Genomic DNA, 56,696 nt, shown 5'->3' on the forward strand with positions numbered 1-56,696 from the left:
CAGAGTTTCTTCACCTCGGCCAGCACTTCGGCTTCCACGGCGGCGTCGCCTTCCGGGTTGTCGGACAGGGCGTCGAGCACACGCAGGATCAGCGAACCGATCTGTTCGAACTCGGCCTCTTTGAACCCACGGGTGGTGCCCGCAGAGGTGCCGAGACGGATGCCGGAGGTCACGAAAGGCTTCTCGGGATCGTTCGGGATCGAGTTCTTGTTGCAGGTCAGGCCAGCGCGTTCGAGCGCGATCTCGGCCACTTTGCCGGTCACGCCTTTGGGGCGCAGATCGACGAGGACCATGTGACAATCGGTGCCACCAGAGACGATGCCCAGACCGCCGACTTTCAAGACGTCTGCCAGAGCTTTCGCGTTCTCGATCACCTGGCCGGCGTAGTCGGAGAAGGACGGCTGAAGCGCCTCACCGAAAGCCACGGCTTTCGCGGCGATGACGTGCATCAGCGGGCCACCCTGGTTGCCCGGGAAGACGGCGGAGTTCAGTTTTTTCGCGATCGCTTCGTCGTTGGACAGGATCACGCCACCACGCGGACCACGCAGGGTTTTGTGAGTGGTGGAGGTGGTCACATGAGCGTGCGGCACCGGGTTCGGGTATTTGCCGCCCGCGATCAGACCGGCGTAGTGGGCCATGTCGACCATGAGGTAAGCGCCCACTTCGTCGGCGATCTTGCGGAAGCCTTCGAAGTCGATGACACGCGGATAGGCGGAGGCACCGGCCACGATCAGCTTCGGCTTGGTTTCGAGTGCCTTCTCGCGCACTTTTTCCATGTCGATCAGGTGGGTTTCGGGGTCGACCTCATAGGAGACGACATCGAACCACTTGCCGGACATGGTCACCGGCGACCCGTGGGTCAGGTGACCACCATGGGCCAGCGAGAGACCCATGATGCGGTCGCCCGGCTGCAGAAGCGCCAGGAACACGGCCTGGTTGGCCTGTGCGCCGGAGTGCGGCTGCACGTTGGCGTATTCGGCACCGAAGAGTTGTTTCAGGCGGTCGATGGCCACGGCCTCGACCTTGTCCACGAACTCACAGCCGCCGTAGTAGCGCTTGCCGACGTAGCCCTCGGCGTATTTGTTGGTCAGAACAGAGCCCTGAGCCGCCATCACGTCCGGGGACACGATGTTCTCGGAGGCGATCAGTTCGATCTGGGTCTGCTGACGCTCCAGTTCCTCGCCAATGGCGGAGGCGATGTCGGCGTCTGCGATCTCGTATTTTTGCAGGCGGTCAAACATGCGGATGATCCTTCAGGTTCAGGCGAGTTCGGCCGCGAGTTCTTTCGCGCCGGTCTCAAGGGTTGTGGCAAGGAAGGACGCGAAGCTGTTCCAGACATCCATGCGGAAGCTGGTCTCGGAATCGCGCCAGAGAACGACGGTGGCGCCGTCGAAAAGCATGCGGCGGGCTTGGCCCACTTTGATCGAGGAGATGTCACGCGGAGCGCCGATGCTCAAAAGCTCGGCGGCCTGCGGGCCCTCGATGGTGAGCGTCACTTCGCGCCCGGTGACCTCGGTCATCGAATGCGGCAGGGAGGGGTAGAGGGCGGCAAGCGCGTCCTCTACTTTTTCGATCTGCTCGAGCGAGACCAAAAGGGTCCACTCGTCCGGGCCGAGGCAGGCGACTTCGATGCCGTCTGCCTTGGCGCGGGCCCCGATCTGGGTCGGAAGCGCGACGCCGATGGCTTTGCCGACGGCGGCAAGATCACCACCGTTTTCATTGGTTCGGGCACGCAAAGAGATGCGCCCGATCATTTGCGAGACGGCCACACGGGCAGCAGCGGTATCCACCACGACCGAGGGGGCCAGAGAAGAGATATGCTTGGACATGTCTGACCTCCGATCAGATTTTCAGGCGGCTGTTTTCAGGATCGTAGAATACGGTCCCGGTGATTTTCGCGGCGATGGTTCGGTCCGGCATCGGGATGTAGACCGTTTCGCCCATCTTCGAGTGCCCGCCTTCGATCACGGCCAGAGCGATCGGACGACCGGTCGTGCCTTGGTTGTAGGACGAGGTCACGTGACCGCGCATGGTCATCGGGATCGGCTGTTTCGGATCGAACACGATCTGAGCGCCTTCCTCGAGCCAGCTGTTGTCTTCGGTCAGAAGACCCACGAGCTGTTTGCGGTTCTCGGCCACGAGGTCCGGGCGTTTGAGGCCGCGCATCCCCACGAAATCGTCTTTCTTCTTGCCAACGGCCCAGTCCATGCCCGCATCCGCAGGGGTGACGGTGCCATCGGTGTCCTGACCGACGATGATGTAGCCTTTTTCCGCGCGCAGAACGTGCATGGTCTCGGTGCCGTAGGGGGTGATGTCATATTGCTGACCCGCCTCCCACAGTTTTTCCCAAAGATCGCGACCGTAAGGTGCTGCAACGTTGATCTCAAAGCCGATCTCACCGGTGAAGCTCACGCGCCACAGACGGGCGGGGTAGCCCGCCACGGTGCAGTTCACGCAAGACATATGCGGGAAGGCCTCTTCGGTCAGCTCGATGCCTTCGACGAAGGGGGCGAGCAGTTTTGCGGCGTTCGGGCCGTTCAGAGCGACGGTGGACCATTGCTCCGTGGTGGAGGTCAGCCAGACGTTGAGATCGGGCCATTCCGTTTGGAGGTAGTCTTCCATCATGTTCAGCACACGCGCCGCGCCACCGGTGGTGGTGGTGACGTGGAAACGGTCTTCCTCGACACGGGCGATCACGCCATCGTCGCGGATGTAGCCGTCATCGCCCAGCAACAGACCGTAGCGACATTTGCCCGGCGCCAGTTTCAGGAACGGGTTGGTGTACATGCGGTTGACGAATTCGGCGGCGTCGGGGCCGACGACTTCGATCTTGCCCAGCGTGGAAGCGTCGAAAATGCCCACGGAGGCCCGCGTCGCCGCACATTCGCGGGTCACGGCCTGATCCATGGTCTCGCCCGCTTTCGGGAAGTAACGCGCACGGCGCCACTGACCCACGGGTTCGAACACGGCGCCATGAGATTCGGCCCAACCGTCGATCTGTGTCTTGCGCACCACTTCGAAATGCGCACCGCGGTGATAGCCCGCGAAGGCGCCGAAGGTGGTCGGCGTGTAGGGCGGGCGGAAGGTCGTCAGACCCACCTGCGGTTGCTTTTTGCCCAGAGCGTCGGCGGCGATGTTGAGGCCGTTGATGTTGGACATCTTGCCCTGATCGGTCGCCATGCCGTTGGTGGTGTAGCGTTTGACGTGCTCGATGGAGCGCATGCCCTCGCGCACGGCGAGACGCAGGTCTTTCGCGGTCACGTCGTTCTGGAAGTCGACAAAGGCTTTTGCCTTGCCCGGGCTGCGGTCGGTCGGCAGTTCGCGCATCGCGACGCCGGAGCCGGTGCGGTCGTCCGCCACGGTGTATTCGGTCGCGGTGGCTTCGACGCCGAGCTTGGCCAGAGCCTCGCCCACACGGGTCGCGCCGTCACGTAGTGCGGCTTCAACGCCCCAGAGACCACGAGAGGCCCCGGAGATCACGCAATCTTCCGGCGTGTCTTTCGGCAGGAAGGTGGTGAGATCGTCGTCCCAGGCCAGGCTGCCCTTGGTGTGGGAGAACAGGTGCAGGGAGGGGGTCCAGCCACCGGACATCAGCAGCGCATCGCATTTGATCCACTGACCGGTGCCGACATTGGTGCCACCGGAGATCGGGTTCACCCGCACGTTGTTGACGCGCAGACGACCGCCGGTCGCGGTGACCGTGTGCGACAGTTTCACCGGGATGCCACGGGCTCGGGCTTCGGCCTGGAGGTCCTGACGCACCTGGGTGCGGGTGTCGACGATGGCCTGAACATAGGCCCCGGCATCCTGAAGATCGAAAGCGGCATACCAGGCACTGTCATGCGAGGTGATGACGACCGGGCTGTCGCCGACCTTGACGCCGTAGCGGTTCAGGAAGGTCTGGGCAGAACCCGCAAGCATCACGCCCGGACGGTCGTTGCCGTGGAACACCAGCGGTTTTTCCAGTGCGCCCTGGGCCAGAACGACCTGTTTGGCGCGCACACGCCACATCCGCTCACGCGGGGTGTCAGCGGGCAGCGTTGGCAGGTGGTCGGTCAGCTTTTCGGCCAGAGCGATCAGGTTCTCGTGGTAATACCCGATCGCGGTGGTGCGGGTCATCAGTTTGACACCAGCCTGTTTCAGCGCGGCCAATTCGTCTTCGAGCCAGGTCCAGGCGGGTTTGCCGTCGATCTTGGCTTGCGGTTCGGAGAGCAACGTACCGCCCATTTCGGCGTTCTCATCGACGAGAATGACCGACAGGCCCTTGCCAGCCGCTTCGCGTGCGGCGGCGATGCCGGCGGGACCGGCCCCCACGATCAGCAGATCGCAGTAGACGTAACGTGAGGCATAGGTGTCCGGGTCGTTTTCGGTCGGGGACACGCCGAGACCGGCGGCGGCGCGGATGAAGGGCTCATAGACCTTGTCCCAGAAGGAGCGCGGCCACATGAAGGTTTTATAGTAGAAACCGGCTGAGAACATCATGTAGGCGGCGTCGTTGACGGCGCCGACGTCGAATTTCAGGCTCGGGAACTTATTCTGCGACGTGGTTTCCAGACCGTTCCAGATTTCCTGGACGGTGGCGCGGGTGTTCGGTTCGAACCGGCCGGGCCCACGACGGGTGCCGATCAGCGCGTTGGGCTCTTCGGAACCGGCGGCGATGGCGCCGCGCGGGCGGTGGTATTTGAACGACCGACCCATCAGGTGCACGCCGTGGGACAAGAGCGCGGAGGCGACGGTGTCGCCTTTCAGGCCGGTGTAGGGCTTGCCGTCAAAGGTGAAAACGACGGGTTGTGAGGCATCGACACGACCGCGTCCGCGAAGACGATACTTGCTCATTTATCTTCCTCCAGAAGCGTGGCGAGATCCGGACGCGGTTCGCCAGCTTTGTACGTGATGTAGAAACGGTCGGTGATGGTGTTCCGCACCGCATTGAAGAACCGGCCACAGCCGTGGGCGTGACGCCAGCGCTCGAAATGCGGGCCTTTCACGTTTTCGCGCAGGAAGAGAAAGGATTCCCACTGGTCGTCGGTCTGATCGGACGGGTTTTCCGGTCGGTCGATATGCGCCTCGCCGGCATAGGTGAACTCGAGCTCGGGCAGAGTTTCGCCGCAATAAGGACAATGAATCTGGATCATGTCGTGTTTCTCCTTAGTGGGCCACAGCGGCGGCGGCGGCTTCGTCGATCAGGCGGCCCGTGCGGAAACGGTCCAGCGTGAAGGGCGCGTTGATCGGGTGCGGTTCGTCTTTGGCAACGGTCCATGCCAGCGTGTGCGCAGCGCCCGGGGTGGCTTTGAACCCGCCCGTGCCCCAGCCACAGTTGACATAGAGGTTCTGAACCGGGGTCTTTCCGACGATCGGCGAACGGTCCGGTGTGTTGTCGGTGATCCCGCCCCATTTGCGCAGCATCCGCATGCGGTTGAAGATCGGGAAGACTTCGGAGATGGCCGCAATCGTGTGCTCGATCAGCGGCAGACCGCCGCGTTGCGAGTAGGACACGTACTGGTCGGTGCCGGAGCCGATGACCAGTTCACCTTTGTCCGATTGCGAACAATAGGCGTGCACGGCGTTCGACATGACGACGCAGGGGAAGATCGGCTTGATCGGCTCGGACACCAGCGCCTGAAGCGGCATGGATTCGAGCGGCAGACGGACGCCTGCGGTGGCCATGACCATCGAGTTGTGGCCGGAGGCGGAGACGGCGATCTTCTTGGCCTTGATGAAGCCCTTCTCGGTCTCGACGCCGGCAACGGAGCCGTCCGGGTGACGACGGATCGCGGTCACGGCACAGTTCTGGATGATGTCCACACCACGCTCGGCGGCACCACGGGCATAGCCCCAGGCCACGGCGTCGTGACGTGCGGTGCCTGCGCGTTCCTGAAGCGCACCGCCCATCACCGGGTAACGCGCGTCTTTCGCGATATTGACCGGCGGGCAGTATTCCTTGCACTCTTCCGGGGTCAGCCAGCGGTTGTCGATGCCGTTCAGGCGGTTGGCATGGACGTGGCGCTTGAAGCTCTGCACGTCATGCACCGTATGGGCCAGCATGAGGCAGCCCCGGTTGGAATACATGACGTTGTAGTTGAGCTCCTGGCTCAGCCCCTGCCACAGGTCTACCGCGTGATTGAAGAGCGCCTGGCTCTCGTCATAGAGGTAGTTCGAGCGAATGATCGTGGTGTTCCGACCGGTGTTGCCACCGCCGAGCCAGCCTTTGTCGATCACGGCGACATTGGTGATGCCGTGCTCTTTGGCGAGATAATAGGCGGCGCCAAGCCCGTGGCCGCCAGCACCGACGATGACCACGTCATATTCGGCTTTCGGCTGGCATTCCGGCCATTGCTCGGTCCAGTTCTTGTGCCCGGTCAGGGCGTTCTTAACAAGGTTCAGTGCATTGAAGCGAGTCATCGTGCAGCTTTCTCAGTGAGAGAAGGGATCGGAGGATGATCGCGCCTGTGCGTGGCGAATAATCGGACATTTGCGCCACGGCTTGTGAAGGTATGCGTCATCGTCATGTTTTTGTCGTCTTGGTCTAAAAGTCGGTCAGGGTGGGCGGGATTTCATTCGTGTCCTGCACATTATTTGAACGGAATTTTCCACTTTATGCTGAATTTCGGGCCGGTTTTCGACCGAAGTTTCAAAAGCGGACCGGGATCTCCGACAGATGATTCATGGGACTGCCGGCCGTTGCCGGTCGGCGCGTCGTACGCGTCGGCGCGCGATTTCGCATCTGCCGCATATGTTCTGTTGCTCATGCGGCAATTTGCGCTCAGCGCTGTCGCCGGATTTCAATTCCGGCATGATCGAGCGTGGCCCGGATCGGTGCGGAGGGCTTGCGCACGGTGACGCGCACAGCGCGGATCAGGGCAAAGCGATCCAGAATTCCTTGCGCGATCCGCTCGCCCAGGGTTTCGATCAGGTCGAAGGGGCCGTTGTCGGAGATTTCTTGTGCCAGTTGACAGAGGGCGTCGTAACAGACGGTCCGCGTGTAATCGTCGGACTGTCCCGCCGGTGCCAGATCGAGTTCACAGGACAGGTCGATGTAAAACCGCTGACCGAGGCGTTTTTCTTCCGGCATGACGCCGTGAAAGCCATAGAGACACAGGTTGCTGAGAAAGATGCGGTCGGACATGGGGACCTCATGAGCGGGCCAGAAGAGAGGCGGGTTATAAAAAATGCCGCCAGAGGGCGAACCATCCGGCGGCACAGGGGAAGGGCAGGGGAGGCCCTCGGAAGTTATCGGGGCTCTGAGGCCAGACCGCGCCAGATCGCGTAGCACATCATCAGCAGGACGACGGTGAACGGAAGCCCGGTCGAGATGACCATGGACTGGAGCGAGCTGAGGCCGCCTGCGGAGAGCAGCAGCACGATGGCCACCACGCCTTCGAACAGGCACCAGAACACGCGCTGCGGCACCGGTGCGTCGACTTTACCGCCTGCGGCGATGGTGTCGATCACCAGCGAGCCGGAGTCGGACGAGGTCACGAAGAAGACGATGACCAGAACGATGCCGATGAAGGAGGTGATCGCCGTCCAGGGCATGGCGTCCAGCATGGTGAAGAGCTGAAGCGGCAGGGGGGCTTCGGTCACGGCCATGTAGCCGTCACGCACCACCTGGCTGATTGCGGCCCCGCCGAAGACGGACATCCAGAGCACACAGACCATGGAGGGGACGATCAGCACGGAGATGATGAACTCGCGCACAGTGCGGCCACGGGAGACGCGGGCGATGAACATGCCGACGAACGGGGACCAGGAAATCCACCAGGCCCAGTAGAAGGAGGTCCAGCCTTGCGAGAAGTTGACGTCTTCACGACCGATCGGCATGGACAGCTCCGGCAGGTATTGCAGGTAGGCGCCGAGGAAGTTGAGGATGTCGGTGGTCAGCAGCAGGGTCGGACCAGCGATGAGCACGAAGGCCCAGAGCAGGAAGGCCACGCCCATGTTGATCTCGGACAAGAGTTTCACACCGGCTTCGAGACCACGGACCACGGAGAACAGAGCGACAGCGGTGATGCCGCAGATCAGGATCACCTGCGAGGTATCACTGATCGGCATGCCGAAAAGCTTGTTGAAGCCGGAGTTGGCCTGTGCCGCGCCGAGACCCAGCGAGGTGGCGAGACCGAAGAGGGTCGCGAACACGGCGAGGATGTCGATGATGTGACCCGGCCAGCCCCAGACGCGTTCACCGAAGATCGGGTAGAACGCGGAGCGGATGGTGAGCGGCAGGCCCTTGTTGTAGGAGAACAGCGCGAGGCTCAGCGCCACGATGGCATAGATCGCCCAAGGGTGCAGGCCCCAGTGGAAGATCGAGGCGGCCATGCCGAGACGCACGGCTTCGGCTTCGTTGCCAGCGGCCGCGCCGAGCGGCGCCCAGTCGGTGCGCACGCCGTCTTCGCCGACGGAAATGCCGCCCATCGAGGAGGAGAAATGGCTCAGAGGCTCGGAGACCCCATAGAACATCAGACCGATGCCCATCCCGGCGGCGAAGAGCATCGCGAACCAGCTCGTGTAGGTGAAATCCGGTTTCGCTTCGGGGCCACCCAGGCGGATTTTGCCATAGGGGCTGATCACGATGAGAAGGCAGACGATGACAAAGATGTCTGCCGCGCCGAGGAAGAACCAATCGAACCCTTTCGTCACAAAAGAGAACATGGCGCTGAACATGTTGCCTGCTTTTTCCGGTAGCAACAGGGTGAAGACCACAAAGGCGATGACGGCGATGGCAGATACCGGGAACACTGGCTTGTGAAGGTCAAAACCGAAAGGCCCGAATTGGCCTTCGATATTGTCTTGGCCGATATCGTAATCGGTCTCGATGATGCTTTCCGGCGGCGCCTCATACGGCGTTTGCACCGGATCTTTGGAGTCAGTCATAGATATCCCTCCATTGTTGGGTGTGCGGAAAAAAACCGCTTTCAGGTTTTCTTGAGGTCTCTTGGGGGACCATTGCTTTTATTGAGATGTCACGCGTGCCGCTTTGGTGAGCGCCTCAGGGCGCGGACACGCGGGACAAGAGGTTGCACTTCAGAGTTCGACCTCGACATCGGACAGCGGGGTCGAGCAGCAGATCAGGATCTTGCCCTGCTCGATCTCGCGTTTGCGGATGCCGCCGCCGTGCTGCATATCGACTTCGCCGGAGAGAAGTTTCGATTTGCAGGTGCCGCAGATGCCGCGCTGGCAGGAGGAGATGGGCAGAAGCCCGGCCTCCTTGGCCGCAGACAGAATGGTCATGCCGGGGCTGACCTCGACCACATGACCGGTTTTCGGGAAGCTCACGCGGAAGGTCTGACCGCTGATTTCGGGGGCTGCGGTGGGCTCTTCGATGGTCCCCGCCGTTTCCGCCCCGAAATCGAAGCTCTCCTCGAAATAGTTGTCCATGTTGAACCCGGCCTCGCGCAGCATGTCGCGCACGCCTTCCATGAAGCGCGCCGGACCGCAGCAGAACACTTTGCGCTCCTTGTAATCCGGCGACATCATGGCGAGCATCTGGATGTTCAGACGGCCGACATAGCCGCTCCAGGCGTGGCTGGCAGAGGTGGTGTCGACCGTCAGAGCCAGTTTCAGGGTCGGGTTCTGCATCGCCAGAAGCTCAAGCTCCTTGCGGAAGATCAGATCCGCAGGGGTCCGGGCCGCATGGACGAAATGCAGGTCGTAGGGTTCCGACAGATCGCAGGCCGTGCGGGTCATCGACATCAAGGGCGTGATGCCGCTGCCAGCGGAGATGAACAGAAGTTTCTCTTCCGCATTGGCGTCGGTGGTGAACTCCCCCGACGGGCCGATGACGTTCAGTTCCTTGCCCGGCAGCATGTTGTCATGCAGCCAGTTGGACCCCGGGCCGCCCGGGACGCGCTTGACCGTGATTTCGATCCGGTAAGGCCGCGCCGCCGAGGCGGAAATCGTGTAGCTGCGCGTGACCATGCCGTCGACCGGCAGTTCAAAGGTCATGTGCTGTCCCGGGTAGAACCGGAAGTCCCGCGGTTCGCGTGCCGAGAACACGAAGGTCTTCACGTCATGCGTTTCCTGCCGGACCTGGCGGCAGACGAGCGTGTCGTCCACCTCCGGGTCCCACAGAGGAACGCCCGTCGCTTCGGTCAGCTTCTCGTTGGTCGGTGCAGTCATTCCGCAGCCACCTTCTGGGTGTCGGCCTTGACGAAATAGTCGTTCAGACGGGCGATGTACCAGGCCGCGAAGGATTCGACATGCGGCTCGGTGTAGGGCGAGTACGGTCCCGGCTGATAGCCGGACATTTCCGCGCCCAGTTGCGCCAGACGAACGAGATCGGCGTCCTGCTGGTTGGTGTGGGTCCAGACCTTGGTGAGGTTGTCGAGGTCGTAATCCTCGCCTTCCACGGCGTCCTTGTGCACCAGCCAGGTGGTGCGCACGAGCGTGCGGTTTGGGGAGAGCGGCAGCACGGAGAAGGTCACGATGTGGTCGGACATGAAATGGTGCCAGGAGTTCGGGTGGGTCCAGAAGCTCAGACCGCCGAGTTTCGCGCCGGTGGTTTCGCGGCTGAAGTTACCCAAGAGTTTCTTGCAGGCCACTTTCGTGTCGACGGTGTGGCTTTCGCCTTCGCGCATCAACGGCAGGCGCATGGTGCGGAAGCCGGTGACATTGGCGAGGTGCTGTTCCTCGGAAGAGGGCAGGCCGCAGGCCGTCCAGCGGGCGTGGTTTTCCAGCACGTCACGCTCGTATTGCGCAACATCTTCGGCGCGGCGCTCGTCGAGCTCGTCCGGGGAGAAGCCGAAGCCGAATTCGGAGAGCGGCACGGTCAGTTCCGGGTGGTTGCCCTCGCAATGATAGCACTCGCGGTTGTTCTCGAGCGTCAGCTTCCAGTTGCCTTCTTCGATCAGCTCGGACTGGAACGCCACCTTGGTGTTCTTGACGTCATGCGGCGCGATGTATTTTTCCATCGTCTCGGCCATCAGGTCGATGTCCGCCGGCGCGTCCTTGGCGAGGCAGATGAAGATCAGACCCGCGATCGAGCGGACATGCACGGTGCGCAGGTTGTGGCAGTTCTTTTTGAAATCCTTGCCCATGTGCTCGGCCAGGATCAATTCGCCATCTTCGTTGTAGGTCCAGCCGTGGTAGCGGCAGACGATGTTGCCGATGGTGGTGGATTTCTGGTCGACAAGCTTGGCGCCGCGGTGACGGCAGACGTTGTGGAAGCCACGGATTTCCTCGTCGTCGCCGCGCAGCAGCAGGACAGAGACCGGCCCGATTTCGACGGTGATGCAATCGCCGGGTTCCGGCAGTTCCGGTTCGGTGCCGACGAAAATCCAGTTGTTGCCGAAGATCACCTCGATATCGAGATCGAGCACGTCCTGAGACGTGTAGAACGGGGCTTCGAGGCTTTTGTAAACCTCGCGACGTGCGACGAGCGCGGGGATGTCAATTGTATCACGCATGGAAATATACCTCGGCTACTGCGTGTGGCTGGGAGTGCGGTCTTTGACCGTTCGGGAACGGTTCAGAAGGCAAGGTGGTCAGACGTTGCCGTGGCAACGCTAAAGGATATTGAATTCAGGCCGTGCAGGGCGGCTGACGATCCGGCGCCTCGCCAAAGCGAGCTTGGCGGCACAGGGCCCGTGCATCTGCAAACAACAACCGACAAATCCGGGCTGCGAGCAGGCCCGGCATGGTGTCTTGCGAAGAACCAATGGTTCCGCACGCACCTGTCACGTGATGAGTTGACGAGGTGTGTTTCACCCTCATTCTCCCTGATGGTTGTTGCTGGCAGGTGACCTGCTCTTGCATTTCCCCCCGTTAATCGAAGGTGATCAGAGAGTGTTTTCTGAGAGTGAAATTCGCGGCAGAAAACTTAAGTCAATTTGCCGGTATCATTGCGACACAATGGCGCAAAAGGTCGCAAATTCCCTGCCCGGTTTTTCACATTGTGCCCTTAAAATATGCACAAGTCATTGGGTGGTCGTCGCGTCACTTCGGCTATTTTGTCATCCGAAGGTTGCAAAGTCCGGACGCGAATCGGCTCTCTCGCGTGTTTCTGCGTCGGAGCATCACTCGACTTGTGCACTTTTGAACCGCTCCCGATATTCGCGCGGTGTCAGGGAAAACTTGCGGACAAAGACCTTGCGCATCTGATCGTCGGAAGAAAACCCGACCTGGTGGGCAATGGTCTTGAGCGGCAGGTCGGTCTCCAGCAAAAGCGCCGTGGCGCGTTCGCAGCGGGCGTTAATCAGGTATTCCATCGGGCTGCGACCGATTTCCCGGGTGAAATGGCGCACGAAATTGCGCTCGCTCATCCCGGCGCGCCGGGCCAGGTCGAGCGTCACGATCTTCTGGTCGAGATTGCCGTGTATCCAGGTCCGAATATCCGCCATCCCGGCGCGGTTGGACATCTGTCCGGTCAAGAGCGAGCTGAATTGCGACTGACCGCCGGGGCGTTTGAGATACATCACCATGTCGCGGGCGACCGAGAGAGCAAGATCGCGGCCAAAATCCTGTTCGACGAAGGCGAGTGCCAAGTCAATGGCGGCGGTCACCCCGGCGGAGGTGTAAAGATTGCCCTCGTTGAGAAAGATCGCATCGGCATCGACCGAAATTTTCGGATAGCGATGCTGCAACAGATCCGCGACGCTCCAATGCGTGGTCGCCTTGCGCCCGTCCAGAAGCCCGGCCTCGGCGAGAAAGAAGGTTCCGGTGCACAGCGACGCGAAGCGGCGGCTCTCAGGCGCGTAGCGTCTGCACCAGTCGACGATCTCCGGGGTGTCGGCCAGTGCGCGTTCGATGTCGAGTGCGCCCGCGATCATCACCGTGTCCTCCGGCACGCACTCCGCCAGCGCCACTTCCGCCTGAAGCGACAACAGCGTCTCGGAGCAGACCGGTCCGGGGGTGGGGGTGACCAGGCGGGCGTCATAACGCGCCGGATGTTCGGCGGCGGCGAGATAGCGGTTGGCGGCGGTGAACACATTCATCGGGCCGACCGCTTCCATGCATTTGAACCCGGGATAGATGACGAGATCGACGCGGATCCGTGTCGAAGTAACGGGATGTCTCATGTGGGCTCCTTGGTTTGAGGGCGGCCAAACCGGGCCATGTTGCGTGGTGCTTGCGTGGTGCGGCGGACTCTGGGGGTCATTTGTCCGAATTCTGCCGAATGTCCAGATTGTGCTGCGTGCCGCGATGGGCGACAAGAGTGCAGAGCGATATTTTGGCAGAGCGGATCGCAGGGTTCGGCGTTTCTCTGCCAATATTGCCGTTTTTGAACGAAGAGGACGCGTTTATGAGAACGAAAGCCGCGGTTGCGCTTGAGGCCGGGAAACCGCTCGAGATAATGGAAGTGAACCTCGAAGGCCCGAAGAAGGGCGAGGTTCTGATCGAGATCAAGGCCACGGGTCTGTGTCACACCGACGAGTTCACCCGGTCGGGCGCCGATCCGGAGGGCATCTTCCCCTGCATCCTCGGCCACGAGGGCGCGGGCGTCGTGCTGGAGGTTGGCGAAGGCGTTACCACGCTGAAACCGGGCGATCACGTCATTCCGCTTTACACGCCCGAGTGCCGCGAATGCCCGTCCTGCCTCTCCGGCAAGACCAACCTCTGCACCGCGATCCGCAACACCCAGGGCCAGGGCCTGATGCCCGATGGCACCACGCGGTTTTCCATGCTCGATGGCACGCCGATCTACCACTACATGGGCTGCTCGACCTTCGCGAACCACACCGTCATGCCGGAGATTGCATTGGCCAAAGTGCGTGACGACGCGCCCTTCGACAAGATCTGCTACATCGGCTGCGGCGTGACCACCGGCATCGGTGCGGTGATCAACACCGCGGGCGTCGAGATCGGCGCGACCGCCGCTGTGTTCGGTCTGGGCGGCATCGGTCTCAACGTCATTCAGGGCCTGCGCATGGCCGGGGCCGATATGATCATCGGTGTCGACCTGAACGATGACAAAGAGGGGATGGCCCGCAAATTCGGCCTGACCCATTTCATCAACCCGACGAAAATCGAAGGCACCGTGGTCGAGGAAATCGTCAACCTGACCAAACGTGGCGCGGATCAGATCGGCGGCGTGGACTATTCCTTCGATGCGACCGGCAACGTCAAGGTGATGCGCGACGCGCTGGAATGTTCGCACCGGGGCTGGGGCGTGTCCGTGGTGATCGGCGTGGCGCCGTCCGGGGCGGAGATTTCCACGCGTCCGTTCCAGTTGGTCACGGGCCGCGTCTGGAAAGGCACGGCGTTCGGCGGCGCGAAAGGCCGCACCGATGTGCCGAAATTCGTCGACTGGTACATGGACGGCAAGATCGAGATCGACCCGATGATCACGCACAAGCTGAAGCTTGAAGAGATCAACCACGGCTTCGATCTGATGCATGAGGGCAAGTCGATCCGCGCTGTCGTCGAGTTTTAAACGCTCAGCGGCAAACGGGTCCCTCCCTCGGGCGTCATGTGAGACGGTCATGGGGAGGGACGCTCGGTGAATATGAAAAACATGGCCACAGCCGGCTTGGGCCGCGCTGTGGATCAAGGCGTTTGCACGTGCTGGACACGTCTTGCCGCAATTCCATTTGTGCATGTCGATGTTATGAATGCCGCGCTTCTGGCCCTGTGATACTTCTGAGCATGGCGCAACGTCGATGCACGCCCCGCCCGGGACAGTGCAAATGGAGTGAAGAGAGGAGAATTCGATGAGTCTGAATCTGTTGATCGGTGGTGCAGATGTCCCGTCCGAAGGGGCGCGCACGTATGAACGTATGGACCCGGTGACGGGGGATGTGGCGACGGTGGCCGCCGCCGCCTCTGTCGGGGACGCGCTCAAGGCCGTGTCCAGCGCGCAGGCGGCCTTTGCCGAATGGTCGGCGATGGGGCCGGAGGTGCGTCGCGCGGTTCTGGTCAAGGCCGGGGACATCATGGAGGCCCGCGCGGATGCGTTTGTCGACGCGATGGTGAGGGAGACCGGCGCGACGGCGATCTGGGCCGGGTTCAACGTGCATCTCGCCGCCGGCATGCTGCGCGAAGCGGGCGCGATGACGACGCAGATCGGCGGCGAGGTGATCCCGTCGAACAAACCGGGCACACTGGCGATGGCGGTCGCGAAACCGCGTGGCGTTTGCCTCGGGATCGCACCGTGGAACGCGCCGGTGATCCTGGGCACGCGGGCGGTGGCGACTGCTCTGGCCTGTGGCAATACGGTTGTGCTCAAGTCCTCCGAGATGTGCCCGAAAGTGCATCGTCTGATCGGCGAATGCCTTGTGGAAGCGGGGCTTCCGGCAGGCGCGATCAATGTGATTTCCAACGCGCCGGAGGACGCCGCGAAGGTGGTCAAGGCTCTGATCGAGGCGCCCGAAGTGCGTCACGTCAACTTCACCGGCTCGACCGGTGTGGGACGCATTATTGGCCGTCTGGCGGGCGAAAACCTCAAACCAGCGCTTCTTGAGCTGGGCGGTAAGGCACCGTTTGTGGTGCTGGAAGATGCCGATCTCGAGGGCGCTGTGAACGCGGCGATCTTTGGCTCGTTCATGAACCAGGGCCAGATCTGCATGTCGACCGAACGCATCATCGTGGTCGAGGCCGTGGCCGACGCGTTCATCGAAAAACTCGCCGCCAAGGCCGCGCGCCTGCCCTATGGCAACCCGCGCGAGAAGGTCGTTTTGGGCTCTCTGGTGACGGAAGCGGCGGCGGAAAAGATGGATGCGCTGATTGCGGACGCGACCTCGAAAGGCGCGAAACTCGTGGCCGGTGGTGCGCGGGACGGCGCGATCCACTCGGCTACACTTCTTGATGGTGTGACCTCCGACATGCGCATCTATGGCGAGGAAAGCTTTGGGCCGGTGAAGTCCATCATCCGGGTGAAGGACGCGGACGAGGCCATCGCGGTCGCCAACGACACCGAATACGGGCTGTCGGCGGCAGTGTTCTCGCAGGACATCACCAAGGCGATGGACGCCGCCAACCGCATCCAGAGCGGCATCTGTCACATCAACGGGCCGACGGTGTCGGACGAGCCGCAAATGCCGTTCGGCGGCGTGAAGGACTCCGGCTTCGGTCGCTTCGGCGGCAAGCTTGGGGTCGCGGAATTCACCGTCACGCGCTGGATTACCATTGAGGATCCAAAGCAGCACTATCCGTTCTGAGCCTTTTCCAAGAGGTGAAAGCGCAGAAGACGGCAGGTATATCCTGACCGTCTTTTCTGCGCTGCATCGGTGCTATCAAAGAAAAATTACAATTTAAACAATGTCTTGCTGCGATGCGGCCCCCGAACGGTTGAAATTTTCACGCATCCGTGTAGGTTATGATGCAGGGTCCACGCGGCGGACCTGCTCGGTTTCGATGGCCTTCCAAGAAGCTTTCCGACCGACCCGCATTGCGCGACACCGGATCTGATTTCGGGCTCATGCCTGTTTCTCCGGCCTGTCTTTTCCCCTTGCCGCGCGGTCCGTGACGGACGGGTGGGGCGCGCCGAGATTTGAAGAGAAGACCTGAGTAAGAGCACCCGAAGGAGCTCCCGATCAAGGATTCAATGCCCTATACCCCGCCGCAGCCCCTGCGCCGCCTCACCGTTCTCGGTGCCGGTAGCTGGGGCACTGCGCTCGCCTCCGTTCTGGGCCGAAACGGTCACGATGTCCGCCTCTGGGCACGTCGTCCCGCTCTGGCCGAACGGATCACTGCAACCTCCCGGAATGACGATTACCTTGCGGATGTCGACCTTCCCGGTGGGCTCATCGCGACCTCCGACTTGAACGCCGCGCTGACCGGGACCGAAGCGGTTCTGATGGTCACCCCTTCGGCGACATTGCGCGCCATGTGTCAGGCGATCAAGCCGCACCTGCCCGAAGCCGTGCCGATTGCGCTGGCCTGCAAGGGCGTCGAGCGGCGCAGCGGTTATCTGCTGTCCGAGGTCGTGTCAGAGGAATTACCCGGGCATCCGGTCGGTGCGGTGTCCGGACCCACCTTTGCCCGCGAAACTGCCCTCGACCATCCGACGGCGGCCACGGTGGCTTTTCCGTTTTCCTATCGGGACCGTCTTGCGCCGGAGAAAAGCCCGGCGGCGCGGCTGGCCCTCTCGCTCTCCGGCGGCGGGTTCCGGCCCTACGTGTCCGACGATCTGGTCGGTGTCGAGGTTGGCGGCGCGGTCAAGAATGTGATTGCCATTGCCTGTGGCATGATGTCGGGCGCGGGCTTTGCCGAAAACACCCGCGCGGCGCTGATCACGCGGGGTATCGACGAGATGAAGCTTCTGGCGCAGGCGCTGGGGGGCAAGCGTGAAACCGTCACCGGGCTTTCGGGCGCGGGCGATCTGACGCTCACCTGTAGTTCCACCACTTCGCGCAACATGTCACTGGGCTATCAGCTTGGCCAAGGCACACCACGCCCCTCCTGTTTTGAAGGACGGCCCGTGGTGGTTGAGGGTGAGGTGAATGCCGTCTCGGTCACCGATCTGGCGCATCGCATCGGGGTTCCCATGCCGATCTGCGAGACGGTGAATGCTGTGCTACATAAAGGTGCCGACCTGCAAGAGGCGTTCAACGCGCTCTGGACCCGTCCGATCGAGGCCGAACCCTATGCGCTCGATCTCTCGCTCGCGCATCCTTCGCCCGACCTTCCATTGCAATTCGGAGTGAACTGAAAATGAATGTTCATGTTTCCCCGCGCCCGGCCATCGCCGCGCGCCGCTTTACCCTTGCGACCGATCTCGATGGCACGTTTCTCGGTGGAACGGACGCCGAGCGGACCACGCTCTACGACTGGATCGAAGCCAATCGCGACACCGTGGGGCTGATCTTCGTGACCGGACGCGATCCCGAGTTCATCATGGAGATGTGTCGCGAATGCGGCCTGCCATGGCCGGAATATGTCGTGGGCGATGTCGGCACCACGATTGCCCATGTGCGCGAGGATGGCCATGTGGAACCGATCCCGGCGCTCGAAGAAGATATTGCCGCACGCTGGAACGACGCCGGGCCGCGGGTGCGCGATGCGCTCGACGGATTGCCGGGGCTGAAGCTGCAACCGACCGCGTTTCGCTATCGCGTGAGTTACGATCTGACACCCCTCAAATATGACAACGTGGCCGAAGCGCGGGTGGAGGAGATGGGGCTCGACTGGCTCATTTCCGACAATCGCTATTTCGATGTTCTGCCGAAAGGCGTCTCAAAGGGACCGTCGATCAAACGTCTGATCGCGCATCTGGGCATCCCGGAGGCGCGTGTGCTCTGCGCGGGCGATACGCTCAACGACTTTTCCATGCTTGCAAGCGGTCTGCCCGCCGTCGCTGTGGGCAATTCCGAAACTGCGCTCAAATCGCGGCTCGAAGGTCAGGGGACGGTCTACCATGCCAGTGCGCATGGCGCCGCCGGGATCCTTGAGGCCATCGCCGCACTCGATCTTCATGAGACACCGAAAGGAGACTGACCCATGCCGTCCGATCTGGTGATCGTTTACCACCGCCAGCCCTACGAAGAAGTCGAGGTGAATGGCAAAATAGAATATCGCGAAAACAAGAGCCCCAATGGCATCGTTCCGACGCTCAAGAGTTTCTTCGGCCGGTTCGACAAGGGGGCGTGGATCGCGTGGAAGCATGCCGAAGACCCGGCGAAGCCTGAATTCGAACGTGTGATCGAGATTGACGACGCCTATGGCAAATACACCGTCTCGCGCCTGCCTCTGACGCCGGAACAGGTGACGAGTTTCTATCATGTGTCGTCGAAAGAGGCATTCTGGCCGATCCTGCATGGTTTCAAGGAGCGCTACAATTACGACCCGGTCGACTGGCCGACCTTTCGCGAGGTGAACTGGGCCTTTGCCGAGGCCGCAGCCGCCGAGGCCGCGCCGGGGGCTGTCGTGTGGATTCACGATTACAACCTGTGGCTCGTGCCCGGTTATCTGCGGACGCTGCGTCCGGATGTGAAGATCAGCTTTTTCCATCACACGCCGTTCCCGAGCGCCGATATTTTCAACGTGCTGCCGTGGCGCAAGGAGATTTTGGAGAGCCTTCTGGCCTGCGATGTCGTGGGGTTCCACATTCCGCGTTACGTGAACAATTTCGTCTCTGCGGCGCGCTCGCTTCTCGAAGTCGAGACGCTCAAGCGCGAAAAGGTGAAGCCGGAACTGGCCGCCGAAACTTCGGCGCTTTCCGAGCAATCCGTGGTCACCGAGATCGGCTATGAGGACCGCACCATCCGGCTTCAGGCCAGCCCCGTCGGCGTCGATGTGTCCTACATCGAAGAGGTCGCCGCGCGTGAGGAAACCGCCCGTAAGGTCAAAGCGATCTATTCCGAGCTGGGGGAGGCGAAACTGATCCTCTCCGTCGGACGCACCGATTACACCAAGGGCGGGATCGAGCAGCTCGAAAGTTTCGAACGGCTTCTTGAAGCCCGGCCCGATTTGCGCGGCAAGGTGCGGCTGATGCATGTGTCCGTGGCCGCGAATTCCAACATGACCGCTTATGAGGAAATCCAGCAGGCGCTGGAACAGCTCGCCGGGCGGATCAACGGGCGTTACGGGTCCTTTGACTGGCAACCTATTGCTCTGATCTCAAGGCCGGTGAAATTCACCGATCTCGTGGCCTATTATCGCGCCGCCGATGTTGCCTGGATTACGCCGCTGGCCGACGGGATGAACCTTGTGTGCAAGGAATTCTGTGCCGCGCGCACCGATGGCGACGGGGTGCTGGTGCTCTCCGAATTCGCCGGTGCCGCGGTCGAACTGGCCGCCGCCGTGCCGACCAATCCGTTCTCGCACAAGTCGATGGACGGGGCGATCCAGTTCGCACTGGATATGGCGCCTGAGGATCGCAAGGGCCGGATGAAGGCCAATCGCCAGATGGTCGTGAAACAGGACATCCGGTTCTGGGCGGAGGATCAGATGCAGGCTTTCGGATCGGGTGTCCTGCCCGCGCTGGCATCCCCGGCGGCATGAAAAGGAACGCTTTCGCGCCCCTTTTCCGCGACCTTGGATGATTACGCGAACTCGGGCCGCTCGCGTTTCATCTTGCGTACCATGGCATCGAACAGCAGCGTCGCGAATGCGGCGTTGTCCTTGAGGCGCTGGGCATCTGCGGCGCATTTTTCCTTGATCGCTTCCGGCAATTGCACATTCGGCCCGGGGATCGCCGCAGCCGCGCATTGGATTTCGGCGGCGCGCTGTACGGTCCACAAAAGGAAAAAGGTCAGTGGAATATCGGCTTCGCAGACCGCAATACCGTGGTTCCTGAGCACCAGAACGTGTTTGTCGCCGAGGGCTTCGAGCATGCGGTCGCGCTCTTCGTCGTAGATCGTGATGCCTTCGAAAGCGTGATAACCGACCCGACCGTAAAGCTGCGCGCCGTTGAAATTGTTATGGTCGATCATCGCTTCTTTCATCACGATGGCGGAGATCGGGGTGGTGTGCGTATGGGCGATACATCCCACATCCGGGCGGTGTTCGTGAATCACGCCATGAAGCGCAAAGCCAGCCGGGTTGGGCTTGTAGGGACTTTCGCGCTTGAGCTTGCCATCGACGCCGACGACCAGAAGATTCTCCGGTGTCACCTCGTCGTAATGCAGCCCCATCGGGTTCACCAGATAGGCATGTTCCTCGCCGGGGAGCCGCACGGAAATGTGGTTGAAGATCAGTTCAGTCCAGCCGAGATAGCTCACCAGATGATAGAAATCGGCAAGCTGGACGCGCAGCTCGGCTTCGGTCATGCCCGCCATGGGGCTTGCATCCTTGGTCACGGTCGAGGTTGTGTTCATGACTTATCCTTTCGGAGACGCGGTGTGGGTGAGAAGCCCGTCGAGTGCCGCAGGCAGGGCGGCCCCGGGCAGGGGGAGAATGGGATGGGTTTCGACCTCCGCGATCAGACCCGCGAGAAGCGGCATATCCATCCCGTCGCGACGTGAGAGCGCGAGAGGCGCGCGGCAGATCGCATCCAGCTCGAGCGCCCGCCCGGCTTGCGCATCCTGAAGCATCGAGGTCGGGAACGATCCCGCGTCGATCATGAGATCGACCAGCCAGTCATTGCCGGGCAGATCGAACCCCCGGATGGTGGCCCAGTTGCGAAAATCGGTGGCAAGCCGTGTGGCGATCTCGCGCAGCAGCGGCGTCTGACCGACCTCTTCGAGCATCGCACCGCTCAGGGCGGTCAATGGGTTGGTGGCGAGGTTGGCGAGGAGTTTGACAAGCACCTTCTGGCGAATGTCCTCGCTCAGATCGGTGCGCACCCCGCCAGCTTCCAGCACCTCGATCAGAGCGTCGATGCGGGGTTTGTCCGCTCCTTCGGTGACCGGCCCGAGGCTCAGGGTCGGTGTGTTCGATGAGAGTGCACGATCTCCCTCCATCCGCACGGTCATCAGAAGCACGGCGCCCAGAATTTGCCTCGGCGACAGCAGCGCGGCGAGATCGCCCGCCGGGTCGAGATGGGGGATGTCGCCCATGTCATGGGGTGTTGCGAAGAACCAGAAGGGCAGGCCGTTGACCATCGGAATGACCAATGTGTCCGGTCCGATCCCCGCCGCGTTGTCGCGTACCGCGGCGGCAAGGCTTTGCGATTTCACACAGAGAAAGACCGCATCCATCGGTCGGGTCAATCTGGCCACCGTTTCGGGTCTGGCGTGGAGCACATCGCCCCGGTCATCCAGAGTGACGCCGCTCGTCCGGACCTCGGCAAGCCGTGCGCCACGGGCGACAAGATGCACTTGCGCGCCGGAGCGTGACAAAAGCGCCGCCATGGCGGTGCCGATATTGCCCGCGCCGATCACGGCGATGTCGAAGGGGTGCGTTGTCATGGTGTTTTGTTCGGTTGTGCAGACAAGCCTCGGCCATCCGCCCGAAAGGCGTTCGTGAGGCTGTTCCGCTGTGGGAGGAAGGGCCCGGTTCCCCGGACCCTGTTTCGGATTATTCCGCCGAGAGCTTGGCGATCTCGGAGAGCATCATTTCATAGGCCGCCGGGCCATCGACGCCGGTTTCCGACACTTGCGAGAGTTTCGCGTCGATGATCGGCTGAAGGTCTTCTTTCCACGCGGCCATCTGTTCCTCGGTTGCGGGGGTGACGGCAATCTTGCCTTCCATTGCCGCAAGCCCCGCCGCATCGACGCGGTCCCACATCTGGCCGGCCATGCGGGACAGATGCTCGCCGGTCACGCTGTCGATCGCCGCCTGCTGTTCGGGCGTCAGGCTGTCGTATTTCGCCTTGTTCATGACGATGTAGAAAGAGGTGTTGTAGAGTCCGCCGGGCACGGAGACGCCGATGTCGAGCTGCGGGATCAGGCCGAAGAAGCTGACCGATTCATAGGGGAACAGGATGCCGTCGGCGACCCCCTGGGACAAAAGTTCATAGGCTTTCGAGGACGGGCCTTCGACCGGCACGGCGCCGAGTTTCGTGGCGATCTCGTGCACGATGCCGCCGCCGACCCGGATTTTCTGCCCCTTCATCAGATCGACTGCCGTCGGATCGGTGTCTTTCAGGAAAATCTCGCCCGGGCCGTGAGTGAAAACCGCAAGCACCTTGACCTGATCGTATTCGCCCGCGTCCTTGAGCATCGCGTCCCAGGTGCGCCAATAGGCGACAGAGGTCACTTCGGCGCTGTCGCTCAGAAAGGGAATCTCGGCGATGTTGGTGGTCTTGAACCGGCCCGGCGTATAGCCCTGCACGGAGAAGGTGATGTCGGCCACGCCATTCACCGCGAAATCGAAATGCGCCCCCGGCGGCCCGAGCGGGGCGGGCAGGATATTGGCGACCACTTCGCCGCCGGTGGCCTCTGCGATTTCCTCGGTCATCGGCACGATCACTTCGGAGACGAGCGGGTGCGACGGCGGCAACCAGTTCGCGACTGTCAGCACGGTTTCGGCGAAAGACGGGCCTGCGAGCAGAAGCGACAGTGCGGTTGCGGGCAATAGGTGTTTCATGTGGTTTCCCTGATGCGTGTGTGTGCCCCGTCGTTGCAGGGCTTTTGACGTTCCGGTCTCTGTGGACGGAATTAAGTGAATATTACGACAGATGGGCTTCAGGGGAAGAGGGGATGTCACTCTGTGCTGTAATTTCCCAATCTGGCCGTTGTTCATACCCTGTCAGATCCGAAGTTTCTTCTTTACTTCATTGCATTGTGGAATTTCCCCTTTGGTGCCCAAATTTTCATCCGGGCTTTCCGGAAGCCCCTCGCCGGGCATGAGTGCGGCGTTTCAGGGGCTGTTCTGTGCTGCAATAACGGTATATTTCCTTTATTTGTGCCCCGCCAAAAGGACGGGGCACAGGTTTCACACCGCGCAGAGCGCCGCTTATGCGACCGCTTCCGGCAGCGGAAAACCGTTGCGTCCGGGAAATTCAGGGGCGAGTTTCCGGGCGTTCGGCATCTTCAGCCAGAGCCGCAACAACTTGCGCATCTTCTCCGGCTCGTCATGGTCGAGGAAGGCGTTGCGAGAGTGCAGTACGGCGTAATTGTTGGCGAATTGCAGATCGCCAGGCTCCAGCATCATGTCGAGCCGCAGCGCATCCGTGTCGATGATCGTATCGAACAGGTCCAGCGCCTCGATTTCGACTTTGGAAAGCGGTTGGTTCATGATCTCATGCCCGAGTTCGAGATATTGCCGCAGGTAACGACAGCTCAGCTTGCCCTCGTGAAAGCTGAAGATCGGCGACAGCGACGGGGTGTCCTCGCAGAGATGCGAAAAATACCAAGGACGATAGTAGAGCCCGAGGAATTCGCGGTACTCTTCAAGGATCACGTTGTAGATCGACGCAACGCTGATCAGACTGCTGAGGCCGCCCTCGCGTGCCTTGCGCACGGACAGAAGCCCGACCACGTCGGACGGATCGGAGTGATAGGGCAGGTAGAGGTTGGTCTCGTAGACACGGGTGTCCTTCTTATTAGCGTCGCCCACGGCCATCACTTTGCCGATCAGATCGCCGCGCGGGTTCTGGCCCACCGGCTCACCGAGATGCAGGCCGATGCCGAAATACAGCGTGTCGATCTCCACATCGCTGTAGTTCCCGATTGGCAACCCACGCAGCACGAGAAAACCGCGCCCATTTTCCAACTCGTCGGCACAGTGTGTCAGTTCCGCTTCGAGCGGGCCGAGGGGGAAATCCGCGCGGGTGAAATGTGGAAAAGACAGGCCCTTGTCCTTCAGGCCGGCGAGCGCGGCGTCGATTGCGGCGATTTGTTCCGCGCTCAGCATGTGAACCCAACTGTCGTCCCGGTCGAAATCCTGGGCGACCCAGGCCGCGGGCGTTGTGATTTTCTCTGTCAGAATGATGCTCATGTTCTGGTCCTTTCCAGCCTGTGCGTGTGCGGAATGTTCCGGGGCGGAGAGACGGTCGTCACCATGGCAGGAACAGACGGCGCAGCGTGCGCAGGACTGTGCGTTTCCATCCGTGTGGTTCATGTTGTCGAATCTCCGTACTAAGTGGTATAGACTTTTGCGGAGATGAAATTTGAGTCAATACCATTTGGTACAGACTTGCAAAATAATAATCTTCCGGTTGGATGGGCGTGGAAATTGCCCTAAAAACAGGCGAAAAGAGGCGCAAGCCCACTTCGCAGATCGCAACAGGGAGCAGTCAGATGACGGACTCAGGGAAGACGCGAAAGACCGGCTCCAACTCGGGACGGATGAAAGAAGACCGTTTAGGCAAGGAAGACTGGCTCGATGCGGGGCTGGCGATCCTCGGTCAGACCGGCCCCGGCGGTCTTCGGATTGATCAGGTCTGCAAGGCGATGAAGGTGACCAAGGGCAGCTTTTACTGGCATTTTCGGGACCGTCAGGATTTTCTCGACACGCTGTTCGCCTATTGGCGCGGGCGGGAGACCACCAGTCTGATCAGGCATGTCGAAGAGCGTTACACCCAGCCCGAGGAGCGCATCTGGCATGTTGCCGAATTCGTCACCCTGGGCGATTACGACATCGCCTCCGAGGTGGCGATGCGGCAATGGAGCCAGAGCGACGATACGGTGCGTGCGGGGTTGACCGAGGTCGATGCCGAACGACTGGAGTTCTTCACCCGCCAGTTCGCCGCTACGGGCTTCTCTCCGGAGGAGGCCCGGATGCGGGCGATTTCAGTGTATTCCGTCACGCTGAGCTGTGGCTACATGTTCACTGGCGAAACGCCCGAGGCATTGAAACAGCGGGTGCGGGCGAGCCTCGATCTTTTGCTCGCCCGCCCCTGACGCTCAGAGCGCGCCCCGTGCCCAGACGCAATCGTGATCCGCGAGCGGGCGGTTGTTGGTGTCGAGAGACGACAACACGCCCTTGTCGAGACAGCGCATCTCGCGCGCGGCGATCCAGTCGAGCTTCATCACCCGCTCCGGGTGTGGTGTGATCAAGGACGGACGCGTGGTCATGCCGGGGGCGGTGAAGCCCCAGTCGTAACCGCGCGTCTCCCCCAGATCAAAGAGCGTCTCGTCGCGATGGTCGAAGTGGGGCGGGATGTGGTTGCCGGTGTTCAGGTCGCCGCCGATCAGCACAGGCATCCCCGGCGCAAACTCATCGAGCGCGTCGAGCAAAAGCTCGAATTGCGCATGGCGATGCGCAGGTCCGGCATTGCTTTCCAGATGAGTGGAGACGACGCAAATCTCGCCCGCCTTTGTCGGGAGCACTGCGGCAATCGCCATGCGTCCGCCAAGGCGCGGCTGCTCCGGGTCGGCGCCGCTCGCCTCAGCGAGCCAATGGCCGTGATTGTCGAGGCGAATGAGCGTCACCTTGTCGAAAGGCACCTTGGAGAGCACCGCATTGCCGTGCCAGCCCAACGCATTGGCATCGTCTTGGCAGAAATGCCGCTCGGTCGGCCCGCCCAATCCCATCTCAAAGAATTCGACGCCGAAAGCATAGCCCATGCCAAGCGCCTCGGCGACCTCTTCGGTGGTGTGGCGCTGGCCGGTGCGGGACATGCCGTGATCGACCTCGGACAGGAGTACCACATCGGGCGCCAGCGGCATCAGATGCGTGGCCGTGTCGGCGGGAAAGAGACACCGTTCGACATTCCAGGCCGCTATGGTGATTTCAGAGGGCAAGACCTTCTGCGTCGCCGTGCCGCCGATCTGCACGGCATTCATCGCCAGCACATCCGCCATCATGGCGCGATGCGCGTCGGCGGTGCGGGGCGCGGACAACAGAGTGTTGCGTTGGTCGTCGGTGACCGGGGGCAGGCTGTCCAAAAGCGAGATCATGCGCGTTCTTCCATCCGGTCCTGCGCGAGGTTGAAGGCAAAGCCGCTATCCATGCGCGCGCCGGTTTCGGGGTGGAACAGGCAGAGGTTCTGCACCCGAAAGGACAGACGCAGGGGGCCAAGCGCGACCTGTTCTTCCTTGGCGAGATGCACGGTGAGGCGCTGGCCGTCGACCTGGCCGTGCAACAGACGATGCGCGCCCAGTTCCTCGATCAACTCGACCTCCATCGCCAGCGGGCCGTGGTTGTCGATGATCAAATCCTCGGGTCGCAGGCCCAGTGTCACCGGGCCGCGCATCGACGAGGCGAGCGGCAGTTCCAGCCCGGCAAAACTCAGGGTGCCGTTCTGCATTTCGGCCGCCACGAGGTTCATCGGCGGCGCGCCCATGAAGGAGGCGACGAAGGTCGAGGCCGGGTTGTGGTAAATCTCCGACGGCGTGCCGATCTGTTCGATCCTGCCGCCGTTCAACACGATGATGCGGTCGGCCATGGTCATGGCTTCGACCTGATCGTGGGTGACGTAGATCGAGGTGACGCCGAGACGACGCTGAAGCGCCTTGATCTCGATCCGCATCTGGTTGCGCAGCTTTGCGTCGAGGTTCGAGAGAGGCTCATCAAACAGAAACAGCGCCGGGTCGCGCACGATGGCGCGGCCCATGGCGACGCGCTGACGCTGACCGCCGGAAAGCTGCGCCGGTTTACGGTCGAGATAGTCTGTGAGGTTGAGCATCTTTGCCGCCTCATCGACCTTTTGCGCGATCACGTCTTTCGGCGTTTTGCGGTTCTTGAGACCATAGGCGATGTTCTTGCGCACCGTCATATGCGGGTAGAGCGCGTAGTTTTGAAACACCATGGCAATGTCGCGATCCGCCGGGTCGAGCGTGTTGACCACATTGTCGCCGATGGAAAGCGCGCCCTCGGTGATGTCCTCAAGCCCCGCGATCATACGCAGGAGCGTGGATTTCCCGCAGCCCGACGGACCGACCAGAACGACGAATTCACCGTCCTCGATCTGAAAACTTGCGGGGGTGACGGCCTCAACGCCGTTCGGATAGATTTTGCGGACAGAGTCCAAAGTGACCTGAGCCATTGATGTTGTCCTTATTTGTCGGATTCCGTGAGGCCCTTGACGAACCAGCTCTGGAAGAAAATGACGATGGCGACGGGCGGCAGAACGGCGATGATCGCCAGCACATTCGCGCGTCCGTATTCGGGGATTTCATTGCCGCCTTGCAGCACCTGAACGATCCGTTTGATGCCGCGCACGAGGGTGTACATGCCTTCGTCCGTGGTGATCATCGTTGGCCAGAGGTACTGGTTCCAGCCATAGACGAACATGATGATGAACATCGCGGCGATCATGGTTTGCGAGAGCGGCACGAGGATGTCGATGAAGAATTTCACCGGCCCCGCGCCGTCGATGCGGGCGGCTTCGACCAGCTCTTCGGGCACGGAGCGGAAGAACTGGCGGAAGAAAAACGTCGCGGTGGCCGAAGCGATCAGCGGCACGATGAGACCGGTGTAGGTGTTCAGAAGGCCCAGTTTTTGCGTGATCTCGTAGGAGGGCAGAATGCGCACTTCGAGGGGCAGCAAAAGCGTGGTGAAGATCAGCCAGAAGGCAAAAGTCGCGAACCGCAGGCGGAAATAGACGATAGCATAGGCGGCCATCATGCCGATGACGATCTTGCCAATCGCGAACCCGAGGCCGAGGATCAGCGAGTTCTTGAACATCGAAAGCCCGGTGTTCTCGCCGGAGAAGCCCGAGGCCTCGAACATCGCTTTGCGGAAATTGTCGTCGAGCTGGTCGCCGAAATACAAGCCGGGGCCGTATTTCATCGTCTCGACATCGGGTGTCGAGGCGGTTTGCAGCATGACCAGAAGCGGAAAGAACATGATGAGCGCGCCGGTGATGAGCACCGCGTGGTCCACCAGAGTGGACCAGAGAAAACGACGGCGGGGGATGACCGGCGTGGCGGTGGAGAGGGAGATGTCAGCCATTGTCCTGCCTCACGTATAATGAATGCGTTTTTCGACCATGCGGAACTGGAACACGGTCAGCGCCAAAACCAACAGCATCAGAACCACCGATTGCGCCGACGATCCGCCAAGGTCATTGCCGCGGAAGCCGTCGATATAGACCTTGTAGACCAGCGTCATCGGATTGTTCGCGGGCTCGCCTTTCACCAGCGTGTCGATCACGCCGAAGGTGTCGAAGAGCGCGTAGGTGATGTTGATGATCAGGAGGAAAAAACCGGTGGGGGCCAGGAGCGGAAAGGTCACGTCCCAGAACCGGCCAGAGGCGGAACGGTTGTCGATCAGGGCCGCCTCGCGCACGGATTTCGGAATGCTCTGCAGCCCGGAGAGGAAGAAGATGAAATTCACCGGCACCTGTTTCCAGACGGAGACGACCACCATGGCAAAGGCCGTATCGAAATAATCCGCCCGCAGGTTGAACTCCCAACCGAACATGCCGAATAGCTCCGTGAGCGGCCCCCAGCGCTGGTTGAACAGGATCAGCCCCATATAGCCCGCCACTGGCGGCGCGACCGCATAGACCCACATCAACAGTGTGCGATAGCTCTTCGCGCCCCGGATCACCTTATCCGCCTTCACCGCCAGCAACAGCGCCAGCGCCAGCGAGAAAAACGTCACCAAAACCGTGAACACCACGGTGAAATTCGTCACTCTGAGATATTCGGCGGAGTCTGCCAGTGAACTGTAGTTTTCCAGCCCGACAAAGGTCTGCCCGAAGCCGAACGGGTCTTGCAGGTAGAAAGACGATTTTACCGCATAGGCAGCGGGCCAGTAGAAGAAGACGAGGATGATCGAGAGCTGCGGCACCAGAAGGAGGATCGGCAACCAGCGGGAGGCAAAGCCTGCGCGTTTCATGAGAGGGACCTTTCGCAAAAGCCTGACGGCCGCGAGGACGCGGCCGCCAGAGATGTCTTGAAGACCGGAATTACCCTTGGGTCTTGGCGAAACGGGCGAGAAGCTCGTTGCCTTCTTTTTCGATCGTGGCCAGAGCGTCCTCGACGGTGGTCTCGCCGGAGAGCACACGACCCAGTTCACGGTTTTCCACGTCACGGATTTGGACGTAGAAGCCCATGCGGTAGCCACGGGTGTTTTCCCCAGCTTGCAGCATCAGCTGTTTCGGGCCAGTTTCAGCGGCCGGGAAACGGTCGTAGTGACCATCGGCTTTGGCCAGCTCGTAAGCGGCGGTGGTGACCGGAACGTAACCGGTTTCACGGTGCCACATGTATTGAACTTCCGGCGAGGTCAGGTAGCGGAAGAACTCGGCGGTCGCTTTGTTTTCTTCTGCGGATTTGCCGGACATCGCGAACAGAGCCGCGCCGCCGATGAAGGTCTGGTAGCCCTCGTCAGTGATCGACGCCCAGTAGGGGAGGTAGGCGGAGCCCCACTCGAAGGACATGCCTTTCGTGGTCAGGCCGCCGAAGTCACCCGAGGAGCCGATGTACATCGCGGCTTTGCCGTCTTCGAATTGCGCCTGGTTGTCGTCCCAACCGGTGCCGAAGAAGCCGAAATAGCCTTCGTCGAGCCATTCCTTGACCTTGGTGAAGTGCATTTTCATCTCGTCGGAGTTGACGAGGATCTGCGTGCCTTCAGCGCCGTCATAGCCATTGGCGTTGGTCGCAAACGGCAGGTTGTGACGGGAATGGAAGTTCTCGACGAATTCCCACGGCAGGTGCGTCTGCACGAGCGGGATGTAACCGGCCTCTTTGAGCTTCGGCGCGATCTCTTCGAATTCTTCGTAGGTGGTCGGCACTTCGACGCCAGCGGCGGCCAGCGCGTCGGCGTTGTAATACATCACCGGCGAGGAGGAGTTGAACGGCATGCCGATCATCTTGCCCTGATTGTCGGCGTAGAAATACCGCACACCCGGGATGTAGTCGTTGATGTCGAAATCGACACCGTTCTCGGACAAAAGATCCTGCACCGGCACGGTCGCGCCTTGGGCACCGATCACGGTGGCGGACCCGGCGTCAAACACCTGCATGATGTTCGGCTGTTCGCCCGCACGGAAAGCGGCGATGCCGGAGGTCAGGGTCTCTTCGTAAGAGCCTTTGAAGATCGGCGTGATCTTGTATTCGTCCTGCGAGGCGTTGAAGCCTTCGGCGATTTTGTTGACGGTCTCGCCCAGATTGCCGCCCATGGCGTGCCACCAGGTGATCTCGGTTTCCGCGAAAGCGGCGGTGCCTGCGAGGGCGAAAGCGGCGGCAGCCGCCGTAATCTTCATCGTGTTCATCTTACGTCTCCGGTCTGGACCCGATCCGGGCCTGTCATGGTGAGGCGCCCGCTGTCTGTGGCGCACGGTGCTTCCCCCTCATGGAGGAGGCGCAAGACATCGAAGGCCGGGCTGAGCCCAGGCCGGTCCTGCACAGGCGACCACATGCCGGGAGAGTGTGATGGTTCTGTGAAGGATTTTTTACCGTTATGACAAATTTTAGGTCGCAAGCCGTGCACGCTTCGGTGTGAACCTGTGCATAACTGCGACAGGCTGCCGCACCATGGATGCACCGGATTTGATCTTCTGGATGAAAAACAGCCCGTGCTTTGACCATTTTTAAATTTTCAAGCCGTTCTCCCTTGGGTTGTGCTCTCCGGGCGGGCATCGCGCATGTATCCTGAACCGACCCGGTGATCGGCCTGCGGATCATTTGGGAGGAGGAGGCGCAGGTGACCATTCGAGAGATTTTCAAATGATACCTTTACTGGATTTTCGACTACAGGCCTCGGGCAAGGACCCGCTCGGATTTGCAAGACAGGTGGGGCAGGCCTGTCGTGACGAAGGCGTATTCCTGCTGTCCGAACACGGCATCCCGCGAGGACTTCTGCGCGAGGTGCTGAACGCATCCGAGAGTTTCTTTGCTCTGCCAGAGGCGGAGAAGGCGTCGCTCGACATCCGTCATTCGCCGATCAATCGCGGTTGGGCGGCCTCGGGTGTCGAAATGCTCGGTGGCGCGTCCGGAACGCCTTTGGCCAAGGAAAGTTTCAGCCTCGGGCTGGATCTCCCGGAGAGCGATCCGCGCGTGCAGGCAGGCGAGCCGTTCCGGGGGCCGAACCTCTGGCCGGAGGATGACATGTTTCGCGATGTCATGCGCGACTATTACAAGGAGATGCTGGGGCTCGGTCGCGCCCTGATGCGCGGCGTCGAGCGCGATCTCGATCTGCCGCAGGGGTTTTTCCAGCCGCATTTCACCGATCCGATGGCGACGCTGCGCCTGTCGCATTACCCCACCTGGCCACAGGGTATGCCCCCCGGAAATCAGCCGCAATTCGATTACGGGGCGCTCACGGTGGTGCTCACCGATGGCACGGGAGGAGTGCAATATCTGAGCCGATCCGGGCAGTGGCGCGATGTGCCGGAAATCCCTGGCGCGCTGCTTGTGCTGGTGGGGGAAGGGCTGATGCGCTGGACCAATGATCAATACCGTTCCCTGCCGCATCGCTTGTTGCCTCCGGTCCGGCCCCGGACGCTGGCGGCCTTCTATCTCGATCCGAATCCCGACAGCGTGATCGCGCCCCTGCCGCGCACCGGGGCCGCGCATTATCCGCCGGTTCAGGCGGCGGAGTATCTCAGGACGCGGCTCGAGGAGACCTATCTGTTTCCCGATCCGGCCCTGCGTCAGGCGCGTGGCCTGCGAGGCTGAGGGGCGTCGAAGGCGTCTGGACAGACAGGCGGGGGCGCCCTAAGCCTCGGCCATGATGTCTGAGAATATGCCACATTGGGACGAAGAACTGGACGCGGTCGGGCTGATCTGTCCTTTGCCGGTGCTGAAGGCCCGCAAGCGCCTCTTGGCCATGGCGCCGGGGCAGATCTTGTTGCTTCTGGCCTCCGATCCGGCCGCGGTGATCGACGTGCCGCATTTCTGCAACGAGGCCGGGCATGACTATCTCGGCATGGAAGATTGCGGTGCGCGCCAGGCCTACCTGATCCGGCGCAAGTGATCAGACGCGGGCCAACATCTCTTCGGCCTGCGCCAGATCCTCGACCGTGTTGATGTTGAAGAACAGTTCTGCGGGCGTGGGGCTCTCGAACAGAACCGGCACAGCGCCCTTGCTTTCCGCGAATTGCACCATGCGCCGCTGATGCCGGGCCAGCGCGACGCGCAGATCGTCGCGCAGGCTCACCGGCCAAAGCCCGAAGGTCGGATGCCAGCGCGTTTTGCCATCCTCTTCTGTGACCGCGATGCCAAACCCCTCGGGCCGGGACACCTGCGACAGGCGGGCGACAAGATCGGTCGGGAAGAACGGCGTGTCGGTGGCGACCGTCACGATCGCCTCGAAACCTTTCGTCGCCGCCCAGTCTAGCCCGGCGAGAACACCGGCCAGAGGCCCCTGCATTTGTGCCGTGGCGTCGGGGATGATCGGATAGCCGAATTCGGCATAGCGTTTCGGGTCGCCATTGGCACTGATCGCCAAAGTGGCGCATTGCGGCGCAAGCCGGTCGATGACCCTTTCGATCAGACGCGCGCCGCCGATCTCCACAAGACCTTTGTCGACCGTGCCGAGGCGGGTGCCTTCGCCACCTGCGAGAATGACGCCGGGATAGCTGCTCATCGGGGTCCCTCCATAGGGCTTTTGCTCTTGCCCGCCATTCTGTATGCCGGGGGCAGGGCAAATCAAGGGGCAGGCCATGCTCGGCTATGTGATGACGGAAGACCGTGGCGGTACGGATCGCCTGCTGGCGGAGCTTGCGGAAGGGTTCGAGGTCGAGGGGCGGCGCGTGATCGGCGCGGTGCAGATCAACACCGAACTTCCCAATCAGATCAAATGCCGGATGGAGTTGCGTCTCTTGCCCGGCGGCGCGCGTGTGACGATTTCCCAGAGCCTCGGCGCCCTGGCCAAGGGCTGTCGCCTCGATCCGGACGGGCTGGAACGTGCCGTGCATCATGCCGAAACCGCGCTCGAGGCCGGTGCCGATCTTGTGGTGATCAACAAGTTCGGCAAGCAGGAGATCGAGGGGCGCGGTTTCCGCGACCTCATCGCCACGGCGCTGTCCGAAGGCATTCCGGTGCTGCTCGGCGTCAACACCAAGAATTTCGACGCGTTCCAGGCCTATGCGGGTGACTTCGCCGAACCGGTGGCACCGGAGCTTGCGGTGCTTCGGGAGTGGTGTCTCGGGAAAATGTGAATTGCCGGAAAATTCGCCGCGATGTTCTAAAAATTAGGCAAGGGCAGGTCTGTCTTCGGCTCCTCTCATGCCGCCCCGTGCGGGAATCGTTTACTTTCTTTCTGGCTTCCCGCGATCTGACCGCATGAGTGCTCCCCTTTCCGTCATCGTCGTCGAAACCGACCGCACCCGCGCCCAACTGATCGTGGACAGCCTGCGCGCCGCCGGAGAATTCGACATTTCCGTCATCAACGACCCGAACGGGTTGGCGCGGCAGATTCAGGCGCGCAATCCCGACGTGGTCCTGATCGACATCGAAAATCCCTCGCGCGACACGATGGAGGAGCTGGCGCTGGCTTCCGGCCCGCTCGACCGTCCCGTCGCCATGTTCGTAGACAGCACCGACGAGGCGCTTTCGACCGCCGCGATCGAGGCCGGGGTGTCGGCTTATGTGGTCGACGGGTTGCAGGCCCAGAGGGTCAAACCGATCATGGATGCCGCCATCGTGCGGTTTCGCATGTTCCAGCGCATGCGCACGGAGCTGGCCGAGACCAAGAAGGCGCTTGAGGAGCGCAAGGTGATCGACCGGGCCAAGGGCATGCTGATGCGGGCCAGGGGGATCGGTGAGGACGAGGCCTATGCCCTGCTGCGCAAGGCGGCAATGGATCAGGGCAAGCGCGTGGCCGATGTGGCGCAGGCTCTGGTGACGGCGGCGGGGCTGCTGGGATGAGGGCGACAACACTCTCCGTCGGGTTCATTCCGCTGGTGGATGCCGCGCCGCTGATCGTGGCGCAGGAAATGGGCTTTGCCGCGGAAGAGGGCATTGCGCTTGATTTGAAACGTGCACCGTCGTGGTCCTCGGTGCGTGACATGCTGAGTTTCGGACAGGTCGAGGCCGCGCATATGTTGTCGCCCGTTCCGGTCGCGACCGCATTGGGGCTTGGCGGGAGCGGGGCGAAGCTGTCGTCCGTCGCCGTCCTGTCGATGAATGGCAATGTCATCGGTGTGTCGAACGCTCTCGCAGCGCGTCTGCGCGACGAGGGGCACGATTTTGCCTTCAACGATGCACAGGCGGCGGGCCGGGCCCTGATCGGGGCAGTCAAGGGACGGCTGCGGATCGGGGTGCCCTTCCCGTTCTCCATGCACGCCGAACTCCTGTATTACTGGCTCTCCGCGCTGGGGCTTCCGGCACCGCAATCGGTGGACATCCGCACCGTGCCGCCGCCTCTGATGGCAGATGCCATGGCCACGGGCGAGATCGACGCTTTTTGCGTCGGCGAGCCCTGGGGCTCGAAAGCGGTGGACGAGGGTGTGGGGGAGCTGTTGCTGCCGGGCTCGGCGATCTGGTCCGCCGCGCCGGAAAAGGTGCTGGCGGTGCGTTCCGACTGGGCCGAACAGGAAACCGCGCTGATGGGGCGGCTCATCCGGGCCGTGTGGCGCGCCGGACGCTGGCTCGGTTCGCCCGACAGCCGGACACTTGCCTCCGAGCTTCTGAGCCGACCGGACTATCTCGATCTGCCCTCCGAGATGCTGGAACGCGCGCTGTCCGGCCAGATCATCATCGCGCCGACCGGGGAAACCCGGCGGGTCGAGGGGTTTCTAGAGTTCTTCAACGGGGCCGCGACCTTCCCCTGGCGGTCGCAGGCAGAATGGATCGGCACTCAGCTTGCCGCCCGCACCGGGCTTGAACGGACGCAGGCACGCACTGTGGCGCGCGGGGTGTTCCGTTCCGATCTCTATCGACAGGCCTTGGCACAGACCTCCGCGGATTTGCCCGGGGCCTCGTCGAAACTCGAGGGGGCTCTGAGCGCGCCGACCCCGGTCGCCTCGGGAGCGGGGCATTTGATTCTGACGCGCAATCAGTTCTTCGATGGGCGCGTTTTTGATCCTTCTGGGGAGTGATGCACAAAATTTTCGCATTTTGATGCGGGTGCAGCATTTTTGCCTGGACGCATTTGTCAGGGTCTTTGCATCCGCAGCGCGATTCCCAGCATAACAAACTTATCGCTAGGCAACGATGCCGCGATACGAAATTTGTCCCGGAGATTCGGGACACAGAGCAAAGCCGCTCGATTGACCGCCCTTCTCCTCCCTGGCGGTCCATCGGCGGCTTTTTTGTATTTTCATCTTCACAGGGACACACGGATGAAAAAGCTTCTTCTCGGCCTCGCGGTCACGACGGCACTCGCAGCCCCGGGTTGGGCCGAGATGCTCGATCTGGAAAAAGACGAACTGACCTTCGGGTTCATCAAGCTGACGGACATGGCACCGCTCGCGGTGGCCTATGAGCAGGGCTTCTTCGATGACGAAGGTCTCTTCGTGACGCTCGAAGCGCAGGCCAACTGGAAAGTTCTGCTCGATGGCGTGATCGACGGCACACTGGATGGTGCGCATATGCTGGCGGGCCAGCCGCTTGCTGCGACCATCGGTTTCGGCACCGAAGCGCATATTATCACGCCGTTTTCCATGGATCTGAACGGCAACGGCATCACCGTGTCGAACGAGATCTGGGAAGAGATGAAGCCGAACATTCCCATGGGGGCCGATGGCAAGCCAGAGCATCCGATCTCCGCCGCAGCTCTCGCGCCGGTCGTCGAAAAATACAAATCCGAAGGCAAGCCCTTCAACATGGGCATGGTGTTCCCGGTCTCGACCCACAACTACGAGCTGCGCTACTGGCTGGCCGCCGGCGGTCTGCATCCGGGCTACTACTCCACCGACAACATCACCGGCCAGATCGGCGCCGATGTGTTCCTGTCCGTGACGCCCCCGCCGCAGATGCCCGCCACCTTGGAGGCCGGTACGATCTATGGCTACTGCGTGGGTGAGCCGTGGAACCAGCAGGCCGTGTTCAAGGGCATCGGTGTGCCGGTCATCACCGACTATGAGCTTTGGAAAAACAACCCGGAGAAAGTCTTCGGCATCACCGCCGAGTTCGCCGAGCAGTATCCGAACACCACGCTGGCCGTGACCAAGGCGCTGATCCGTGCCGCCATGTGGCTTGACGAGAACGACAACGCCAACCGTCAGGAAGCCGTCGAGATTCTGTCCCGCCCGGACTATGTGGGCGCCGATCCGGAAGTCATCGCGAACTCCATGACCGGCACGTTCGAGTACGAAAAAGGCGACAAGCGCGACGTTCCGGACTTCAACGTGTTCTTCCGCTACAATGCGACCTGCCCGTTCTATTCCGACGCCGTCTGGTATCTGACCCAGATGCGTCGCTGGGGCCAAATCGCCGAAGCCAAGCCCGATAGCTGGTACGATGAAGTAGCGAAATCCGTCTACAAGCCGGAGATCTACCTCGAAGCGGCCCGTCTTCTCGTGGACGAAGGTCTGGCGAATGAGGCCGACTTCCCCTGGGATAGCGATGGCTACAAAGCGCCGACGCCTGCTGCCGACATCATCGACGGTATCGCCTATGACGGCAAAGCGCCCAACGCCTATCTCGACAGCCTGCCGATCGGTCTGAAAGGCGAGCAAGTGGTCGTAGGGACGGAAGTCAAAGGCTAATCAACCTCTCCTGCGCGAGCGCAGCGGCGCTGTGCCCGCCTTTTTCAAAATATCCTGTCTTTCGTGAGGACGCCGCAATGACTGCTATCGACCCAAGTGACGAACGGGCGCTCGACGCCGAGGCCACAGCGAAAGCTCGTGCGGCCCGTCGCGCCAAACTCTTCACCCGGATCAACAAGGCCGACGCCTGGTTTCAGGTTCTGGGCCTCTCCTGGATGACGCCGATCCTCAAAGCGCTCGCCGGTGACAACCCGAAAGCGCAAGCCAAGGAAATCTGGAAGCTTCTCGGCGTTCCGGTTCTGGCCATCGTCGGCTTCCTGATGCTCTGGGGCGCGCTTGCACCGAAGGTTCAGACCTCTCTGGGCGCCATCCCCGGTCCCTCGGCGGTGTGGGAAGAGGCGGTGAACCTGCATCATGACGCCATTGCCAAGGCCGAGAAAAAGGCCACGTTCCTTGAGCGCGTCGAGGCGCGCAACGCGAAATACATCGCGGCGGGGGAGATGGATAAGGTCAAGGACATCCCTTACACCGGCTCGCCGTCTTACTACGAACAAATCTGGACCTCGATCAAAACTGTGTTCTTCGGCTTCCTGATCGGGTCTGCCATTGCCATTCCGCTGGGCATTCTCGCCGGGCTTTCTCCTTACGCGAACGCCGCGATCAACCCGCTGGTGCAAATCTTCAAACCGGTCTCGCCGCTCGCCTGGCTGCCGATTGTGACCATGGTGGTTTCCGCGCTTTACACGACGAACGATGGCCTGTTCGCCAAGTCCTTCCTCGTCTCCGCGATCACCGTGACGCTCTGTTCGCTCTGGCCGACGCTGATCAACACCTCTCTGGGTGTGGCCTCCATCGACAAAGACCTCGTGTCGGTTTCCAAAGTGCTGAAAATGGGCACTTGGTCCAAGATCACCAAGCTCGTGCTGCCCTCCGCCCTGCCGCTGATCTTCACAGGTCTGCGTCTTAGCTTGGGTGTGGGCTGGATGGTGCTGATCGCCGCCGAGATGCTGGCGCAGAACCCCGGTCTTGGCAAATTCGTCTGGGACGAATTCCAGAACGGCTCCTCGCAATCCTTGGCAAAAATCATCGTCGCCGTGCTCACCATCGGCATCATCGGCTTCCTTCTGGACCGCGTGATGTATGCGCTGCAATCCCTCTTCACCTTCACGAACAACCGGTGATCGACATGGGTTTCCTGACATTCGACAACGTGTCCAAGGGCTATGGTGAGGGTCTGCACCGCACCCAAGTTCTTCGGAACATCAACCTTTCGGTCGAGGAGGGCGAGTTTCTTGTGCTCCTCGGGTTCTCCGGCTCCGGCAAGACCACGCTGATCAATCTGATGGCCGGGCTCGATACGCCCTCTACCGGTTCCGTGACGTTCAAAGGCCAGCCGGTGACCGGCCCCGGCCCCGAGCGCGGCGTGATTTTTCAGAACTATTCGCTGATGCCGTGGCTCACCGTCGATCAAAACGTCGCCTTGGCCGTGGATGCGATTTTTCCGGGGCTTTCGAAGGCCCAGCAACAGGAAAAAGTCGATCATTACGTCAAGATGGTGGGGCTGAGCCACGCCAAGACGCGCCGCCCGGCGGAGTTGTCGGGCGGGATGCGGCAACGTGTGAACGTCGCCCGCGCTCTGGCGATGAACCCGGAGGTTTTGTTACTGGACGAGCCGCTCTCTGCGCTCGATGCGCTGACGCGGGCGAACCTTGCCGACGAGATCGAACACATCTGGGACGCCGACAAGAAGACCTGCGTTCTGATCACCAACGATGTGGACGAAGCGATCCTTCTGGCCGACCGGATCATCGCGCTCAATCCCGACGGGACGCTTGGCGAAGAGTTCAAGGTCGACATCCCGCGTCCGCGTGACCGGACCGAAATGAACCATGACGAGACCTTCCACCACCTGCGCGCGGCCGTGACCAATTATCTCATGGATGTGGGCATCGAAGCCAAGGCGGAAGGCTTCAAACAGCTGCCGGGGATCACCGCGATCCACAACCAAAAGGTGCCCGCGGCGGTGGAAAAAGCACAAGAGGGACTTATCGAGCAGAGATTCCTCACTTTCGAAGGCCTCCACAAGGTTTATCCCACCCCGAAAGGGCCACTCACCGTTGTGGAGGACTTCAACCTGAAACTGAATCGGGGCGAGTTCATTTCGCTGATCGGGCACTCGGGCTGCGGCAAATCCACGGTTCTGACCATGGCGGCCGGGCTCAACGACATTTCGAAAGGCGCGATCAAACTCGACGGGTTCGAGGTGCGTGGCGCCGATCCGGAGCGTGCCGTGGTGTTCCAGTCGCCGAACCTGTTTCCCTGGCTCACAGCAAAGGAGAACGTGGCAATTGGTGTCGACAAAGTCTATCCCGGTGCGTCGCAATCCGAGCGGCAGGACGTCATTGAATATTATCTTGAAAGGGTCGGCCTCGCCGACGCTATGGACAAGCCCGCCTCGGAGATGTCCAACGGCATGCGGCAACGTGTGGGCATCGCCCGCGCCTTTGCCCTCTCTCCGAAACTTCTCCTGCTCGATGAGCCTTTCGGCATGCTCGACAGCCTGACGCGCTGGGAGTTGCAGGAGGTGCTCATGGAGGTCTGGGAGCGCACGAAAGTGACCGCGATCTGTGTCACGCACGATGTCGACGAAGCGATCCTTCTGGCCGACCGTGTTGTGATGATGACCAACGGGCCGCAGGCGACGATCGGCAAGATCACCGAGGTGAACCTGCCGCGTCCGCGCACCCGCAAGGCGCTTCTGGAGCACCCGGATTACTATGCCTACCGGCAGGACGTGCTCGATTTTCTTGAGGAATATGAGCACGGCGCAAAACCAAAAAAGCCTGAACCGAAGGCCATCGCGGCGGAGTAAAGATATGGCGGAACGGCTTGTCATCATCGGTGCGGGTATGGCCACGGGGCGGCTTCTCGATCACCTGATCAACGAGGCTCCCGGGGTCTTCGACATCACGCTTTTCAATGCGGAGCCGCGCGGAACCTACAACCGTCTGATGCTCTCGCCGGTTTTGGCGGGGGAGCTCTGCTATGACGAGATCGTTACCCATGATGACGATTGGTATGCCCGCCATGACGTGACCTGCCGCTTCGGCGAACGCGTCACACGGATCGACCCGGAGCGGCGCGTCGTGTTCGGTGAACGCGGCGAAGTGCCTTATGACAAGCTTGTCATCGCGACCGGCTCGACCCCGTTTATCGTCCCGCTTCCGGGCCATGATTTGCCCGGCGTCATCGCCTATCGCGATCTCGAAGACACCGAAGAGATGGTCCGTTTGGCTGAAAAACCGAACGGGCGTGCCGTTGTGATCGGCGGCGGGCTTCTGGGGCTTGAGGCGGCGGCGGGCATGGCCGCGCGCGGGACGCATGTCACTGTGGTGCATCTCAACGATCACCTGATGGACCGGCAACTCGACGCTCCGGCTGCTCGCCTGTTGCAGGACGCGCTGGAGGCGCGCGGCATCGAGGTGATCTGTGGTGCCAATTCGAAAGAGGTCATCGCAGATGATGAGGGCCGTGCGCGCGCCCTTCTTCTGGACGATGGGCGCATGCTCTATTGCGATCTCGTGGTGATGGCCGTTGGCATCCGCCCCTCCATCGCTCTGGCCCGCGCCTGCGGTATTGAGACCAAGCGCGGCATTCTTGTGGATGACCAGTTGCGGACCAGCGCTCCCGATGTCTTTGCCTTGGGTGAGTGCGTCGAACATGACGGGGCGGTCTTTGGCCTGGTTGCGCCGCTTTTCGATCAGGCCAAGGTTCTGGCCAAGACGCTCCGCGATCTGCCCGCGAGCTTCGTCAACAAGGATGTGTCGACCAAGCTCAAAGTCACCGGCTGCGATCTCTTCTCCGCCGGAGATTTCCGCGAGACGCAGGGCCGCGAATGCATCACCTATTCCGATCCGCAGGCCGCGATTTACAAGCGCCTCGTGATCGAGGAGGGGCGGCTCGTGGGCACGGTGATGTATGGCGATACGGACGATGGCGGCTGGTTCTTCAATCTGATCCGCGACGGCGTCGATATTTCCGACATGCGCGACATGCTGATTTTCGGTCCGGCCTATCAGGACGCGGTGGCTGCTCCGACCTTGGAGGTGATGGGATGAAAGCTCCGAACTCCACCTGTGCGATTCGCTCGACCTGCCCCTATTGCGGGGTTGGGTGCGGTGTCGTTCTGGGCCCGGACGGGCAGGGCGGCCTCGATGTGCGCGGCGACAAAAGCCACCCGGCGAACTTCGGGCGGCTTTGCTCCAAAGGCACGGCGCTGGGCGAAACCGTCTCGCTCGACGGGCGGCTTCTGGCCCCGCGCGTCCATGGCGAGGACACGGATTGGGACAGCGCGTTGGGCCTTGTGGCGCGCAAGTTCTCCGAAGCCATCGCCGAACATGGCCCCGACAGCGTGGCCTTTTACGTCTCCGGCCAGCTCCTGACCGAGGATTATTATGTCGCCAACAAGCTGATGAAAGGCTTCATCGGCTCGGCCAATATCGACACGAATTCGCGCCTCTGCATGGCCTCGACCGTGGCCGGACACAAACGCGCCTTTGGCACCGACACGGTTCCCGGTACCTATGAGGACCTTGATGAGGCCGATCTGATCGTGCTCACCGGGTCGAACCTCGCATGGTGCCACCCGGTGCTTTATCAACGCATTCTGGCCAATCGCAAGAAACGCCCGGAGCAAAAGCTCGTCGTCATCGACCCGCGCCGCACCGCCTCCTGCGATCTGGCGGACCTGCATCTGCCGGTGAAACCGGGGGCCGATGTGGCGCTGTTCAACGGGCTTTTGGCTGAGATCGAAAAGCGTGGCCTGATCGACCGGGAGTTCGCCGAACATGTCACGGGTCTCGATGAGGCCATCGAAGCCGCCAAGGCCGACGATCTCTCCGTGACGGGCCTGTCGGACGATCTGCTGGCCGAGTTTTATGCGCTCTGGTGCGGCACGGAAAAGGTCGTGACGATCTTCTCCCAAGGCGTCAACCAATCCTCCTCGGGCACAGACAAGGTCAATGCGATCACCAATTGCCACCTCGCCACGGGGCGCATCGGGCGTGCCGGGCTTGGGCCGTTTTCCGTCACCGGTCAGCCCAATGCCATGGGCGGGCGCGAGGTCGGCGGGCTTGCCAATATGCTCGCCTGCCATCTCGACATCGAGAATGGCGATCATCGCAAGGCCGTGGGCGATTTCTGGTCCGCCCCGGTCATCCCGGAACAGGCCGGTCTCAAAGCCGTCGACATGTTCCGCGCCGTGGGCGAGGGCAAGATCAAGGCGCTGTGGATTCTCCACACCAACCCCGCTGTTTCCATGCCGGACGCCGACAAGGTGCGCGAGGCGATTGCGGGCTGCGATTTCGTCGTGGTCTCTGACATCACCGAAGCGACCGACACGGCGCGCCTTGCCCATGTGCTTTTGCCCGCCACTGGCTGGGGCGAAAAAAGCGGCACGGTGACCAATTCCGACCGGATCATTTCGCGGCAACGCGCGGTCCTGCCCGCGCCCGGTGAGGCGCGCCCGGATTGGTGGCAATTGGCCGAAGTCGGGCGTCTGATGGGCTATGGCGGGGCTTTCGATTACGCAAGCCCCGCCGAGATTTTCCGGGAATATGCCGCCCTGTCCGGTATCGCGGGCGGCTTTGGCAAGGATTTCGACATCTCCGGCCTCAAGGATTTGTCGGATGCCGAATATGACGCGCTGGAGCCGACCCGCTGGCCGGTGTCCGAGGGCAAACAGGGCGGGCGTTTCTTCGCTGACGGGAAATTCTTTACCCCCGATGGCAAGGGGCGGATGTGGCCCGTGTCGTGGAAGCCGCCTGCATCCAAGACCGAGCTGCGCTATCCGTTCCGGCTCAACACCGGCCGGGTGCGTGATCAGTGGCACACCATGACGCGCACCGCCCGCGCGCCGCGCCTCAATGCCCATCTGGGCGAACCGTTCATCGAGATTCACCCGGACGATGCGAGCGCCCGTGGCATCGGGCCGACCTCTCTCGTTGAAGTGACCTCGCCCAATGGCAAGGCGATCCTGCGCGCCATGATCACCGACCGGATCGCCCCTGGCGAGATTTTCGCGCCGATGCACTGGACCGGCGAAAACGCCCCGGCCGCGCGGATTGACGCGCTTGTGGCACCGGTGACGGATCCGGTCTCCGGCCAGCCGGAAAGCAAGGCTGCGGTGGCGCAAATCAAACCGTTTGAGGCGGCGTGGTATGGCTTTGCGATGTCGCAAACCCCGGTGAAAGCCGATGCGGAGTATTGGGCGCAGGCCAAAACCTACGCGGGCTATCGCATGGAACTGGCGGGGCGCGAGACGCCCGAAGATTGGGTTGAGGCGGCACGCCAGCTCTTCGATCTGGCCGATGCGGTTGTCCAGACCATGCTCGACCCGGCCAAAGGCACCGCGCGCATCGCCTTTCACAAGGACGGTGCGCTGCAAGCCGCGCTTTTCGTGTCGTGCCAACCGGTTGCCGTGATGCGCGATTACCTGACCCATCTGCCGGGACAGGAGGCGCCGATGGTGCTCTCGGGCAAATCCCCCGCCGATCAACCCGATCCGGGGCCCGTGCTCTGCTCTTGCTTCAATGTGGGCGTGAACACTATTCTGTCCGCGATTGAAACACGCGGATTGATGACGGTCGAAGCGATTGGCGAGGCGCTGCAGGCGGGCACGAATTGTGGCTCCTGTCGACCCGAGATCAAGGCGCTGATCGAACGGATCAAGGGCCGCGCAGCCGCAGAGTGAACCGAGGGGACACCCGATGAGCATTGCCGAATTCGTTCGGATTCTGGGTCGTGGCCCGGGCCGGTCCCGATCCCTGAGCTATGACGAGGCGCATGAGGCGATGGCGCGTGTGCTCCGGGGCGAGGCCGCGCCCGAAAGCGTCGGTGCGATGCTGATGCTGATGCGGATGAAGGGCGAAGTGCCTGAGGAGATCGCGGGATTTACCCGTGCGCTGCGCGATACGCTTGTGACCGTGCCGACGCCTGATCTCGATTGGCCGTCCTATGCGGCGGGCCGCACGCGGGGCCTGCCGTGGTTCCTTTTGTCCGCGCGTCTTGTGGCACAGGGTGGCTACAAGGTTCTGATGCACGGTTGGAACGGGCTGGGCGAAAGCGGTCATCTGGTGCGCGAGGGTATGCCTTACGCGGGGATCACCTCCTGCGACAGTCCGGATCACGCGCGCGAGGTCATGGCGACAGAAGGCATCGCCTATCTGCCGCTTGAGAATTTTTCGCCGGAGCTTCTGCACCTCTTGCAACTGCGCGCGGTTTTCGGCCTTCGCTCCTGTCTCAATACCGTGGCTCGGATGCTCAATCCGGGCGGGGCAGGGGCCTCGGTTCAGGGAGTGTTTCACCCGCTGTATCGGGAATTGCAGGCCGATGCCTCTGCCCTTCTCGGGCTGAAGTCCTTGTCGGTGATCAAAGGCGGCGGCGGCGAGTTCGAGCGCAATCCGTCGAAGGACATTCAGGTGTTTGGACTGCGGGACGGTCTGCGCTGGGACAGGCTCATGCCCCCGGCGCATGAGGATGTGCGCAGGCTCAACGATGGCGAAACCGATCTCTCACGTCTTGCGGCCCTTTGGGAGGGCAGGCTCGACGATCCATTCGCGGAGGCGATCGTGCTGGCCACGGCGGCCTTGGCGCTGGACACTCTCGGCGAGGAGGTCCCCGAAGAGCGGGCTGCGGTCCTCTGGCGGAACCGTGCCGGTTAACCTGTCTTGCGAGCATCACGAAATTCCACAGTTTTGACCACAGGCTGGCCGGAATTCTGCCCCTTTTCGGGGGACAGTCGCGTTTAACCGGAGGATTGTGGAGATCTTGCGATGGACATCGTCATGCAGGTGAAGGCGCTGTTCGGGCAAGTGCCGATCGGATTTGACGCCAGCGCACAGGTGACACTCATGGCCGTTGGGCTTGGTCTGATGATTTTGGCCGTTGCCCTGTTGATCTGGCAGCGCCGTGGCCGGGCGGAGCACAATGCGCCCAGCCGCTCGCCGCTCGCCGAGACCGTCTCCCGCAGTGTGCCCGGGGAGCGCCACATGGTGACGCGTCAGAAAGGCGATGCGTTTCTGCGCCGTCTGGATCGGATGGGCTGAGGCCTGATGCGCGATCAGAAATCGACCGCGACGCCGGGCAGGTTCAGCTCTTTCATCAGGTCGCGCAATTCCTGACGGGCGGCGACATTGGAAATGTTCATCGCGGATTTGACGCCGATGTCCTTGAGATCCAAAAGCGTCAGTCCGCGCGGGAACAGTTCCCGGAAGATCACCCGTTCGGAAAAACCGGGCGCGACGCGAAACCCGATGCGTTTCGACAGCTCGCCCAACGCATCGCCGATCTTTTTCTTGTTGTGCATCTGCTGCGCGCCGAGACGGTTGCGCAGCACCACCCAGTCGATGGGCTTGAGCCCGGCCTGCGCCCGCAATTGTCGTGCGTTCCAGACCATTTCCGAATAGACCGAGGGGCCGAGGATCTTGTTGCTGTCCGGATCGACGCGGGCCAGAAGATCGAAGTCGATGAAGCTGTCGTTCATCGGGGTGATCAGCGTATCGGCGAGCGTATGCGCCACCTGCGAGAGGCGCGTGTGGGAGCCGGGGCAGTCGATCAGGATGAAATCGCAGGTTTCTTCCAGCCCCGCGACGGCCATGGACAGGCGCCGGTCGTAGATGTTTTCGCCCTCGGCCAGATCGTCGGCATCTACCTGGGGAAGGTCGCGGTAGTCCGGAGTCGGAAGTTCGATCCCGTCGCGCAGGCAATAGCTCAGGCGGTTTTCCAGATAGCGGGCAAAGGTCTTTTGCCGCAGATCGAGATCCAGAGCGCCGACCCGGTGGCCCAGCCGCGCCAAAGCCGTCGCCACATGCATGGAAACGGTCGATTTGCCCGCTCCGCCTTTCTCGTTGCCGACGATAATGATATGCGCCACGTTCCCAATTTCCCGTTCTGTCCGCGCGCTTTTGCGCTGCGTGTGTTGTCTCTTTGAGACCTTGTATGACGATGTTTTTGGCTGCCGTGCAAGAGCGTTTCGCCCGGTTTTCGCGATCCGTTCCGCAGTGTTGCGACGCGGATATGGAAACGAATTTGCGGTTTCATGCGTTGAGACGGGACATGTGCGGACCTCCAGGGGCCGCATCACTCTGGGAGAAGACATATGAAACGCATGATTATGAGCACGGCCGCCACCGGTTTCGGCCTCATCGGTCTCGGGCTGGGGACACCCGCTCTGGCACAGGACGCGCAGGCGGTGGAGGAGAACATGGTGCTGGAGAATTGCAGCGACATTCAGCCGCCCTGCATGACCGAAGAGGGAACGGTGCTGCTGAAGGACGGCCGTGTCGTCAGTGCCGTCGAAGCCTATGAGGCGCTCGGCATTGCCGCGCCGCGCGAGGAGGTGGAAACCGCTCCCGCGACCGTGGGGGAAGAGGCCACCGCCGATCTCGAACATCAGGAGGTGGTCGAGGAAGACATCCTGGCCGATCAACTGGCGGAGGACATGCCTGCCGCTGGGGAGGAGGCAACGACGGAAGCTTCTGAAGCGACCACGGAAACGGTGCCGGAAATGGGGACGGTTGTGCCGGATGTGACCGAGAGTGACCCGACCCAGACGCTGGAAGAGGCGCTTGCGTCGGAAGAGGCCGAGACGGGCGGTGATATGGGCGGTGATGTGACGGTGCAGCCGATGGAACCGGACGAGACCTTGGAAGTCACGAATGAGGAGATGGCGCCGATGGCGGATAATCCGGTCAGCGGCGAGATGTCCGATGCGGAGGTCAAGCCGCAGATCCCCGATGAGGCCGAAGGAATTTTCGTCCCGACCGATGCAGGTGAGGCCCAGGCCGTCGAGATGACCGAGGAGGTGCTCAAGGCGCAGGCCGAGGAAGAGGCAGCGCAGGCGGCTGAGGAAGAGACGCAGGCGGCCCCGGCGGCAGCGGCTTCGGCCGAGACCGGACAGGAGATTGAGGTCGAGACCGAGACCGTAACGCGCGAAACCACGCGGGCCTCGAACGAGGAATTCGCCAACCGGGCCACGGCGCAGAGTGAGAAGGACGACGAGGGTCTGTCCAATCTCGAGAAATTCCTGATCGGGGCCGTGGGCGCCGCCGTCATCGGCAATGTGCTCGCCGATGACGATCAGGTGGTGGCCAATACCGGTGACCGGGTGATTGTTGAGCGCGACGGCCAGTTGCGCGTGCTCAAGAATGACGACGCCCTGTTGCGCCAACCCGGTTCCCAGGTGACCACGGAGCGCTTCACCGACGGCTCGACCCGGACCACGCTGAATCGTGAAGACGGCAGCGAGGTGGTGACGATCCGCTCCGCCGACGGTCGGGTGTTGCGTCGCGAACGTGTGCTGGTCGATGGCACGCGCGTTGTGCTGTTCGATGACACGCAGGCCATTGAGGCGGTCGATGTGACGGCTCTGCCGTCGCCGTCTCAGAAGACAGTGACTTACACGCAAGACGAAGACGCCCTGCGCGCGGCCCTTGCCGCCAGTCAGATGGAGAACGAGGCGCTGAACCGTCGCTTTTCACTGAACCAGATCCGTTCGATCCGCGCGGTGCGCGAGCTGGCGCCGGAGATCGAACTGACCAATGTGACCTTCGCCACCGGCTCCGCGGCGATCTCGCCCACTGAGGCCGAGGAGCTTGCGGCTCTGGGGCGGGCGATGCGTGAGGCGATTGCCGCCAACCCGCGTGAGGTGTTTCTGGTCGAAGGGCACACCGATGCGGTCGGGCCTGCGACGATGAACCTGGCGCTGTCGGACCGTCGTGCGGAAAGTCTGGCCCTCGCACTGACTGAATATTTCGACGTGCCGCCGGAAAACATGGTCGTGCAAGGCTATGGCGAGCGCTATCTCAAGGTCCAGACCATCGAGGCCGACCGCAGCAATCGCCGTGCCGCGGTGCGGGTGATCACGCCGCTTCTGGCCGAAGTCGCGGCGCAGTAAGGTCTTGATGATCCTGCGTGACGACCAAACGAAAAGGCCCGCCAGATGGCGGGCCTTTGCATGTCAGATACGGGCGGAGGCTCAGAAGCCGAGGCCAGCGTATTTGTTTTTGAACTTGGACACGCGGCCACCGGCGTCGAGCAGGCGGGAGTTGCCGCCGGTCCAGGCCGGGTGCACCGAGGGGTCGATGTCGAGCGACAGGGTGTCGCCTTCGGAGCCCCAGGTGGAACGCATTTTCACGATGGTGCCATCGGTCATTTTGACGTCGATGAAGTGGTAGTCGGGATGGATATCGTTTTTCATCGTGACGATCCTCAGGCTTCGAGCGACTTGTAGTTGGTGACTTCCGCGATACGGGCGGATTTGCCGCGACGCGAACGGAGGTAGTACAGTTTGGAACGACGCACACGGCCGCGACGCACCACCTCGATGTATTCGATGTTGGTGGAGTAGAGCGGGAACACACGCTCGACGCCTTCACCGAAGGAAATTTTGCGAACCGTGAAGGACCCGGCAATGCCTTTGCCGTTCTTACGGGAGATGCAGACACCTTCGTAGTTCTGCACACGGGTGCGGGAACCCTCGGTCACTTTGTAACCGACGCGGATGGTGTCACCGGCCTTGAAATCCGGGATGGTTTTGCCGAGAGCTTCGATTTGCTCGGCTTCAAGCTGTGCGATCAGATCCATCGCTTACACTCCAATTTGCTCGTGGTATGCCACGAAGTTTCAACCGCCTCAGAGCTCCGCATCTTCGATCGGGTCCATCGCAGCCTTGCAAGGAAGGATGCCCGCCGGAGGGTTCAGGTCGTCTTTGCTTTGGTCTTTCCGCCTGTCGGGTCGGGCGTCGAAGAACAGGCCCGGACAAAACGCAAAGGCCCGGTTGGTCGAATCTCGACCCCGGACGGGCGGTTTCTAGGCAGAAATGCCCCGGAATGCAAGCGTTATGCGCCGCTTTTCAGGTGCGCTCAGGCGGTCACGGCCAGGTTGGCGGGACGGGCCGTCGGGAAGCGCAGTTTCAGCCGCGAAATCGGTTCCTCTATGAGATACCAGGATAGCGTCGCCGCCAGGACGCTGAGGCCGGTCATGGCAAAAAACGGCAGCGGGCCGGTGTCGTAAAGCGGCGAGCCGAGTTGCGCCATCGCCCACCAGATCGCCAGATGGTACATGAAGACGCCGTAACTGATCTTGCTGATGAACTGCGCGGCGCGGCAGCCCAGGAGCCAGCCGATCGGGCCGCGATAGCCATGCCAGGCTCCGGCGACGACGACGCCGAGCGCCGGTTGGCAGAGCAGGCGATAGGTCGGGTCTTCACTGAACCCCGGCCAGAGGAAGGACGGTGAGGCCATGACCATGAGCGCCGCCAGAAGGGCCCAGCGGGAGGTGACCACCTCGCGCACATCGCGGTTGTGCTGCACCAAAAGATAAGTGAGCGCACCGCTGGCAATCGGATCGAACTGAAAAATCAGGCGCCGGGTCCAGTCGGTCAACCCCATGTCGTTGCCATGGGCATAGACGAAGGCGGAGCCGACCAGCATGCCCAGCGTCACAAGATAAATACCCCGGATCGGCATGAGCAGGATCACCAGGGGCCAGATCAGGTAGAACTGTTCGAGGATGTTGAGGCTCCAGAGATGGCTGAACACCCAGGGGCTGAACTGTTCATGGAAGGCGAAAAAGAGGTTCGAGGCCTGCAACACATGCCAGGGCCAGGAGGTGCGCGCGCCATCCATGTCGAAGATCACCGCGGCGGCGCCGAGGACGAACAGCGCGGGAAACAGCCGGAGCGCACGGCGGATGTAGAAATTTCCTATGCTGACAGAGCGACCGCTTTCCTTGGCGGCAATCAGGATATGGGTGATCAGGAACCCGCTGACTGTGAAGAACAGGGACACCCGCAGGTTTTCGGTCAGAGGTTGCCGGTCCCAGAAATGCACATAAAGCACGCCGGTCATGGCGAGCGCGCGCAGGCCGTCGATCTGGGTATGCCTTTGGCTGTCCAAGGTGTTCTGCTCTGGTTGTTGTCCGGGCGAGGCTAGGCGCAGACCCGCATCCGGGCAAGTGCCGATCCGTACAGAGTTGTCATCCGCGGTGTTTTGACGCTTGCGTGGCTTGGGGCGCGGCTTATTTGTCCGGCTTGCGGCTTGCCTCATAGGCTGCCCACATGTCGGGGCGGCGGTCGCGGGTGATCTTCTCGGCCATCTTCTGGCGCCATTCGGCGATCTTGCCGTGATGGCCGGACATCAGGACCTCCGGAATCGGCAGGCCGCGCCATTCGGCGGGGCGGGTGAATTGCGGGTGTTCCAGAAGGCCGTTCGAATGGCTTTCCTCCTCGACGCTCTCGGCATTGCCGAGCACGCCGGGCAAGAGACGCACCGTGGCGTCGATCATCGCCTGTGCCGCGATCTCGCCTCCGGTGAGGACGAAATCGCCGAGCGAGACCTCTTCGATGCCGTAGTGAAACAGCACCCGGTCATCGACGCCCTCGAACCGGCCGCAGATCATCGTGATGCCTTGTGCCTCGGACCAGCGTTTCGCCGTCGCCTGATCGAAGCGCCTTCCACGCGGCGAGAGGTAGACCAGAGGCCATTTGGCGCGATCCGGCGGCACTCCGTTCATTGCGAAATCAATGGCGTTGCCCATGACGTCGGGGCGGATCACCATGCCCGCGCCGCCGCCTGCGGGCGTGTCGTCGACATTCTTGTGCTTGCCCTCGCCGAACTCGCGCAAATGGATGGGTTCGAGCTGCCATGTGCCGTCCTGCAACGCCTTGCCGGTCAGGCTCTCGCCCAGAACGCCGGGAAAGGCGCCGGGAAACAGCGTGATCACCTTGGCCTTCCACACGCCCGCGATGTCGGGCGTATTGGTCATCAGCTCGCGCGGTTTCAGCGTCGGGCGGACGGCCAGACGGCCATGGGACCGGGCGGTGGCCGGGATGTCTGCGGGTCGGGTCGGGATCGAATCGTCGCTCATGGCCCCATATAGCCTCGCATGTCAGGGCTTGGGAATGTGCTGTGCGGGAGAAATGATCGCATCGCGTGCCGCGATATAGGGCGCGCCGTGCAGATCGGAGCGGTTCAGTTCCAGAAGCGCCTCACGGGCATTGCCGCCGGGATAGGCATTGACCCGGTGGCGCAGTGTGATGACGGGACGCAGATGCGTGAACCCGAGAAGATCGAGCACCGGGTCGATCGGGTGGCTCATGTCGTCAAGCGCCATGGCATGCACGCTCTCCGCCCCGAGACGCGCCCGCGCCATGTCGAGGATCGTGTCGAAGTCGCTGGCCAGAGGATAGCGGGCGGCGAAGTCCTCGAGATTGAGGAGGCAGCGCTTGAATTTCAGCCGCTGCCAGTGGCAGGATGCGATCCAGCCCTCCCGCCGGGTCGAATAATAGAGATCGAACGGCGCCTCCGCCCCGGCTCTTTCGCGCCAGACGTCACGAAGGATTTCCATGGCGATCGGGCCGGCGACATAGCGCTGAACCGACCCGACCCCGATCATGTGACCGGCCAGATGTTCCGAGGAAATCAGGATCGGGCGGGGATCGTCGAGATCGAAGGTGGCGAACAGCGCCCGGGCCTCGCTGCGGATGCGGGCCTTGGTCTCGGGATTGCGGGCGAGAGAGAATTCGAGCACCGCCTCGGCCAGAGGCACCATCCAGAGGTTTTCCTGAACATGCACCTCGACATGATCGACCAGCAGGCGCGCGTTGAGTTTCAGGGTTTTCTGCAGCGAGGTCGTGCCGGTTTTGTGAAACCCGCCATGAACGACCAGCCGCCGCATTTATCGGCGCCCCTCTGCCGCAGAGGCGTGCGGCAGCCCAAGCAGGGCGCTGCGCCGGGCGTAGAACTCAGGCCCTTTGAGGGGCGAACGATTGAGCGCCAAAAGCTCTGTGCGCGTTGCCCCGTCCAGAGCGGTATGTTGATTGTCGGAGATGTCAAATCCGGGCCAAAGCGCGCCGAGGCCGAGGTGTTCGAGCGCAGACAAGGCGGGGTGCCGAACGCCTTCGATGGCGAAACTGTGGACCCGACCGGGAGCCACGGCATCGCGAATCCGATCGACCACGATGTCCAGATCGGCGGCATGCGCATATTGCTTTTCATATTGCGCGAGGTCCCGGGTTTCCCGATCCGTGATGACCCTCTGCCAATGACAGGACGCAATCCATCCCGTTCTGCGCGTCGAGTATAAAAATTCCAGATTGTGCGTGCCTCCGGTCACGCTGCGCCAGGCATCCTGAATGATCTTTGCCGCGATCGGGGCCGCAGCATAGCTGGCGACACGATCCTTGCCGATATAGGTGCCGGACAGGTTTTCATGGCTGATGAAGACGGGGCGGGGATCGCTATGGTCGAGCCCCGCGAAAAACAGCGTGGCCTCTTCAAGGATCGCCTCTTTCGCCGCCTTGTTGCGCTGGGCGGCGCATTTTCGCACCGGGCGGGCGAGGAGACCGGTGCGAAAATCGTAACGCAGATAGGTTTCCACATGCGGGTCGAGCAGATGACGGTTCTGCTCGAATGTTTTTTGCAGCGAGGTGGTGCCGGTTTTGTGGAACCCGGCATGGAGCAGAACGCGTCTGTCCCCTCTCAGTGTCATTCGAAGAGACCGTCCGGCGGGTCTGCGATGATCCGGCCGGAGGCAAGATCGACCGTCGGCACGTTCTGCAACGTGAAGGGCAGGAGAACAGGGGTCTTTAGCTCCGGTCCCTGCACCTCCAAGAGATCGCCCGCGCCGTGGTTCAATACGTTGCGCACCGTGCCGAGCACCGCTCCGCCCGTGTCGAGCACGGTGAGACCGATCAGATCGGCATGGTAGAACTCGTCGTCGGGCAGGGAGGGCAGATGCGCGCGGTCGGCATAGAGCGTCACGCCACGCAGGGCGTCCGCCTCTTCCTTGGTCTCGACACCTTCGATCTCTGCGGCAAAGCCGTTCTTGATCGCACGGGTCAGGGTCAGGACATATTCCGTGCCATCTTCGGAGGTCAGTGGGGAATACTCCCCGATGTCCTCCGGATCGGCGCAGAAGCTCTTGATACGCACCTCGCCATGGACGCCAAAGGCGCCCGCGATGGCTCCGACGATGATCCGCGTGTCTGTCATTTTGCCCTTCGGTCCCGTCCGTGGATTAGCACTCGATAATCTCGGGATGTGCGTTTCGATGTTCCCATCCCGCGCGCTCCAGTTCCGGTTCGCGCGTGATCTCTTCAGGGTAACCGATACAGAGATAGCCGACCAGAGACCAGTTTTGCGGTGTATTCAAGCTGGCGCAAAGCGCTTTCGGATCGAGAATGGAGACCCAGCCAAGGCCAATTCCCTCGGCGCGCAGCATGAGCCAGAACTGCATGATGGCGCTGACGACGGAATAGTGGAGCATCTCCGGCATGGTCTGGACGCCAAGGCCCTTGCCCTGTTCGGTGGCTTCGTCGCAGAACACGGCGAGTTGCACGGGGGCTTCTTTGAGGCCGGCCAGTTTGAGGTTGGCATAGGCCTGTGCGGTTTCGCCCTCGTATCCGGCCAGCGCCTTTTCATTGGCGCGCTGAAAATTCTCCAGCGTGGCCTGACGGGCCTGCGGGCTGACGACTTTGACGATCCGCGACGGTTGCGACAGCCCTACGGACGGGGCCAGCGTGAAGGTGTCGAGGCAACGGCTCAGGGCCGCCTCGTCGACCGGATCGTTCCGAAAGCTGCGGACATCCCGGCGCCAGCGTAGAAGTTCGGAAAAATCGTTGCGAAATGCGGCAGAAAACTGCCCGAGTGCAGCAGGTTTGGTCATGTCTTCATTCCCCTGTATTGGCTCAGAGATATAAGCACCGTAACGGGTTAAGCCGGGGGCAACTTTGATTGTGCGCAAATCGCAGGGCGCTGAAATCCCTTGCTTTATTGCTCACAGCCCAAGAGCGACGGAAAACGGGCGCAGGCAAATTGCCCGCGCCCGAATAATGGCGAATCGCCCAAAGCAAGTCCCCGGTGGGCTTACTCTTCGGCAGCGGCCTCTTCTTCGGCCGGAGCCGCAGCGGCTTCCGCGGCGGCGGCAGCTTTCGCGGCTTTCTCTTCGGCGCGGTCTTGGGCTTTTTTGCCCGGGACGGCTTTTTTCGGGTTGCTGCGCTCTTTTTTCTCAAGGACGCCAGCGGCTTCGAGCATACGAGCGACGCGGTCGGTCGGCTGGGCGCCTTTGTCGAGCCATGCTTTCACGGCGTCGATGTCCATCTGAACGCGCTGCTCGCTGTCTTTCGGCAGGAGCGGGTTGTAGGTGCCCAGTTTCTCGATGAAGCGACCGTCGCGCGGCATGCGGGAATCGGTGGCAACGATGCGGTAGAACGGGCGTTTTTTGGAACCGCCGCGGGCGAGACGAATTTTCATAGCCATGGTTGTTTCTCCTGATACTAGCTATTTGTCAGAGGCTAAGCCCCTGTCATTCCTGATGTTTTTCGTGGTGGTGAATGACTTCCCGAATGATGAATTTCAGGAAGGCCTTTGCGAATTCCGGATCGAGGTCCGCCGCGATGGCAAGCTCCTCTAGCCGGGCAATCTGTTTCTCTTCGCGCGCCGGGTCCGACGGCGGAAGATCGTTTTCGGCCTTGAGTTTCCCCACGGCCTGCGTGTGTTTGAAGCGCTCGCCCAGCGTGTAGACGAGGATCGCGTCGAGCCGGTCGATGCTTTCGCGATGCTCCTTGAGGATCTCGGCGGCGCGTTTCTGGGTCTCGTTCATGGGCGCAACTCCCCTGTCGGCAAAGCGTCGGATTTGTGTCGGACTTTTGTCGGGCACGGTTTGGCATTCATGTGGCTCATGCGTAAGCCTCCATGCCGCCGTCTTGCAGCGCCTCGGGCGTCGGGTGACGGTAGACGAGGCAAGCCTCGCCGTCGGGCGTCTGAGCCATCTCGTCCAGTTCCGCGCCCATCCGTTCGGCCAAAGCGATCGAGCGGCTGTTGGCGGCGTCGATATAGGACACAAGCGTGTCGCGCCCCATCTCGACATAGGCGTAATCGCGGGCGGCCGTGGCGGCCTCCAACGCGTAACCCTTGCCCTCGAACCCGTCCATGACGAACCAGCCAAGCTCCAGCTCCGGGAAATGCGGCGGTTTGTTCAAAGCGACCTGACCGACGAAAGCGCCGTCGTCCAGACGTTCCACACCCCATGCGCCATGACCGAACAACGGCCATTGCGCCACGTCGCCACAGAACGCAAACCATGCCTGACGCCGCGAGAGCGGGCCGTGCATGAAGCGCGACCGGTCCGAGGCGAACATGTCGGCAAACGAATCGAAATCCGCCTCGATATGGCCGCGCAACCGAAGGCGCTGGGTTTCTATGGTGGGGGCGAGGGTCATGGTTATTTCTTCTTGCCTTATTTTTTCTTCCCAAGACCCGAGAGATTGGACGGCAGGCCCATGCCACCGCCGAGGCCCGGAAGGCCGCCCATGCCCTTGGGCATCGCGCCTTGCAGCGCCTTGGTGGCTTCGGCCATTTTCGCCGGGTCCATATCTTCGAGACCCTGCGGGCCGCCCTTGCCGAACATGCCTTTCACAGCCTGTTTCAGCATGCCGCCTTTGCCCATCTTGCCCATCTTCTTCATCATGTCCGCCATCTGGCGATGCATTTTCAGAAGCTTGTTCAGCTCGGCGACCTCAAGACCGGCACCCGCTGCGATACGCTTTTTGCGCGAGGCCTGAAGAAGCGCGGGGTTGGCGCGCTCTTTCTTGGTCATGGAGTTCACCAGCGCGATCTGACGCTTGATGATGCTGTCGTCGAACCCGGCGTCCTGGACTTGCTTGGCCATTTTGCCCATGCCCGGCATCATGCCCATGATGCTTTCCATGCCGCCCATCTTTTGCATCTGCTCAAGCTGCATCTTCAGGTCGTTCATGTTGAACTGACCCTTCTGGAAACGCTTGATCATGCGCTGGGCCTGTTCGGCCTCGATGGTTTCCTGTGCCTTCTCGACGAGGGCCACGATGTCGCCCATGCCGAGGATACGGCCCGCGATGCGCTCCGGGTGGAACTCTTCGAGCGCGTCCATTTTCTCGCCGAGACCGACGAATTTGATCGGCTTGCCGGTGACCGCGCGCATCGAAAGCGCTGCACCGCCGCGACCGTCACCGTCCATCCGGGTCAGCACGACGCCGGAGATGCCGATGCGCCCGTCAAAGTTTTCGGCGGTGTGGACGGCGTCCTGACCGGTGAGACCGTCGACCACCAAAAGCGTTTCGCGCGGGGTGGTGATGGCTTTGACCTCTTCGACCTCGGCCATCAGCGCGTCGTCGATGGACAGTCGGCCTGCGGTGTCGAGCATATAGACGTCATAGCCGCCCATGGTCGCCTGTTGCTTGGCGCGGCGGGCGATGTCGGCGGGTTTCTGACCCGGAACGATCGGCAGCGTGTCGACGCCGATCTGTTCGCCGAGAACCTTGAGCTGGTCCATAGCGGCGGGACGGTAGACGTCCAAAGAGGCCATCAGGACGCGTTTGCCCTGTTTCTCTTTCAGGCGTTTGGCGAGTTTCGCGGTGGTCGTGGTTTTACCGCCACCTTGCAGACCGACCATGAGGATCGGGGCCGGGGCGTTGTCGACCTTGAGCGTGCCGATCTCGCCTTCGTCACCGGCGAGGACGTGGACCAGTTCATCGTGAACGATCTTGACGACCTGTTGGCCGGGGGTGACGGATTTGGTGACCGCCTGACCGGTGGCCTTGTCGCCCACGGCCTTGACGAAGTCGCGCGCCACGGGAAGCGAGACGTCGGCCTCAAGCAACGCAACGCGCACTTCGCGCAGGGCGGTTTTCACATCGTCTTCGGACAGGGCACCTTGTTTGGTGAGCTTGTCGAAGACGCCGGAGAGGCGTTCGGACAGATTTTCAAACATGGGCGTACTCCTGTCACTATGACGTTTGGCCGTGTTGCGATCTGCTCCATGTGGGCACGGAGCGGTGAGTTTAAAAGACCAATGCGGCTCAGCCCCCGTGGGCGCAACGCGCTGACGGGGGGCGATCCTGGCATGTAGCCTGAGG

51 protein-coding genes and 1 pseudogene (1 of these 52 cut by a window edge) are annotated in these 56,696 nt (G+C 61.8%); 19 read left to right on the plus strand and 33 right to left on the minus strand.

Annotated features, from left to right (window positions below; translation table 11 throughout):
* From glyA to CEW89_RS15855, 10 genes are all read right to left on the minus strand, one after another.
* Positions 1-1,241, minus strand: the 5' portion of a protein-coding gene (gene glyA / locus CEW89_RS15810) for a serine hydroxymethyltransferase (protein WP_096806544.1). The gene continues 28 nt to the left of window position 1, outside the view; 1,241 of the gene's 1,269 nt are visible here — the first part of the coding sequence; the start codon lies at positions 1,239-1,241; its stop codon lies off the left edge, out of view.
* A gap of 18 nt (positions 1,242-1,259) precedes the next feature.
* Positions 1,260-1,829 carry a sarcosine oxidase subunit gamma gene (locus tag CEW89_RS15815; protein WP_096806545.1) on the minus strand — a complete coding sequence of 190 codons (570 nt, stop codon included), beginning with the start codon at positions 1,827-1,829 and terminating at the stop codon, positions 1,260-1,262.
* Between the two features lie 13 nt (positions 1,830-1,842).
* On the minus strand, positions 1,843-4,836 hold the full coding sequence (locus CEW89_RS15820) for a sarcosine oxidase subunit alpha (protein WP_096806546.1): 2,994 nt from the start codon (positions 4,834-4,836) through the stop codon (positions 1,843-1,845).
* Positions 4,833-5,135: a sarcosine oxidase subunit delta gene (locus CEW89_RS15825; protein ID WP_066703692.1), complete on the minus strand. Its 303-nt coding sequence runs from the start codon at positions 5,133-5,135 to the stop codon at positions 4,833-4,835. Before CEW89_RS15825 ends, CEW89_RS15820 begins: the two co-directional genes overlap by 4 nt.
* 13 nt (positions 5,136-5,148) lie before the next feature.
* On the minus strand, positions 5,149-6,402 hold the full coding sequence (locus CEW89_RS15830; protein WP_096806547.1) for a sarcosine oxidase subunit beta family protein: 1,254 nt from the start codon (positions 6,400-6,402) through the stop codon (positions 5,149-5,151).
* A 361-nt stretch (positions 6,403-6,763) separates the two neighbouring features.
* Positions 6,764-7,126: a dihydroneopterin aldolase gene (gene folB, locus CEW89_RS15835; protein WP_096806548.1), complete on the minus strand. Its 363-nt coding sequence runs from the start codon at positions 7,124-7,126 to the stop codon at positions 6,764-6,766.
* Positions 7,127-7,230: 104 nt separating this feature from the next.
* Positions 7,231-8,871 carry a BCCT family transporter gene (locus CEW89_RS15840; protein WP_066703701.1) on the minus strand — a complete coding sequence of 547 codons (1,641 nt, stop codon included), beginning with the start codon at positions 8,869-8,871 and terminating at the stop codon, positions 7,231-7,233.
* Positions 8,872-9,021: 150 nt separating this feature from the next.
* Positions 9,022-10,116 carry an FAD-binding oxidoreductase gene (locus CEW89_RS15845; protein ID WP_066703703.1) on the minus strand — a complete coding sequence of 365 codons (1,095 nt, stop codon included), beginning with the start codon at positions 10,114-10,116 and terminating at the stop codon, positions 9,022-9,024.
* Entirely contained in the window at positions 10,113-11,402 is a 1,290-nt protein-coding gene (locus CEW89_RS15850) for an aromatic ring-hydroxylating oxygenase subunit alpha (RefSeq protein WP_096806549.1), read from the minus strand. Before CEW89_RS15850 ends, CEW89_RS15845 begins: the two co-directional genes overlap by 4 nt.
* A 609-nt stretch (positions 11,403-12,011) precedes the next feature.
* Positions 12,012-13,013 (minus strand): GlxA family transcriptional regulator, encoded by a 1,002-nt coding sequence (locus CEW89_RS15855; RefSeq protein WP_096806550.1) that lies wholly within the window; start codon positions 13,011-13,013, stop codon positions 12,012-12,014.
* Between the two features lie 224 nt (positions 13,014-13,237).
* Between CEW89_RS15855 and CEW89_RS15860 the strand changes: the two genes are divergently transcribed.
* The 5 genes from CEW89_RS15860 (at position 13,238) to ggpS (ending at position 19,875) form a co-directional block, all read left to right on the plus strand.
* Entirely contained in the window at positions 13,238-14,368 is a 1,131-nt protein-coding gene (locus CEW89_RS15860) for an S-(hydroxymethyl)glutathione dehydrogenase/class III alcohol dehydrogenase (protein WP_096806244.1), read from the plus strand.
* Positions 14,369-14,645: 277 nt separating this feature from the next.
* Positions 14,646-16,091, plus strand: a complete 1,446-nt coding sequence (locus tag CEW89_RS15865; RefSeq protein WP_096806551.1) for an aldehyde dehydrogenase — start codon at positions 14,646-14,648, stop codon at positions 16,089-16,091.
* Positions 16,092-16,477: 386 nt separating this feature from the next.
* Complete coding sequence (locus tag CEW89_RS15870) at positions 16,478-17,584, plus strand: NAD(P)H-dependent glycerol-3-phosphate dehydrogenase (RefSeq protein ID WP_096806552.1); 1,107 nt, start codon at positions 16,478-16,480, stop codon at positions 17,582-17,584.
* Between the two features lie 2 nt (positions 17,585-17,586).
* Positions 17,587-18,369 carry an HAD family hydrolase gene (locus CEW89_RS15875; protein WP_096806553.1) on the plus strand — a complete coding sequence of 261 codons (783 nt, stop codon included), beginning with the start codon at positions 17,587-17,589 and terminating at the stop codon, positions 18,367-18,369.
* Between the two features lie 3 nt (positions 18,370-18,372).
* Complete coding sequence (gene ggpS, locus CEW89_RS15880) at positions 18,373-19,875, plus strand: glucosylglycerol-phosphate synthase (RefSeq protein ID WP_096806554.1); 1,503 nt, start codon at positions 18,373-18,375, stop codon at positions 19,873-19,875.
* Between the two features lie 41 nt (positions 19,876-19,916).
* Here the strand turns inward: ggpS and CEW89_RS15885 are convergent, their stop codons facing one another.
* The 4 genes from CEW89_RS15885 to CEW89_RS15900 form a co-directional block, all read right to left on the minus strand.
* A complete protein-coding gene (locus CEW89_RS15885) occupies positions 19,917-20,690 on the minus strand; it encodes a class II aldolase/adducin family protein (protein ID WP_198403442.1) in 774 nt (257 codons plus the stop codon).
* A 3-nt stretch (positions 20,691-20,693) separates the two neighbouring features.
* Positions 20,694-21,722: a ketopantoate reductase family protein gene (locus CEW89_RS15890; RefSeq protein WP_096806555.1), complete on the minus strand. Its 1,029-nt coding sequence runs from the start codon at positions 21,720-21,722 to the stop codon at positions 20,694-20,696.
* Positions 21,723-21,831: 109 nt separating this feature from the next.
* Positions 21,832-22,842 carry a TRAP transporter substrate-binding protein gene (locus CEW89_RS15895; protein ID WP_066702151.1) on the minus strand — a complete coding sequence of 337 codons (1,011 nt, stop codon included), beginning with the start codon at positions 22,840-22,842 and terminating at the stop codon, positions 21,832-21,834.
* Between the two features lie 369 nt (positions 22,843-23,211).
* Positions 23,212-24,195, minus strand: coding sequence for a TauD/TfdA family dioxygenase (locus CEW89_RS15900; protein WP_066702148.1), 984 nt, complete (start codon positions 24,193-24,195; stop codon positions 23,212-23,214).
* A 302-nt stretch (positions 24,196-24,497) separates the two neighbouring features.
* On the opposite strand from CEW89_RS15900, the gene CEW89_RS15905 reads away from it, so the two are divergent.
* Complete coding sequence (locus CEW89_RS15905) at positions 24,498-25,100, plus strand: TetR/AcrR family transcriptional regulator (protein ID WP_157779893.1); 603 nt, start codon at positions 24,498-24,500, stop codon at positions 25,098-25,100.
* A 3-nt stretch (positions 25,101-25,103) separates the two neighbouring features.
* Here the strand turns inward: CEW89_RS15905 and CEW89_RS15910 are convergent, their stop codons facing one another.
* The 5 genes from CEW89_RS15910 to CEW89_RS15930 form a co-directional block, all read right to left on the minus strand.
* Positions 25,104-26,099 carry an endonuclease/exonuclease/phosphatase family protein gene (locus tag CEW89_RS15910; protein ID WP_096806557.1) on the minus strand — a complete coding sequence of 332 codons (996 nt, stop codon included), beginning with the start codon at positions 26,097-26,099 and terminating at the stop codon, positions 25,104-25,106.
* Entirely contained in the window at positions 26,096-27,187 is a 1,092-nt protein-coding gene (locus CEW89_RS15915) for an ABC transporter ATP-binding protein (protein ID WP_096806558.1), read from the minus strand. The genes CEW89_RS15910 and CEW89_RS15915 overlap by 4 nt, the downstream gene beginning before the upstream one ends.
* Before the next feature lie 11 nt (positions 27,188-27,198).
* Complete coding sequence (locus CEW89_RS15920; protein WP_096806559.1) at positions 27,199-28,095, minus strand: ABC transporter permease subunit; 897 nt, start codon at positions 28,093-28,095, stop codon at positions 27,199-27,201.
* A gap of 9 nt (positions 28,096-28,104) precedes the next feature.
* The gene (locus tag CEW89_RS15925; protein WP_066702137.1) at positions 28,105-28,986 is read right to left on the minus strand and encodes an ABC transporter permease subunit; all 882 of its coding nucleotides are present in this window, start codon (positions 28,984-28,986) and stop codon (positions 28,105-28,107) included.
* Positions 28,987-29,056: 70 nt separating this feature from the next.
* A complete protein-coding gene (locus CEW89_RS15930; protein ID WP_198403443.1) occupies positions 29,057-30,361 on the minus strand; it encodes an extracellular solute-binding protein in 1,305 nt (434 codons plus the stop codon).
* A gap of 454 nt (positions 30,362-30,815) precedes the next feature.
* Here CEW89_RS15930 and CEW89_RS15935 point away from each other — a divergent pair, with 454 nt between their 5' ends.
* Both CEW89_RS15935 and CEW89_RS15940 read left to right on the plus strand, forming a co-directional pair.
* Positions 30,816-31,766: an isopenicillin N synthase family dioxygenase gene (locus CEW89_RS15935; protein WP_096806560.1), complete on the plus strand. Its 951-nt coding sequence runs from the start codon at positions 30,816-30,818 to the stop codon at positions 31,764-31,766.
* Positions 31,767-31,818: 52 nt separating this feature from the next.
* Positions 31,819-32,064: a sulfurtransferase TusA family protein gene (locus CEW89_RS15940; RefSeq protein WP_238379675.1), complete on the plus strand. Its 246-nt coding sequence runs from the start codon at positions 31,819-31,821 to the stop codon at positions 32,062-32,064.
* Here the strand turns inward: CEW89_RS15940 and mobA are convergent, their stop codons facing one another.
* Complete coding sequence (mobA, locus tag CEW89_RS15945; RefSeq protein WP_096806561.1) at positions 32,065-32,676, minus strand: molybdenum cofactor guanylyltransferase MobA; 612 nt, start codon at positions 32,674-32,676, stop codon at positions 32,065-32,067.
* A 76-nt stretch (positions 32,677-32,752) separates the two neighbouring features.
* Between mobA and CEW89_RS15950 the strand changes: the two genes are divergently transcribed.
* From CEW89_RS15950 to CEW89_RS15995, 10 genes and pseudogenes are all read left to right on the plus strand, one after another.
* The gene (locus CEW89_RS15950) at positions 32,753-33,250 is read left to right on the plus strand and encodes a DUF2478 domain-containing protein (RefSeq protein ID WP_066702131.1); all 498 of its coding nucleotides are present in this window, start codon (positions 32,753-32,755) and stop codon (positions 33,248-33,250) included.
* Positions 33,251-33,374: 124 nt separating this feature from the next.
* Complete coding sequence (locus tag CEW89_RS15955) at positions 33,375-33,959, plus strand: ANTAR domain-containing response regulator (protein ID WP_066702128.1); 585 nt, start codon at positions 33,375-33,377, stop codon at positions 33,957-33,959.
* The gene (locus CEW89_RS15960; protein WP_096806562.1) at positions 33,956-35,131 is read left to right on the plus strand and encodes a CmpA/NrtA family ABC transporter substrate-binding protein; all 1,176 of its coding nucleotides are present in this window, start codon (positions 33,956-33,958) and stop codon (positions 35,129-35,131) included. The genes CEW89_RS15955 and CEW89_RS15960 overlap by 4 nt, the downstream gene beginning before the upstream one ends.
* A 243-nt stretch (positions 35,132-35,374) precedes the next feature.
* Positions 35,375-36,742, plus strand: coding sequence for a CmpA/NrtA family ABC transporter substrate-binding protein (locus CEW89_RS15965; protein WP_096806563.1), 1,368 nt, complete (start codon positions 35,375-35,377; stop codon positions 36,740-36,742).
* Between the two features lie 77 nt (positions 36,743-36,819).
* On the plus strand, positions 36,820-37,923 hold the full coding sequence (locus CEW89_RS15970) for an ABC transporter permease (protein ID WP_096806564.1): 1,104 nt from the start codon (positions 36,820-36,822) through the stop codon (positions 37,921-37,923).
* Positions 37,924-37,928: 5 nt separating this feature from the next.
* Positions 37,929-39,614, plus strand: coding sequence for an ABC transporter ATP-binding protein (locus CEW89_RS15975; RefSeq protein ID WP_198403444.1), 1,686 nt, complete (start codon positions 37,929-37,931; stop codon positions 39,612-39,614).
* 4 nt (positions 39,615-39,618) lie between these two features.
* Positions 39,619-40,854, plus strand: a pseudogene (locus CEW89_RS15980) (NAD(P)/FAD-dependent oxidoreductase); the annotation flags it as partial.
* Positions 40,855-40,856: 2 nt separating this feature from the next.
* Complete coding sequence (locus CEW89_RS15985; RefSeq protein ID WP_096806567.1) at positions 40,857-43,493, plus strand: nitrate reductase; 2,637 nt, start codon at positions 40,857-40,859, stop codon at positions 43,491-43,493.
* Between the two features lie 16 nt (positions 43,494-43,509).
* The gene (locus CEW89_RS15990) at positions 43,510-44,463 is read left to right on the plus strand and encodes a glycosyl transferase family protein (protein WP_096806568.1); all 954 of its coding nucleotides are present in this window, start codon (positions 43,510-43,512) and stop codon (positions 44,461-44,463) included.
* Positions 44,464-44,574: 111 nt separating this feature from the next.
* On the plus strand, positions 44,575-44,847 hold the full coding sequence (locus CEW89_RS15995) for a hypothetical protein (protein WP_096806569.1): 273 nt from the start codon (positions 44,575-44,577) through the stop codon (positions 44,845-44,847).
* A 14-nt stretch (positions 44,848-44,861) separates the two neighbouring features.
* On the opposite strand, the gene CEW89_RS16000 is transcribed toward CEW89_RS15995, so the two are convergent.
* Positions 44,862-45,674, minus strand: coding sequence for a division plane positioning ATPase MipZ (locus tag CEW89_RS16000; protein WP_066702102.1), 813 nt, complete (start codon positions 45,672-45,674; stop codon positions 44,862-44,864).
* A gap of 225 nt (positions 45,675-45,899) precedes the next feature.
* On the opposite strand from CEW89_RS16000, the gene CEW89_RS16005 reads away from it, so the two are divergent.
* On the plus strand, positions 45,900-47,696 hold the full coding sequence (locus CEW89_RS16005; protein WP_096806570.1) for an OmpA family protein: 1,797 nt from the start codon (positions 45,900-45,902) through the stop codon (positions 47,694-47,696).
* A gap of 81 nt (positions 47,697-47,777) precedes the next feature.
* Here the strand turns inward: CEW89_RS16005 and rpmE are convergent, their stop codons facing one another.
* From rpmE to ffh, 12 genes are all read right to left on the minus strand, one after another.
* Positions 47,778-47,999 (minus strand): 50S ribosomal protein L31, encoded by a 222-nt coding sequence (rpmE, locus tag CEW89_RS16010; RefSeq protein ID WP_066702091.1) that lies wholly within the window; start codon positions 47,997-47,999, stop codon positions 47,778-47,780.
* An 11-nt stretch (positions 48,000-48,010) separates the two neighbouring features.
* The gene (gene rplS, locus CEW89_RS16015) at positions 48,011-48,385 is read right to left on the minus strand and encodes a 50S ribosomal protein L19 (protein ID WP_066702075.1); all 375 of its coding nucleotides are present in this window, start codon (positions 48,383-48,385) and stop codon (positions 48,011-48,013) included.
* 278 nt (positions 48,386-48,663) lie between these two features.
* Positions 48,664-49,698: an acyltransferase family protein gene (locus tag CEW89_RS16020; RefSeq protein ID WP_157779894.1), complete on the minus strand. Its 1,035-nt coding sequence runs from the start codon at positions 49,696-49,698 to the stop codon at positions 48,664-48,666.
* Between the two features lie 121 nt (positions 49,699-49,819).
* Positions 49,820-50,668 carry a tRNA (guanosine(37)-N1)-methyltransferase TrmD gene (gene trmD / locus CEW89_RS16025; protein WP_198403445.1) on the minus strand — a complete coding sequence of 283 codons (849 nt, stop codon included), beginning with the start codon at positions 50,666-50,668 and terminating at the stop codon, positions 49,820-49,822.
* A 21-nt stretch (positions 50,669-50,689) separates the two neighbouring features.
* Complete coding sequence (locus tag CEW89_RS16030) at positions 50,690-51,478, minus strand: hypothetical protein (protein ID WP_096806572.1); 789 nt, start codon at positions 51,476-51,478, stop codon at positions 50,690-50,692.
* Positions 51,479-52,291 carry a hypothetical protein gene (locus CEW89_RS16035; protein WP_096806573.1) on the minus strand — a complete coding sequence of 271 codons (813 nt, stop codon included), beginning with the start codon at positions 52,289-52,291 and terminating at the stop codon, positions 51,479-51,481.
* On the minus strand, positions 52,288-52,794 hold the full coding sequence (rimM, locus tag CEW89_RS16040) for a ribosome maturation factor RimM (RefSeq protein ID WP_096806574.1): 507 nt from the start codon (positions 52,792-52,794) through the stop codon (positions 52,288-52,290). The genes CEW89_RS16035 and rimM overlap by 4 nt, the downstream gene beginning before the upstream one ends.
* Before the next feature lie 25 nt (positions 52,795-52,819).
* A complete protein-coding gene (gene bluB / locus CEW89_RS16045; protein ID WP_066702065.1) occupies positions 52,820-53,467 on the minus strand; it encodes a 5,6-dimethylbenzimidazole synthase in 648 nt (215 codons plus the stop codon).
* Between the two features lie 200 nt (positions 53,468-53,667).
* Positions 53,668-54,060 (minus strand): 30S ribosomal protein S16, encoded by a 393-nt coding sequence (gene rpsP, locus CEW89_RS16050; RefSeq protein WP_096806575.1) that lies wholly within the window; start codon positions 54,058-54,060, stop codon positions 53,668-53,670.
* A gap of 46 nt (positions 54,061-54,106) precedes the next feature.
* Entirely contained in the window at positions 54,107-54,403 is a 297-nt protein-coding gene (locus tag CEW89_RS16055; protein WP_066702063.1) for a chorismate mutase, read from the minus strand.
* A 76-nt stretch (positions 54,404-54,479) separates the two neighbouring features.
* Positions 54,480-55,022 carry a GNAT family N-acetyltransferase gene (locus tag CEW89_RS16060; RefSeq protein ID WP_096806576.1) on the minus strand — a complete coding sequence of 181 codons (543 nt, stop codon included), beginning with the start codon at positions 55,020-55,022 and terminating at the stop codon, positions 54,480-54,482.
* A gap of 17 nt (positions 55,023-55,039) precedes the next feature.
* Positions 55,040-56,551, minus strand: a complete 1,512-nt coding sequence (gene ffh, locus CEW89_RS16065) for a signal recognition particle protein (protein ID WP_096806577.1) — start codon at positions 56,549-56,551, stop codon at positions 55,040-55,042.
* Positions 56,552-56,696 lie beyond the last annotated feature (145 nt).

The organism is Celeribacter ethanolicus (genome assembly GCF_002407265.1).
GTDB lineage: Bacteria > Pseudomonadota > Alphaproteobacteria > Rhodobacterales > Rhodobacteraceae > Celeribacter > Celeribacter ethanolicus.

Bases quoted from the DNA above. Each gene is read 5' to 3' on its own strand.
- CEW89_RS15815 (WP_096806545.1), bottom strand. From the start codon at position 1,829: ATGTCCAAGCATATCTCTTCTCTGGCCCCCTCGGTCGTGGTGGATACC.
- CEW89_RS15820 (WP_096806546.1), bottom strand. From the start codon at position 4,836: ATGAGCAAGTATCGTCTTCGCGGACGCGGTCGTGTCGATGCCTCACAA.
- CEW89_RS15825 (WP_066703692.1), bottom strand. From the start codon at position 5,135: ATGATCCAGATTCATTGTCCTTATTGCGGCGAAACTCTGCCCGAGCTC.
- CEW89_RS15830 (WP_096806547.1), bottom strand. From the start codon at position 6,402: ATGACTCGCTTCAATGCACTGAACCTTGTTAAGAACGCCCTGACCGGG.
- folB (WP_096806548.1), bottom strand. From the start codon at position 7,126: ATGTCCGACCGCATCTTTCTCAGCAACCTGTGTCTCTATGGCTTTCAC.
- CEW89_RS15840 (WP_066703701.1), bottom strand. From the start codon at position 8,871: ATGACTGACTCCAAAGATCCGGTGCAAACGCCGTATGAGGCGCCGCCG.
- CEW89_RS15845 (WP_066703703.1), bottom strand. From the start codon at position 10,116: ATGACTGCACCGACCAACGAGAAGCTGACCGAAGCGACGGGCGTTCCT.
- CEW89_RS15850 (WP_096806549.1), bottom strand. From the start codon at position 11,402: ATGCGTGATACAATTGACATCCCCGCGCTCGTCGCACGTCGCGAGGTT.
- CEW89_RS15855 (WP_096806550.1), bottom strand. From the start codon at position 13,013: ATGAGACATCCCGTTACTTCGACACGGATCCGCGTCGATCTCGTCATC.
- CEW89_RS15860 (WP_096806244.1), top strand. From the start codon at position 13,238: ATGAGAACGAAAGCCGCGGTTGCGCTTGAGGCCGGGAAACCGCTCGAG.
- CEW89_RS15865 (WP_096806551.1), top strand. From the start codon at position 14,646: ATGAGTCTGAATCTGTTGATCGGTGGTGCAGATGTCCCGTCCGAAGGG.
- CEW89_RS15870 (WP_096806552.1), top strand. From the start codon at position 16,478: ATGCCCTATACCCCGCCGCAGCCCCTGCGCCGCCTCACCGTTCTCGGT.
- CEW89_RS15875 (WP_096806553.1), top strand. From the start codon at position 17,587: ATGAATGTTCATGTTTCCCCGCGCCCGGCCATCGCCGCGCGCCGCTTT.
- ggpS (WP_096806554.1), top strand. From the start codon at position 18,373: ATGCCGTCCGATCTGGTGATCGTTTACCACCGCCAGCCCTACGAAGAA.
- CEW89_RS15885 (WP_198403442.1), bottom strand. From the start codon at position 20,690: ATGAACACAACCTCGACCGTGACCAAGGATGCAAGCCCCATGGCGGGC.
- CEW89_RS15890 (WP_096806555.1), bottom strand. From the start codon at position 21,722: ATGACAACGCACCCCTTCGACATCGCCGTGATCGGCGCGGGCAATATC.
- CEW89_RS15895 (WP_066702151.1), bottom strand. From the start codon at position 22,842: ATGAAACACCTATTGCCCGCAACCGCACTGTCGCTTCTGCTCGCAGGC.
- CEW89_RS15900 (WP_066702148.1), bottom strand. From the start codon at position 24,195: ATGAGCATCATTCTGACAGAGAAAATCACAACGCCCGCGGCCTGGGTC.
- CEW89_RS15905 (WP_157779893.1), top strand. From the start codon at position 24,498: ATGACGGACTCAGGGAAGACGCGAAAGACCGGCTCCAACTCGGGACGG.
- CEW89_RS15910 (WP_096806557.1), bottom strand. From the start codon at position 26,099: ATGATCTCGCTTTTGGACAGCCTGCCCCCGGTCACCGACGACCAACGC.
- CEW89_RS15915 (WP_096806558.1), bottom strand. From the start codon at position 27,187: ATGGCTCAGGTCACTTTGGACTCTGTCCGCAAAATCTATCCGAACGGC.
- CEW89_RS15920 (WP_096806559.1), bottom strand. From the start codon at position 28,095: ATGGCTGACATCTCCCTCTCCACCGCCACGCCGGTCATCCCCCGCCGT.
- CEW89_RS15925 (WP_066702137.1), bottom strand. From the start codon at position 28,986: ATGAAACGCGCAGGCTTTGCCTCCCGCTGGTTGCCGATCCTCCTTCTG.
- CEW89_RS15930 (WP_198403443.1), bottom strand. From the start codon at position 30,361: ATGAACACGATGAAGATTACGGCGGCTGCCGCCGCTTTCGCCCTCGCA.
- CEW89_RS15935 (WP_096806560.1), top strand. From the start codon at position 30,816: ATGATACCTTTACTGGATTTTCGACTACAGGCCTCGGGCAAGGACCCG.
- CEW89_RS15940 (WP_238379675.1), top strand. From the start codon at position 31,819: ATGATGTCTGAGAATATGCCACATTGGGACGAAGAACTGGACGCGGTC.
- mobA (WP_096806561.1), bottom strand. From the start codon at position 32,676: ATGAGCAGCTATCCCGGCGTCATTCTCGCAGGTGGCGAAGGCACCCGC.
- CEW89_RS15950 (WP_066702131.1), top strand. From the start codon at position 32,753: ATGCTCGGCTATGTGATGACGGAAGACCGTGGCGGTACGGATCGCCTG.
- CEW89_RS15955 (WP_066702128.1), top strand. From the start codon at position 33,375: ATGAGTGCTCCCCTTTCCGTCATCGTCGTCGAAACCGACCGCACCCGC.
- CEW89_RS15960 (WP_096806562.1), top strand. From the start codon at position 33,956: ATGAGGGCGACAACACTCTCCGTCGGGTTCATTCCGCTGGTGGATGCC.
- CEW89_RS15965 (WP_096806563.1), top strand. From the start codon at position 35,375: ATGAAAAAGCTTCTTCTCGGCCTCGCGGTCACGACGGCACTCGCAGCC.
- CEW89_RS15970 (WP_096806564.1), top strand. From the start codon at position 36,820: ATGACTGCTATCGACCCAAGTGACGAACGGGCGCTCGACGCCGAGGCC.
- CEW89_RS15975 (WP_198403444.1), top strand. From the start codon at position 37,929: ATGGGTTTCCTGACATTCGACAACGTGTCCAAGGGCTATGGTGAGGGT.
- CEW89_RS15985 (WP_096806567.1), top strand. From the start codon at position 40,857: ATGAAAGCTCCGAACTCCACCTGTGCGATTCGCTCGACCTGCCCCTAT.
- CEW89_RS15990 (WP_096806568.1), top strand. From the start codon at position 43,510: ATGAGCATTGCCGAATTCGTTCGGATTCTGGGTCGTGGCCCGGGCCGG.
- CEW89_RS15995 (WP_096806569.1), top strand. From the start codon at position 44,575: ATGGACATCGTCATGCAGGTGAAGGCGCTGTTCGGGCAAGTGCCGATC.
- CEW89_RS16005 (WP_096806570.1), top strand. From the start codon at position 45,900: ATGAAACGCATGATTATGAGCACGGCCGCCACCGGTTTCGGCCTCATC.
- rpmE (WP_066702091.1), bottom strand. From the start codon at position 47,999: ATGAAAAACGATATCCATCCCGACTACCACTTCATCGACGTCAAAATG.
- rplS (WP_066702075.1), bottom strand. From the start codon at position 48,385: ATGGATCTGATCGCACAGCTTGAAGCCGAGCAAATCGAAGCTCTCGGC.
- trmD (WP_198403445.1), bottom strand. From the start codon at position 50,668: ATGAGCGACGATTCGATCCCGACCCGACCCGCAGACATCCCGGCCACC.
- CEW89_RS16030 (WP_096806572.1), bottom strand. From the start codon at position 51,478: ATGCGGCGGCTGGTCGTTCATGGCGGGTTTCACAAAACCGGCACGACC.
- CEW89_RS16035 (WP_096806573.1), bottom strand. From the start codon at position 52,291: ATGACACTGAGAGGGGACAGACGCGTTCTGCTCCATGCCGGGTTCCAC.
- rimM (WP_096806574.1), bottom strand. From the start codon at position 52,794: ATGACAGACACGCGGATCATCGTCGGAGCCATCGCGGGCGCCTTTGGC.
- bluB (WP_066702065.1), bottom strand. From the start codon at position 53,467: ATGACCAAACCTGCTGCACTCGGGCAGTTTTCTGCCGCATTTCGCAAC.
- rpsP (WP_096806575.1), bottom strand. From the start codon at position 54,060: ATGGCTATGAAAATTCGTCTCGCCCGCGGCGGTTCCAAAAAACGCCCG.
- CEW89_RS16055 (WP_066702063.1), bottom strand. From the start codon at position 54,403: ATGAACGAGACCCAGAAACGCGCCGCCGAGATCCTCAAGGAGCATCGC.
- CEW89_RS16060 (WP_096806576.1), bottom strand. From the start codon at position 55,022: ATGACCCTCGCCCCCACCATAGAAACCCAGCGCCTTCGGTTGCGCGGC.
- ffh (WP_096806577.1), bottom strand. From the start codon at position 56,551: ATGTTTGAAAATCTGTCCGAACGCCTCTCCGGCGTCTTCGACAAGCTC.